The organism is Streptomyces sp. NPDC127108 (assembly GCF_042677545.1).
In the GTDB taxonomy this organism is placed as follows: Bacteria; Actinomycetota; Actinomycetes; order Streptomycetales; family Streptomycetaceae; genus Streptomyces.
In genome coordinates this window covers 54,206-110,221 of the sequence record NZ_JBHXTE010000026.1, presented here as the reverse complement: position 1 = coordinate 110,221, position 56,016 = coordinate 54,206, and the positions used below count along the sequence as shown (strand labels likewise).

Here is a 56,016-nt window from a genome sequence, read left to right as displayed (position 1 = left end):
CGTGAGAATCGCGGCGCCTCCCATGGAGTGGCCGACAAGGATGACCGGTACGTCCCCGGGCGCGGTGGCGGCGATAACGGCCTGGATGTCGTCGGCCAGCAGGGACATCGCCGGCCGTGCGGTGCCGGAGGTGGAACGGCCGTGTCCGCGCTGGTCATAGCGCACGATGAGGGTGGACGGACGGTTCAGTTGTTCCACCGTCTTGTCCCAGATGGCAGAGGTCGCCTGCCATCCGTGGGCCAGGACGATCACCAGGCCAGGGTCGCTCGGCCCATGCAGGTAGAGAGCCAGGCGCGCGCCGTCGGGCCGGGGCAGGGCGACGAGGGTGCAGGGGGTCTCGGGCACGAGCGTCTCCTTGGTACGGACGGCAGCACGGCTGCCCGGGGCGAGCGACGGCGACACGGCATGTCCTGCACGTCCTCGCACGGCAGGACCTGCCGGATCACGCCTGCCACGAGTGGGAAGGCACACGAACAACAGACGCAGAAAGACACGGCACTGGTTGTGGAGAGACTCGGCTGCCGTCCGGCAGATTAGGCAGCTCACTGCCCCGTGCGCACATCGCTTGGTAGGGATTGGTCAGGAGAGGGCTGCTTCTGAGTCGGGGCGCGGCGGGAAAAGCCACCGGTCACCGACTTCGCCACCTCCTCGGGCACGATCCGCCGGCTGCCGACCGCCCCGCCGCAGCATCTCGACGAGGCGGCGGTCTACGCGGTTGGCCAGGTGAACCACAACTCCCCCGAGAAGTGACGCGAGGACGAAATCGCCTCGCCCGGCCGGGCGCTCCGGACGCATCGTCACCGCCGTGTCTCCCGACCCTGCCGCGGCCGCCGAGGAGGAGGTCGCGTGGGGGTGGGCGTCGATGTCGCCGCAGGACCTGGATACCGTTCCGCCATGACAGACGAGGTCGCGACCACAGATCAGTACCCGATCACCGATCACATCGCCATCTGCCCCGTCACCCCCCTTCTGGTGGGGCAGATCGTCGGCCTGGCGGAACTGCAGTGGGACGACCGAACGGTCCCCGAGGCAGCGATGCGGGGACTGGGCTGGCGCGAAGGCGACGACTTGCCGTTGGAGGACATGCTCGTCACGGCCGAAGGTCATCTCGCCCACCTCGGGGGCCACCTCGCCCTGTCGTTTGCCCACTTCTACTGGGTGGGCGGCGAGGACTGGGGCGAAGACTTCTGGGGCACGTTGCCCGGCTGGTCCAGCCACGAGAACGCCGGACGGGAGGTCTTCGACGCGCAGATCAACGCCGCTGTCGCCCAATTCAGTCAGCGACTCGGTCCGCCAGAGCACGACCTCAGGTCCGAAGGCGGCACCCTGGCCATGGGACCCGGCGAATGGCGGCACGCGGCCTGGCGCCGCGGGAGCAACCTCCTCGTCATCGGCCCACGCCACGAAGGGCTCTCCTACTTCCAGTTCGAGGAGGCCGTGGTCTACATCGGACCTGCCAAGAAGACCGCTCCGCTGCCCGCCCTCCACGATTTCATCGCCTGACCACCTCTCGGTCTGCCGGGTCGCACCGCGGGGTCGTCGGCCAGGGGCCGTGTCCGTACCGGCCAGGCGGAGCCCGGGGCCCGGAAAGGGACTCCGGCGGTGGCGGAGGCGGCGGATGACCCACCGAGAGCCAGTACGGTGCCGACGACGGCGAGGCCCTACCGGAGCGGAGCCGGCGTGCGCGGAAGGAGGAGTTGCTCTTCGTCCTGGTGTTCGTGATGCTGCTCGCCGGGGCCGCGCTGGCCTACGTGACGTGGTGTCACCTCACCCAGCCCTCGGGACCCCGCTGGGGGTGGCCCTCGCCGGAGTCACCCTCGCGCTCACCCTGGCCCTCCGGTGCCCCCCCCGGAAGACCGCGACGGCGCGGCGCGAACATCCGGCGCGCGGCGGCGTCACGGATCCGCGCCCCGGTGCACTTACCCACAGAGCGGCGCGCCGGGCGCTGCGGACGGCGAGGGGCCAGCGGGTGACAGAAACAGTGATGGTTGTGGTGGGCCTGGTGGTCCTGGCCGGGGCGCAGGTCTGGTGCCGGTGCGGCGGACCGCTGCCACCTCGGCTTGCCTCGGGCTGCCGCTCCTGGGCGCGGGCCAGGCGCTCAACGCGTCGGCCGCCGCGGCGAACTCCCCCTCGCTGTGGCCGCGGCGGGGCCGACCACCGCTTTACCGCGCTGGACGCGCTGGCGGCGATCGGGGGCGGGCGGCGGCGGTCCGCTGGATACGCGGCCGCCTTGCCGCAAGCGATGTGACTGGCCAAGGCTCCCCTCGGGGTGCGTCGCGACGACGTCGCGGCTGCAGGTGTGCGGTTCAGCGGCCGCGCCGTCTCATATAGAGGTCGAAGGCCCGGTAGACCATCGGCCGCAGCGGCAGGTCCCACTCGCCGACGTACCGCGTCGCCTGACCGCCGGTGCCGACTTTGAACTGAACAAGGCCGACGTGCGGGTCGTCGGCGTCGAGGGTGGGGGTGATGCCACGCAGGTCGTAGACGTCGCAGCCGGCCGCGAGCGAGTCACGGATCATCGCCCACTGGCAGGCGTTGGAGGCACGCACCTCGCGCTTCGCGGTGGAGGAGGCGCCATAGGCGTACACAGCGTGGGCGCCGACGCGGACCAGGACCGTGGCGGCGGCCAAGTCGCCCTGGTGGCGGGCCAGGTAGAGCTTGATCCGCTCGGGGTCCTCGGTACTCAGCGTCGCGAACATGGTCTCGAAGTAGCGCAGCGGCCGGGGTGTGAAGTGGTCGCGCTCGGCGGTGTGGACGTAGAGGTCGTGGAACGCCTTGAGGTCTTTCGGGCCCCCGTCGCCGACCGTGACCTCGACTCCCTCCTTGGCCGACTTCTTGATGTTGCGGCGCCACTGCTGGTTCATGCCCCTGAGCAGTTCGTCCTCGGTCCTGCCTACCAGCGGGACCTCGTACTTGAACTGGGGGTGCCCGACGCCGAACCCGTCCTCCGGGCTCTGCGGCAGCCAGCCGGCGCCCTGGAGATCGCTGGCCACGCGGGCACCGACCGGGTCGGTCCAGCGGGCGGTGATGTCGGTGAGCCGTTTGCGGCCCGGGTCGGCGATGCCCTCCTTGACCTGGGCGGCGCTCCAGGTGTGGGTGCGCACCGGCGGGCCGAGCCGGATCGCGAACGCGCCGTGGGCCTTGAGGTGGGCCGCCAGCGGATCGAGCCAGGCACCGATGTCGCCGCTCCAGTCGATGACCGGGCCCTCGGGTAGATACGCCAGCGTGAAGCGGTCGAGCCTTGGCACTGGGCGGTGCAGTACGAGCCCGGCACCAACCAGGCGCCGCCCCTCGAACCAGCCGAGGGACTCGCTGCGCCACTCGGTCTTAACGCCGCCCCATGCCGGGGTCTGCAAAAAGCTGACCGACCGCTGGGCCCGGACGAACGCCATGTGCTCGGCGGCGGTGATCGGCATGACCACCGGTTTCACGGCTGTAGGTCGCATTGCTTCGCTGGGAGGGGTGAAGGACATGTCATCAGTCAATGCAGTGGGGTGTTGCCGGGGTGTATGCGATTCTCGATATGCCGACGATATGTCACCACCCGACGGCTCAGGATCTGGTTCCGGCCGCCACCGGCCGGTGGCTCCACGGCGGGGGCCCGCGGGCACTCACCGTTGACTCACCAGCCTGTTTCAGCCCGGCGCCGCGCGCATACGACCCGCCCAGGCGTGGGTGAGCCTTGGCCAAGCGATGGTCAAGAACGTCGTCAGGCACACGACGGAACTCCCGCCCTCAGCCCCGGGCTGAGGGCGGGCCCTGCGTCCCGCCGAGTGGCAGGTGGTGGCAACGCGCGCGGTGCCGGTTCACCTGGCCTCACGGTCCCGCGCTGACCAGGATTCCTCGTCCCGCATAGAACCGCTCGAAGACGCGCATGGGCAGCGATGCGGATTCCGCGTTGTAGGAGTAGCCCGACGGATTATGGAACCGCACGATCCCGCCGCGGACCGCATGAATCAGCACGAGGTGCCCTCCCCGTCGCGGTTCGTGGGTTCTCGGGTCGCGAATCTCAGGAGACACCGAAGCGATCAGTACCTGCCCGGGGTGCACCGCTCGGGCGGATGCTTGAAGCGGTGCGTTCTCGACCAGTTGGCATGTGAAGCCGAATTGTGAGCTGACCCAAGCCATGAATGGCCGGTATATCAGTCCTTGGACCTTGCCCTGGGGTTCCACTACGTAGCAACCCCAGTCGAGGGCCTGCGCGAGGAGTTCACGCATCGGCAGTCGGACATCCGTCCAGCCATGGAGCAGGGACTGCAGGCAGGCCAAGCCGCAGATTTTGCGGGACCAGAACAGGTACTCCTCGCGCGAGTAGTATCCGTCGGAGGCCCAGTCGTACAGTCGCGATGGATCGGTGCGCCTCAGGAAGACGTCGATACCCGATGGTGCGGCACGCCGGATGACGACCTCGTCGTTCCGGTCCAGGCTTCCCCACTGTGAGACGTAAGGGAGGCTTCTGTCATGTGATGGGAAAGTCGAAATAGACATCTGCATACGGCTCGCTTTCCAGCGTGTAGTGCCACCACTCGCTGTCGTAGCGAGCGAATCCGCAGTCCTCCATGATGGAGCAAAGGTACTCGCGGTTTTCCGCTTCGATGGGCTCTATTCCTTCTGCTCCATGATGCGAGATCGAGTCCATGAGGTCGTGGCCACCACCCATGCGCGCATTTTCTCCGGTGGCAAGGGTATAGAGCGTCAAGTCGACCGAACTGCCGCGGCTGTGGCCCGACTTGGCGGCCACATATCCCTTGCCGAAAAGCTCGGACCTCTCGATATTGGGGTAGTGGCGCTGCTTTGTCCGACCATCCTCCGGCAGTTCCGACCAGCGCAGGAAGCAGTCGACGGCGCGTTGCGGACGGTATCCGTCCCAGACAAGCAAGCCAAAGCCACGGGACGCGGCTTTCCCCTGCGCCCACCCCAGGGCTTCGCACAAGGCTCTGGTGCCGACTATCCGATTCACCAGGTATCCGTCTACCGGCTGTCCGGTGAAGTTGTCCCGGGTGGCGTACTTGGCATCCCAGCGGATGCCGGGCACCAGCTCGTCCAGGTACACGAAGTCACCGTTCATCGCTCTTTCCGGTCCAGTGTCATTGACACGAGCCGATCGATGACGTCGGAGAGCGGTATCCCTGCGGCGGCCATCATCCGGGGGTAGCGGCTGTAGGAGGTCATGCCGGGGAAGGTGTTGACTTCGTTGAGTACCACCTGGCCGTCGTTCTGGAGGAACATGTCCACGCGGGCAAGCCCCTGGCAGTCCAGTGTGCGGTAGATGGTCTTGGCACTCTCTTGGACGAGACGACGCGATTCTTCGGAGATGTCGGCGGGAACGATGAACGTCGAGTTGTCCGAACCAGTCTCAGGTGAGGCCTCCTGGTGGATCCTGAAGAATCCGTGCGAGAGGGCTACACGGTCCACCTCGCCCGCGATCGGGGCGGAAGGGGCCCCCAGGATCGCGCAGCCGACCTCGCTCCCGATCACAGCCTCTTCGATCAGGACCTTCGAGTCGTACTGCCGTGCGGCGTCCAGTGCACCCGGCAAGTCCTCCGCACCGGCAACTTTGCTGACGCCGAAGGATGAGCCCGAACGGGCCGGCTTCACGAAGGCTGGATAAGAAAGCTGGTCGGCGTCGACCTTCTCGTTCTCCGTGACTACCAAGAAATTTGGCGTGGCGATGCCCGCGCTCTTGGCGACGGTATAGGTCAGGGATTTGTCCATGCAGATGACAGAGCTCTGGATATCGCAGCCGACATAGGGAACGCCGGAGAGCTCCAACAGGCCCTGGATCGCGCCGTCTTCGCCGAGTGTGCCGTGCAGAACGGGCAACACGAGGTCCAGACGGACCACTTCGAATCGTTCCTGTTCCAGGACGAGCAGTCCGTGGACGCTTTGATCGGGCGACAGCATGACCGGATGAGCCTCTGCGTTCTCCCAGTCTGCGCCAGGGGAGTCACAAAGCTGCCAGGCACCGGACTGCGTTATGCCGATCCAGTACGGTTCATATTTGTCGGTGTCGAGGTTATTTGCGACCTCTTGGGCGGACTTGACGGAGACGGGGTGTTCTTCGGAAGAGCCCCCGAAGATGATTCCGATCTTCAACTTGTTCATGCTTTCCCGCTTTCAAAGTCGAGGCAGTTGAGGAGACTGTTCCTGATGGTGTCGCTCAGTGCGTGGTCGGTGTAGTAGGCCGTGTGCGGGCTGATGAGAACATTCGGCAGCTCCTGTAGCCGCAACAGCGAGCGGTTCTCGATGGGCTTGCTCCGGCAGTCGGTGTAGAAGATTCCTTCCTCACCGTCGAGGACGTCCAACGCCGCGCCGCCCAGCCTGCCGCTCTCCAACGCCCACAGAAGAGCTTCGGTATCGATGAGTGGCCCGCGTCCGGTGTTGACGATGAACGCGCCGTGTTTCATCTGCTCGATGCGTCGGCGATCGATGAGATTGCGGGTTTCCGCGGTGAGCGGGGTATGGAGCGTGACAATGTCGCTGTGCCGAAGCAGCTCGTCGATCGGCGTGTAATCGGCAGGGGCCTTGGGGCGATTGTCGTATGCCAGCACACGGCAGCCGAAGCCTCGTAGTCGGTCGATGACTGCTGTGCCGATACGCCCTGTGCCGACCACTCCGACGGTCAAGTCTCGCAGCTCTTTGCCGCGTGTCTCACTCAGTCGGTAGTCATGAGCGTCGGTGCGACGGATGGTGTCCTTCGCGTGACGCACGGCCATGAGCATCAGCATGAGCGTGTAGTCGGCAACACTGTCGGGAGAATAAGCTACGTTCCCGACGTAGATACCGACGCTTTCCGCATGACTCACGTCGATGTGGTTGTATCCGACGCTTCGTGTGGAGAGATACTCCACACCGGCGCGGCTCAGTGCGCTGAGCGTGGCATGCGTGACTTGCGTCTTGTGGCCGATGCTGATGCATCGGTTCCCGACTGCCAGGTTGATATTGGCCTCGGATACCGCCGCCTTCGTGATGGTCGGCACCACGTCAAAGCGAGGCGCTATTTCCCGGAGGAGAAGAGCCTCGTCCTCATCGCACCCATAGACCGTGATTCCCGTTGTCGACACAGTCCGTGAGGTCGCCATCGGCGCTCGGGTGCGGCCCGTCGCCGCTCGTGTTGGTCCGCTGGAACTCATGCCCTCCAGTCAAGAAGGCCCGGTGTTGCCAGCGCGTATGCGTTTTTTGATATGCCGACGATATGTTGCCAGCCGCTCCAAGCACAGGCCGATGCTCGACTTGCTCTGCAAGGGCGAGCCCTCAGCCCGTAGCGGACGCCGACGAGGCAAAGCCGCAGGCCAGCAGCGCTGTTGTCGGTCCTGGTGCTCGCACCGTCGGGGGGTCCGGCCGATCCCACGGGAGAGCCGGCGCGGCTGCCCAGCCGCGGCCATGCTCTCGCGGGTGTCGGTCGGCAACATATCGTCCGCGTATCGAAAACTGCATACGCGCTGACAACACCACGCCCCCTTGACTGGAAGGCATGAATTCCAGCGAACCAGCCTCTGTCGTCCGCTGCATCGCCAGCCCGCCCCCGATCGCCGTCACAGCGACCGGACGGTTGTTGACGCGCTTCACCGATCCTTGCGCGGTCCAGGCGTGATCCCGCTCAGCCTTTGCGAGATCGCCACAGTAGTCGGTGGGACGGTCGAGGGCGACGACGCCGTGACAGTGACCGCCCCGGCCGTGCTCGACAGCGGGCAGGCCGAGCCGGGCGGCCTCTTCGTCGCCTTCGCCGGCGAACACGTCGACGGCCACGACTACGCCGTCCAGGCCGACCGGTCCGGCGCGGTGGCCGTGCTCGGCTCCCGGCCCACGGCGCTGCCGACCGTCGTGGTCGAGGACGCCAAGGCCGCGTTGCAGGCGCTCGCCGCCCACGTCGTGGCACGGCTGCGCGACCGGCTGACAGTCGTCGGAGTGACCGGATCCCGCGGCAAGACCAGCACCAAGGACCTGCTGGCGGCCGTCCTGTCGAGCTCCGCGCCGACGATCGCCACGATCGGCTCGCTCAACAACGAACTCGGCATGCCCCTCACGATGCTGCGTTCCACCGAGGCCACCCGGTTCCTCGTCCTTGAGATGGGCGTTCGCCGCATCGGCGACATCTCCAAACTCACCGGCCTGGTCGCACCCGACGTCAGTGTCGTCCTCAACGTCGGCCAGGCCCACCTCCGCCATCTCGGGTCGCGCGAGGCGATTGCCCAGGCCAAGGGTGAGCTGGTGCAGGGTCTGGCGCCCGGCGGCACCGCGGTCCTGAACGCCGACGATCCCCGGGTTGCCGCGATGCGCTCGCTCACCGACCGCCCGGTGCTGACGTTCGGCCAGGCGGAACACGCCGACGTTCGCGTGCTCGACGTGGTCCTTGACCGGCTCGCCCGGCCGTCCTTCACCCTGCGGACCGCCGCCGCCCGCGCTCCGGTCACGCTGCCGCTCGTGGGCACTCACCAGGCGCTCAACGCGTCGGCTGCCGCGGCGGCGGGGCTGGCGGCCGGCGTCTCCCTCGATGTGGCAGCGGCGGCGCTGCCCACGGTCTCGCTGTCGAAGTGGCGCTTGGAGCTACGCGCCCTCGCCGGCGGCGCAACGCTGCTCGACGACTCCTTCAACGCCGACCCCGACTCGACCCGTGCCGCCTTGGACACGCTGGAGGCAATCGAGGGCAAGCGCCGCATCGCCGTCCTCGGCGAGATGCTCGAACTCGGCGACGACAGCGAGGCCCAGCACCACGCCATCGGGGAGTACGCCGCCCACCGGGCCGACGTGGTGCTCGCGGTCGGCGCCCGGCCGCTCGCCGACGGCGCCGGAGAGCGAGCGGTGGCGCTGGCCGACAACGCCGCGGCCGTCGAGTGGCTGCGCGACCGGCTCACCCCCGGCGATGTGGTGCTCCTCAAGGCCTCCCGCGGGGCGCGCCTCGACGAGGTCGCCACCGCGCTCACGTCCGGGCCCCACCTGCGGTAGTTCCCTGCGATCCCAGCCTGGGCGTCAGTGAACAGTGAGTGGGGGTCGACGGTGGTGGCCCGCATCTCTGCCGCCACCGTCTGGGCCGGGTCGGAGGACACGCCTGGTACAGCTACAGCGCCTCCGCCACGGCCGAGAGGGAGGTTCGTCAGGCCCGCTCGCCATCTGCTTGGGTGTGCGCTGGCCGCTGTGCGGAAGTTTCGCGGTGTGCGGGCTGGTCGGCCTGGCGGCAGCGGTGGCCACGCAGGACGCGTCGGTTGAGGGGCTGCGCTGGGGCGCGCTGCCGGCGCGCTCGCTGCCGCCGCTGGCGGTGGCCCTGCTCCCCGGCGCGTTCGGTGGGCTGGGGCGGTGGTGTGGCTGCTGGTCGCGGCGGCCGTGTGGCGGCTGCGCGGCTACCCGGGCCGCCTCACCCGCGACGAGACGGGCCCCCGGGCCGCCTCGTCCTGACCGCCCGGGCCTGCGAGGGCGGCCGGTGGCGGTCAGCTTCTGACTCCGGCGCCGGGGGCGGCGGTGTGCTGGTCGAGGCCGCCGAGGATGAGCGCGAGGCCCGCCTCGAACGCCGCTTCGTCATCGAGTGCGGGGACGTCGTCCGGCAGCTCCCCGGGGTCAGGTGCGTCGGCGGCGGCCTGTTCCTCCAGCACGCAACCGATGGTGAAGCGGCTGCAGGCCAGCATCGCCATCTGCGCATGCTGCTCGGGCACGCCGGAGGTGACGAGGAAGGTCATCTTGCGGCGGATGCGGTCCAGGTCGCCGGTCGGGGTGCTGCCGGCGTGCAGGCGGGCGCCGTCGCGGCGCATCAGCAAGGTGCGGCGGAAGCTGCGGGAGTTGTCCAGGAACCAGGTGCGCCAGTCGTCCCCGGCTCGGGGAAGGGGCGCGGTGGCGTGCGGGGCCATGGCCGCCTGAGCCATCGCGGCCAGCAGGTCCTTCTTGGTCTTGAAGTGGTAGTAGAGCGACGGCTGCTCCACGCCCAGGCGCTTGGCCAGCCGCCGGGTGCTGACGGATTCCAGCCCCACCTCGTCGAGCAGGTCCAGCGCCTCGGCGACGACGGTCTCACGGTTCATCTTGGTCACGTTGACAATCTATCGCTGATAGAAGACTCTCGAAAGGGAGAATCAATCACCGATAGATTTCGGGGTGGGTCATGACGGGAAGGAACCTGAAGCGCTCGCTGCGGATCCTGGTGGCGGGCGGCGGTGTCGCCGGGCAGGCGCTGGCCTTCTGGCTTTCGCGCGGCGGCCACGCGGTGACGGTCGTCGAGCGGTTCCCGGCGCTGCGGGCCTCGGGGGCGCAGGTGGACCTGCGCGGGCAGGGCATCGACGCGGTGGAGCGGATGGGGCTGCTCCAGGAGGTGCGCGGTCAGCTGGTCGACGAAACCGGGGTGGCGTTCGTGGACTCCCGGGGCAGGCCGAAGGCGACGATCATGGCGAACACCTCCGGCAAGGGCCGCCAGACGCTGACCTCGGAGTACGAGATCATGCGCGGTGACCTGGTGCGGATCCTGCACGAGGCGACGAAGGACGACGCCGAGCACCTCTTCGGCAAGAGCGTCGACGGCTTCGACCAGCACGCCGACAAGGTCACCGCGCACTTCTCGGACGGGACTTCTGGCGAGTACGACCTGCTGATCGGCGCCGACGGGCAGGGCTCGCGCATGCGGAGGGCGCTGCTGCCCGAGGGCTTCGACCCGTACTGGCGGGTGGGCATCCACATGGCGTACTGGTTCGTGCCGCGGATCGCCTCCGACACCAACCTCCGCGACACCTACATGGTCCCGGGCGGCCGGCAGATCATGCGGCGCAGCCACAACACGACCGAGACACAGGTGTACTTCGTGATGCGCGAGAACTCCCAGGAAGCCTCCGCGATCCACCGCGCCCCCGTCGAGGAGCAGCAGACGTTCTGGGCCGAGCGGTTTCGTGACGCGGGCTGGCAGACCGAGCGGTTCGTCAAAGGCATGAAAGACAGCCCGTTCTTCTACTCCCAGGAGATCGCCCAGGTGCGCATCGACAACTGGTCCAAGGGCCGGGTCGTGCTGGCCGGGGACGCCGCGCACTGCGCCTCCCCCTACAGCGGGATGGGGATCTCCGGCGGCCTGGTCGGCGCGTACGTCCTGGCCGGGGAGATCAACCGCAGCCCGGGCGACCTGACGGCGGCGCTCGCGAACTACGAGCGTGTCCTGCGCCCGTTCGTCGACGAGATCCAAGGCGAGGTCAACCCGAGGATCCTGCGGGTGGGCATGCCGCTGAACAAGCACGCCATCACCGCGTTCCAGAACATCACGGCGCTGGCCTGCTTCCTGCGCATCCCCGACCTGGTCGCCCGCATGTCCAAGGAGGACCGCGGCGGCGACTGGCAGCTTCCCGCCTACGCCGACGCCGCCTGAGCGCTCGGGTCGGCCCGCCGGAGGCCGTCGTACTGCGGCTGCAGTACGGGCGGGTGTCGGCAGGCGCGGGACGACGAGAGGGGTGCTCGCCGCGAACGATGGAGGACGAGCCCCGGAACTCCTGTGCGCGTCGGTGCGGATGGGACGGCCGAGGCACCCTCCCTCCCCCTTCTTCGACTGGAGTGCCTTCATGGCTTCCCTGCTCTATCGGCTCGGCCGGTTGTCGTTTCGGCAACGCCGCTACTTCGCTCTGCTGTGGGTGGCGATCCTGGCGGCCTGCTCGTTCGCCGCGCTCAGCGCTCCGGCCGCGGAGGAGGACGGGTTCTCCATCCCGGGCACCGAGTCGCAAAAGGCGTTCGACCTGCTCGACGAGCGCTTCCCCGGCGACAACGCCGAGGGCGCGGACGCGCGGATCGTGTTCGCCGCCCCCGACGGGCAGAAGGTGACCGCCCGCGAGAACCGGGCAGCTGTCGAGAAGGTCGTCGACACCGTCGCGCGCGGCGCGCAAGTGCAGGACACCTCGAGCCCGTTCGCACCGGAAGCCGTGGCCAAGGACGCCGGCACCGCGTTCGCGACCGTCACCTACAGCGCCTCCAGCGACGAGCTGAGCGAGGCGACGAAGGCCGCGCTGATGGACGCCGTCGAGGACGGACGGGCGGCCGGGCTGACCGTGGAGGTCGGCGGCTCCGCCGTCGACGGCGGACCCGAACTCGGCGGCATCACCGAACTGATCGGCATCGCGGTCGCCGCGCTGGTGCTGTTCATCACCTTCCGCGCGATGGTCGCCGCCGGGCTTCCCCTCGTGACGGCGCTGATCGGGCTGGGCGCCGGGGTGTGTGGCATCGTCGCCGCCGGCATGTCCACCACGACGATCACCCTGGCGCTGATGCTGGGCCTGGCCGTGGGCATCGACTACGCCCTGTTCATCGTCTCCCGCTACCGCGCGGAGCGGGCCGAGGGCCGCGGCCCGGAGGAGGCCGTGGGCCGGGCGGTCGGCACGGCCGGATCCGCCGTCGTCTTCGCCGGCGCCACCGTCGTCATCGCGCTGGCGGGCCTGTCGGTGGCCGGGGTGCCGATGCTGACCGACATGGGGCTGGCCGCCGCCGGAACCGTCGTCATCGCCGTCCTCGTCGCCCTGACGCTGCTGCCCGCCCTGCTCGGCTTCTTCCCCCAGGCCGTCCTGCCCCGAACTCAGCGCCGCTCCCCCGCCACCACGGCCGCGCCCGCGGCCGGGCAGGGGAAGGAGCCTGCGGGAAGCCGTTGGGCCCGCCTGGTCATCCGCCGCCCGCTGGCGACACTGCTGCTGAGCGTTGCCGGTCTGGGCGTCGTCGCGATCCCGGCCCTTGACCTGCAGCTCAGCCTGCCCGGCGACGAGGCGCAGCCCACCTCGACCACGCAGCGCCGCGCCTACGACGCGCTCGCCGACGGCTTCGGCCCCGGCTTCAACGGACCCCTGACCGTCGTCATCGACGCCCAGGGCGCCGCCGACGCCAAGGAAGCCGCCGCCAAGGCCCGCACCGAGCTGTCGGCGACCAAGGGGGTCGTGGACGTGTCCCCCGCCAGCTTCAACAAGGCCGGCGACACCGCGATCGTCGGCGCCGTGCCCAGCACCGGGCCGGCCGCCGGCGCGACCAAGGACCTGGTCAAGACCATCCGCGCCCAGGCCTCCGACCTGAAGACGGAGACCGGGGCGTCGATGTGGGTGACCGGGCAGACCGCGATGAACATCGACGTCTCCAACAAGGTCACCGCCGCCCTCATCCCCTACCTCGCGGTCGTGGTGGGCCTGGCCGTCCTGCTGCTGATGGTCGTCTTCCGCTCCGTCCTGGTCCCGGTCAAGGCCGCGCTCGGCTTCCTGCTCTCGGTCGCCGCGTCCTTCGGCGTGATCGTCGCGGTCTTCCAGTGGGGCTGGCTCGCCGACCTGCTCGGTGTCGCCCAGACCGGCCCGGTGACGAGCATGATGCCGATCTTCCTGATCGGTGTGGTCTTCGGCCTGGCCATGGACTACGAGGTCTTCCTCGTCACCCGCATCCGCGAGGCGTACGTCCACGGCGCATCGCCCGCCCAGGCCGTCGTCACCGGCTTCCGGCACAGCGCCCGCGTCGTCGTGGCCGCCGCCGTCATCATGATCGCCGTGTTCGCCGGGTTCATCGGCATGACCGACTCCATGATCAAGATGCTCGGTCTGGGCCTGGCCGCAGCCGTCCTGTTCGACGCGTTCGTCGTCCGCATGACCATCGTCCCCGCCGCCCTCGCCCTGCTGGGCAAGGCCGCGTGGCGACTGCCGACATGGCTGGACCGGATCCTGCCCGACCTCGACATCGAGGGCGAGAAGCTCACCCGCGCCCTGACCGCCGAACCCTCCGCCCCTGCGGGCCCCTCAGCCCGCGAGGAGTCGGTGAACGCCTGACCAGCACCGGCCCCCCGGGCACCCGCAGAGTTACGAGTGCCCGGGGGGGGCCGGCATCAACCACCTAGGACCCCTCGGGAAGGGAGGAAAAGATGATCGCCGAGATCCGGTCGTGGGCCCGGCGCCATCCGCGCGCCTTCGACACCGCCCTCGCGGCCGTGCTGTGCGTGCTGGCGGTGCTGACCACCACCATGGCGCAGCCGCCCCGCATCGTGCGCTGGCCCCCGCCGGCCCCCGCCGCCCTCGCCGTCATGGCGTGCGCCGCGCTACTGCTGCACCGCAGCCACCCGCGGCTGACCGTGATCACCACCACCGCCTGCACCGCGGCCCTCGGCGCGCTCGGCCCCACCTACGGCTACGAGTTCGGCTCCACTCTCACCGGCCCCGTCATGGCGGCACTCGCCTCGCTGGCCTGGCGCACCGACGGCCGCACCGCCGCCCGCTGCACCACCGCCGCAGCGCTGTCCCTGCTGGCCGCCTCCGCCCTGTGGCCACCGGGCGAAGCGCAGCTGCAGCCCGAGCAGGTGGGCCTGGCCGCCTTCACCCTCCTGGCGGCGGCGGTGGCCGACGCGCTGCGCAGCCGCCGCGACTACGTCACGGCCATCGAGGCCCGCGCGGAGATGGCAGAGCACACCCGCGAGGAGGAGGCCCGCCGCCGGGTCGGCGCGGAACGGATGCGCATCGCCCGCGAACTGCACGACGTCGTCGCCCACCACATCACCCTCGCCCACGCCCAGGCCGCCACCGCCGACTACCTCCTGACCACCCGCCCCGAAGCGGCGGCCAAAGTCACCGGCAACCTCACCGCCACCCTCACCGCGGCCCTGGGCGAACTCAAAGCGACGGTGGGCCTGCTGCGCGAACACGACGACGCCACCGGGTCGACCGAACCCGCGCCCGGCCTGGCGCAACTGCCCGACCTGCTCGCGTCCTTCGACAGCGTCGGCCTGACCGTCACCCTCACCCGCGACGGCGAGCCCCGGCCGCTGTCGCCCGGCGTCGGCCTGACCGCCTACCGCATCACCCAGGAGGCGCTCACCAACGTCTCCAAACACGCCCTGACCACCACCGCCGCCGTCCAACTCCACTACAGCGCCGACCGGCTGACCCTCACCGTCACCGACGACGGCCCCACGCCCACGGATACGGGCGCGGCCGGGTACGGGCTGATCGGCATGCGCGAGCGGGCCCATGCCGTCGGCGGTCACCTGCACGCCCACCCCCGCAAGGGGGCCGGATTCGAGGTGCGGGCCGACCTCCCGACCCTCGCCGCGCCCGGCCACCACCCCCGCCCCATCACGAACAGGGACGCCCCGTGACCATCCGCGTGCTCCTCGCCGACGACCAGGCGCTCCTCACCGGGACCTTCCAGGTCCTCATCGACGCCGCCGACGACCTCCAGGTCATCGCCACCGCGGGCGACGGCGACCAGGCCGTGCGCCTGGCCCGCGCCACCGCACCCGACGTCGTGGTCATGGACATCCGCATGCCGCACCAGGACGGGCTGTCGGCCGCCGCGCAGATCACCGCCGACCCGCAGCTGCACGGCACCCGGGTGCTGATCCTGACCACCTTCGAGACCGACGACTACATCACCCGCGCCCTGCGCGCGGGCGTGAGCGGATTCCTCGGCAAGGGCGTCGGCCCCGCCGAGTTCCTCGCCGCCATCCGCACCGTCGCCGCCGGGGACATGGTGCTCTCCCCGCTGGCCACCCACACGGTGGTCACCCGCTACCTCGCCGCCTCCAGCCCCGACCGCCCCCAGGCCACCCCGCGCGAGCTCGACTGCCTCACGCCCCGCGAGGAGGAGGTCCTGCTGTGCGCGGCCGAGGGCCTGACCAACGACGAGATCGCCGAACGCCTCTTCGTCAGCCCGCTCACCGTGCGCACCTTCGTCCAGCGCATCATGCACAAGCTCGGCGCCCACCACCGCGCGCAGCTCGTCGCCCTCGCCTACCGGACCGGCTTCGCCCGCGTCCCGTTGCCGCCGCCCGCTCGCCCGCGCACCGGCCCGGCGCTGTAGCACACGCGAGCCCTGGTACGGCGAACGGCCGCCCCGCACGCGCTGTTGCGGGCGTGTGCGGGGCGGCCGTTCGGTGACCAGTGCCGCCCTGGGGTAGCCGGAGGGGGCGGTCGTCTCAGGTGCCGGGGGTGTCAGGCTGGGGCGAGCTCTGGGACGGCGAGGCCCGCCATCGCGTCACCCGCATGCCCGGCAGCAAGACGCACGCCGTTCTCAGAAGCATGACCATCCGTCTCTCAGTGCTTCGAGGGCTGCTGATGCACCTCTGAGATCAACGCATCGAGCATCGCGAGGTGAGCGAGGACTGCCCTTGACGTGCGAGCCCCTGTGACTGAGCGCCCTGTAGGGCAGCGGGATGGAAGGGGCTCCTGCCCGAGGCAGTGTCGGAACCCGTCACTAGGCTCCAGGGTCATGACCAGTGATCTTGGGTTCACCTGCTCGTGCTGCGGTGCCCACCACTCTGAGCTGCCGATCAACTACTCGGCCGAGGCCCCGGCTGTGTGGGATCCGGCGTTCGACGTCGCCGACGACTGCCTGCTTTCCTCGGACCAGTGCGTGGTCCATGCGGAGCATTACTTCGTGAAGGGCATGATCGAGATCCCGATCGTTGGTAGCGGCGTGGTGTTCTCCTGGGGTGTCTGGGTGTCGCTCAGCCGCGAGAACTTTTCCCGCTCGGCGGACCTGTGGGACACGCTCGGCCGTGAGGCCGAGAAGCCGTACTTCGGCTGGCTGACCACTGATCTGCCGGTCTATTCGCCCACGACGCTCAATCTCAAGACCCACGTCCACACCCGCCCGGTTGGCGAGCGCCCCTACGTCGAACTGGAGCCCACCGACCATCCCCTCGCCGTCGAACAGCGCACGGGGATCACTCTGGACCGTGTGCGGGAGATCGCGGAGGCCGTGCTCCACTCCGGCAGCAGCGAGGAGCAGCGATGACCGGTACATCGATGTCGCCGATCCCGATCGCGCCTTCCGGCTTGAGCCGCAGAGCCCGGAGGTTCGTCGAGGTGGACGGCAGCCGTGTCCCGATGCAGGGCATCCGGCGCCACCGCGACGCCTGGGGCGGGCGCGGGATTCAGTACACGTCCTAGGGCCTGTCCGTTCTCCACCGCTCGCGCGCCACCGATCGCCGCACCGCAGTGCCCGAGGGCCGTGGCCGACCGTCCACTCAGGAGAGCCCACCGTGCAGATCGCCGTCCTCGTTCCGTACGCCCACCTGCCCCAAGCGCACCACGACCGCCACATCCTGACCAGTACCGTCGACGTTTTCGGCGCCGCCCACTGGCTGCTCGCCGAACGCGCTCCCCAGCCCGGCGGCGATGTCCCGCCCTTTGACGCGCTGGTCGTGTCCGTCGATCCGGGCGGCAACGTCGAACTCACCGAGCTGAGCGCCGTACGGGCCCACTGGCCGCACCTGGACCGCCTGCCCGACGGCGGCCTTGTCGTCGCCACGTCTCGCGTCCGCCGATACGAGGACGCCAACCAGGTCCAGGTCTTCGACACGCTCTGCCGTGAGACCTCGTCCTTCTCCGTCAGGGACGCCATCAAGCACCTGCTCGTGGACGAGGCCAGCCGTATCTGAGTAGGGCACTTCGACGAGAACCCGGCGGGAATCCGCTGCTGGAGCGCCACGGGCCGACTCGCTTGGACGTCAGACGACGCCCGCATCCCCGGCCTCTTCGACTGCTACGCCCTGAACGTGTCGGGCACCACCGCCTGGGCGTGCCCATACACGGACTTCCCACTCGTCGAGATACACCCCGACCGCACCGATCGGCCCGTGAGGGTGTGGGCGAACCACGTACGGGGCGCCAAAGCGGTAGCCGTCCACGGTAAGCGGGTCGCCTTCTACGGCGGCTACGACGAAAAGCGGGACCGACTCGCCCACGCAGAGATCATCGAAACATCCGTCGAGCCAACGGACGTCAGGCTGCTCACCCTGCCCGACGGCTCCGCCCCTGGCCGTCGGCGGGTAGTCGGCCGAGGAAGCAGGATCTACCTCCAGGCCGAGCCTGCTGGTACAGCGAGATGTTCCAACCTGAGGAATGCCCGGCTCAGCCAGCGCCAGATCGCGGAACAGCGGGGTTCAGGCGGCTCCGGTGTGATTTTCGTGATCCGCCCTCGTGCGTGTCCGTGACAGGTCATGATCGGTTCCGGCACGGCATCAACTGATCAGGAGGACTCATGGGTCAGGGGCCGGACACACCGCTCACGTCTGGAACACCGCCGCCGCCACGGCCGCCGACGCGCTGGCAAGACCCCAGCCGGTCGCCTCGTCGTGCCCGGGTCCCGCGATCGATCCGCCGTTCGTCGACGGGTTGCTCGCGCCGGTTCGCACGTCTCGGGCGCTGCTCATCAGGGCATTGCGTATGCCACGCGGCGACAGCTCCGGGTACGCCTGCCGCAACAGGGCGCAGATGCCGGCGATTTGAGGAGCAGCCGCGGAGGTCCCGCTGAAGGCGGCCCACCCGTCATTGGCACGCGTCTCGTCTTCCTCCGGGAACAACGCCGCGTTCCTGCCGGACAGCTCCTGATCAATCTCGCAGCCCGGAGGAACGGGCAGCATGATGTACATCGCATGGGGCTGCATGCCCACCAGGCCGCACACGTCCGGGACGATGCGGTCCGGATAGATCCTGCTCCTGAAGCCGCTCGCGTAGTTCGACGCCTGTGTCCCACCCGAGCTGTCGACGTAGACCCCTCCGGCCGCGATGACGTCCGGGTGCTGTGCGGGGAAGCCGTAGTGACCGTTTCCCGCGGAGAACACCACGGTGATCCCGGCCGCCACCGCAGCGGTGATCGAGTCCACCATGGCCCGGCCGATGGCGGTCAGGGGCGGTGCCGCGACATTACCGCCCCAGCTGTTGCTGATGATGTGCGGGCGCGGATTCTGGTTCACGGCTGCGTTGAACGAGCCGAGTATGTTGTCGAAGTTGGCCTTGACCATGGTGAAGTCGATGCCAGGCGCCAGCGCGAAGACGTTGGCGGACTCTCCGGTGCCGTGCCCGTTCTCGTCCACGTCCTCTCGTTCCGCCCCGGGCCCGAGCACGACGCTGCCGCTCAAGCGGCGCTCCGCGAAGTACGGATGGCCTCCCCACCAGCCGGAATCCACCATCGCCAGACGGACTCCGGCGCCCCGGATACCCTCTTGATGCAGTTTGTCGGCATCCAGCAGCTCGGCGACCTTCCTGGGGACGGTCAGATGCCAGTAACCGGGCCGCGGCGGTGAAGCGTTGACCGGTGTGCCGCGGAAGGGGAAGACCGGCTCCTCGATCGCCACACCCTCCACCACGTCGACCACGGGGCTTCGGTCCGTGGGAATCAGGCCGGACAGAGAAGTGGTGGGGCAGTCGACGAACGTCACGGTCTCTCGCTCGCCCGCCGATCCGGGCCGGATGACCTCACGCTGCTCGGTTACGAGGGGGACCTGGAAATACCGTTCGTACAGCTCGGGCGGGCCGGCGATGTTGATCGTCGTCGCCGTGCTCCCCTCTTCCAGGATCTCGAATCCGGCTGCGCGCAGCTGCTCGGTGGCCGCGGCGATGTCCGCGGGGGAGGACGTGAAGCCCGACCCCTGCGTCGAAGTGAAATCGTGCCCTTCCAGCGATTCGTCGAAGAGCGAGATCTCACCGCTCGATTTCGGTGAGGCGTGGGCATACAGAATCTGAGGCATGTTGCCTCGAGTGGTGTCGGACATCGATGAACAACTCCTTGAGATCGCCCCGAATCGCCCTTTGTGTACGGCCATTGAAATGGAATCCTGCAGGCACTGGCCATACTCAGAACGGCGTAACGCATTGATGACCGAAAACGTTCAGTGCTCCAGTACCGGCCTTCTGCGTGGCGCCGGAATGGCCAGGGCCAGCGCCGCGGGCCCGTCGAGAAAGACGAGCCCCAGCTTCGCCAGTTCGCGCAGTGTCCCTTCGATGGCCTCCACCGACTGGTCGAGGCCGAGTCGGTTGCGGGCCGTCGCCGCCGTGATGGCCCGGTTGCTGCAGGCGAGGTAGAGGTCGGCCAGCGGGCCCTCGAAGGTGTAGGTGCCCTCTTTGCCTTCATTCCGGCCGTCGTAGATCTGCACGAAGTGAGGTGCCTGCCAGTACTGCAGAACGGGTCGGTGGTGGTTGCCCCGGCTCGCCGTGATCCAGTCGTCGACTGCCTTCCGTACGTCCAGGTAGTCGCTGTCGGGGAGGGCGCCCTTGACCTCGTGCTCGAAGAAGTAGGCGGTCCTGTCGAGGTCCACGTCGGCCGGGTAGACGTAGCGATAGCTGGGTTCGGGTCGGCAGTGCCCCAGGAGCGTGTGCCGGTCGCGGTAGAGCGGACTGAAACGCTCCATCCAGATCCGGTTGGCGCTCGAGGGTGGCTGCAGATGCCACAGGTGGGGCATGACCGCTGCCTGGGCGGCGTAGTCCTCCTGGGTCTCACCGGGGAAGCCCCAGAGCAGGTTCCAGGCCACGTTGATGCCGTAGTGCTGGGCCCAGCGCAGCAGATTGATGTTCTGGGCGGCGCTGCATCCCTTGTGCATGAGGTGCAGCACACGCGAGCTGAGCGACTCCAGGCCCGGCTGGATCTGCGTCACTCCGGCGTCCGCCATGAGCTTGAGCTGCTCCCGGCCCAGATTGGCCTTGACCTCGTAGAAGATCTCGTAGCTCGCGTCGCTCTCGATGAGCGCGGGAAACAGGGACTTCAGGTACCGGGTGTCGAGGATGTTGTCCACCGTCTCGAAGCGGAACGTCCGGTATCGGCGGGCCTGTTGGGCGAATTCGGCCAGGACGCGCTCGGCTGCCTTGGACCTGAATTCCATCGTGGTCGCATTCAGTCCGCAGAACGTGCAGTGATGCTTCGCCCCCCACCAGCAGCCCCGTGCCGTCTCGACCGGAATCCACACCGATCGGTGGCTCGCGCGTCGGAGGATCCCCAGGTCCTCGGCGTGCTGGAAGTACTCGTCGTAGTCCGGAACGGGCAACTCGTCCAGCCGGCGCAGGGGCGGCAGCGGTGGCACCGCGACCACCCGTCCTTCGATGCGGCGGGCCAGTCCGGGCACGGTGTCCAGGTCACCGCCGGCGGCGAGCGTGCGGAGGAACTGGGGGAAGGCCATGTCCCCTTCGCCGATGATCGCGGCATCCACGGAGTCGACCGCACGGACGAACTCGACGCCCATCTCGCCGTCGAAGTTGGCTCCGCCGAACAAGGTGAGCAGCCCCGCATGGCGCTCCTTCAGCCGCCGGGCCAACGCGAAGGAGGCGGTGTTCTGCTGGAAGGTCGAGGTGAATCCCACGACACGGACCGTGTGCCACGGGAATGCGTCGAGGAGGGCGTCCAGGTAGGCGGGCACGTCGTCGTGCCGCATCCTGAGGAGCTGATCGCGCAACGTACCGCGCCGTTCATCGCCTGCCAGGTAGGTGAGTTCGGCGGCGAAGTCGTCGAGCAGACGACCGTCCGGGTCCGGGGCCTCGTCGCCGAACGCCTGGAGGGAGAACAGCCAGTCACCGACCATGCCTCTGCGGTGTTCGGAAAGGGCCCGGTACCGGTCCGCGCCGATGCGCGCGGCGAAGTCGAGGTTGGCGTGGAACGTGCGCACGGGGAACCCGGACGCCACGCCGATGGCTTTGAGCAGTCCCAGCTGGAGGGAGGGGCGCCGGAAGTCCATGAAAGGCATGGAGACGAGGACCACCGGCCACGCCGATCGCTCCTTTGGCAAGGCGCGGGCGTCCCGCGGCTCAGCCCTCTCCGTCATCGGGCTGCGGCGATGCGGGTTCCCAGATCCTGAAAGCGTCCATGACCTCGTCGCGAGGGCTGTCGCTCAAAGGGCCGACGGCGGGAAAGGCGAACTGCCCGAAGCGGTCTTGCGGGAGTCCGGCATAAGAACTGGCCGCTGCACGGAAGATGGCGTTCAGCACCTCCTGCTGCCCTTCGGTGAACTCGGATTTGAGCATGCTCAGTTTCTGTGTGACGTCTTCGAGATCCTCCTGGAAAATCCGGCCACCCGGGTTCGACCGCACGGGTTCGTAGATCTTGAAGATTTCCATGACGTCGTCGGGACGGAACGTGCCAGGAGTGAACCGGGCGGCGCGACTGCTCAGTAGCTCCCACCGGTCTTGGGAACGACCGACGTACGACTCACCGGCAGCGCGGAAAACGGCCTTTATCACCTCCTGCTGCTCCGCGGAGAACATGGGTTTCAGCAGGTCGAGTTTCCGGATGAGCTCTTTGAGGTCCTGCTGGCTGATATTGTCTTCCGACATCGTGGCCTCCACGATGACCTTGTTCACCTGCGCGGGAAGTGGATTCCTCGCTGGCAGAGTCGTCGATGTGCCTGAGGTCCGTCAAGGAAGAGCGGAGCCGACGGAGTCGGCGGCCGTCCCTCAAGGGACGGATCTCGTATCCCGCAGTCGGGCCAGGTCGGCGCGCACCTGTACCGCGTCCGGGTGGCCAAGCTCGTCGAGGACCGTCAGGGCGTCCTGCCAGCTGGTGCGGGCCGCCCGGACATCACCGATGTCGCGATGGAGCGTGCCGAGGGAGCACAGGGTGTTCGCTTCGTTGTACCGGTCCCCGATGTCCCTGTAGAGCTCGATCGCCTTCTCGTAGCACGCGAGCGCCTCCTCGCGCCGGTCGAGCCGGCGGTGGACGTAGCCGAGGCTGTCCCACGTGTCGGCCTGGTTGAACCGGTCGCCCAGCTCTTCCTGCAGCTCCACCGCACGCCGGCAGTAGGCTAAACCCTGCTCGAGGTCGCCCAGTTGGGAGTGGAACCACCCGACCGCGTTGAGCGCCCGCGCCTGACCCGTGCGATGTCCGGCCGTCTCGAAGAGCTTCAGGGCCTGTTGTGCGTGAGCAAGTGCCTCCTGGTAGCGGTGTTGTTGGTCAAGAGCCCATGCCGATGTGCGGTGCGCGTGTGCCTGGCCGGTGGCGTCGGCGAGTTCGTCGAACAGAGCGAGAGCCCGGTCCGCATGACGGTGCACTTTCCCGTACTGGCCAAGCCCCATATAGGCGTACGCCAGGCACCCATGGATGACGGCCTGCCCCCGTGTGTCGGACTGACGGGAGGCAGCCGCCAGGGCCGTCCGGTCGATCGTCGCCGCGTCGTGCCAGAGACCTTGACGATCGCTGAAGGGCCTGAGGGTCCATGCCAGGCGCCAGGCATGGCCATCCGTCCGGCCGTCGGCGGCCTGCCGGATGACGGCGAGGAGGACCGTGTGCTCCCGGACGAACCACTCCAGCGCCCGACGGTGATCGGCGAACCGCTCGACGGGAACGGCGGCGTCGGCACCGGCCAGTTCGATGGGATCGTCCCGGTGCGGGTTGAGCAGCGCACTGGCGTGAAAGGCGGTGTGCAGATAGTGGTCGAGCATGCGGCGGAGCGCCGCTTGCCTCTCGGCGTCCGTGTCCTGCGTGCGGGCGCGTTCCGCCGCGTAGGCGCGGAGCAGGTCATGCCGGGTGAAGCGGCCGGGCGCGCACTCCGTGATCAGCTGCGCGCGGGACAGTTCGGCAAGGAGCGAGCGGCCCTGCGCGGGCGGGAGTCCGGCCAGCGCGACTGCGGCCAGTGCACCGACTTCCGGGGCCGGGTGCAGGCCGAGCAGCCTGAACAGCCGGGCCGCGGGGGCCCTGAGACGGTGGTACGACCAGGAGAACACCGTCCGGACGTTGGAGGCCGGGTCGCCGCCGTCCAGCGAGCCCAACCCGCCGTCGGCAGTGTGCAGTTCCTTGGCCAGCAACCCGAGAGGGAAGCCGGGATGGAGTGCGGCACGCGCCGCCACGATCGCCAGAGCCAGCGGCAGCCGGGCGCACGACGCGATGATGTCGTCGACCGCGACCGATTCCGCGTCGACCTCACGCCGGCCGATGCGGCGGGCGAGCATCTCGCGTGCTTCGGCGGTGGAGAGAAGGTCGACCGTCACCGGATGGGCGCCTCCCGTGGCCACCAGACCGGCGAGGTCGTTCCGGCTGGTCACCACGACGAGACAGCCCGATGAACCCGGCAGCAGGGGACGTACCTGTTCGGCATCGCGCGCGTTGTCGAGCACGACCAGCATGCGGCGGCTCGCCAGCAGGGTCCGGTAGAGCGCCGACTGCCCCTCGGGATCGAGAGGCATCTGTTCCGGCGGCACGGCCAGAGCGTTGAGGAATCCCCGTACGGCCTCGGCCGGGTGCATCGGCGAACCGGTCGGATCGAAGCCGCGCAGGTTCACGTACAGCTGTCCGTCCGGGAACCGGCCCCGGATCCGATGGGCCCAGTAGACCGCGAGCGCGGTCTTGCCGACGCCGGCCGTCCCGCCGATCGCGGTGATCACCACGGCTCCCCCGGTGCTGTGGCCTTCACCGGGCAGGAGGGCGTCGAGCCGGGCGAGCGCGTCTGCCCGGCCGACGAAGTCCCGCATGCGGTGCGGCAGTTGGGCGGGAACCAGAGGGTGGTGCGGCCGGGTGCGGTCGGGCTGCTGCGGGCCTGTTCCTGCCGGAACGGAACCCGATCCTGCCGGAACGGAACCCGGTCCTGCTGGATCGGAAACCGGTCCTGCCGCACCTGAGCCCAATTCTGCTAGGCCTGAGCCCAGTCCGGCCGCAGACGCAGCTGCCGAGCCCGGCTGCGGTACGTCAAGTGCCGGGTCCCCTGCGAGAATCCGCTGGTGCAGCCGCTGCAGCCGTCCCGTGGGCTCGGTCCCGACCCGCTCGCGGATGCTCCGGCGCGCCTGCCGGAAGGCGGCCAGCGCCTCGGCCTGGTGGCCCGCACGGTACAGCGCCAGCATGAGCAGGCCGTGCAGACTCTCCCGTGTCGGCTGATCGGCCACGAGCCGGCGCAACTCACCCACCAGGTCGAAGGGGTCACGGAGCCCGAGATCCACCTCGATGCGCTCCTCCAGCACCTTGAGCCGCCGTTCTTCCAGCCGCTGCCGTTCGGCCTCGACCGACGGCCCGGACAACCCTTCACACACCTGCCCGCGCCACAGACCCAACGCCTCGTGCAGCGCTAAGGCCGCCGCGGGCAGGTCCCCCGCCCTGCGCGCGGCACGGGCACGTTGCACCTCACGGTCGAAGTCGTGCAGATCCAGCCGGTCGGGCGGCACGGTCAGCCGGTAGCCGGCCGCGGTCCAGGCCAGCAGACGCGAGGGCGAACGGGGTCGCCGGCCGGGTTCGAGCACACGGCGCAGCCCCGAGGCATGCCGCTGCAGGAGGTTCACCGCGTGCGCCGGCGGTGTCATCCCCCATAGGCCGCTCATCAGTTGCTGCTGACTCAGTGACCGATTGGCGTTCAGCAGCAGTATGGCGAGGACGACTCTCTGTTGCTGCTGGCCGAGATCGAGTTCGACCCCTTCCCGCCATGCGCGCAGCGGCCCGAGCAGTTCGAAACGCAGTGTCCGTGAGACGGCCTGATCGCCCATCGCCCCTCCCCCGAGTGGAGCAACTCCCGTCAAGGCTATCCCCAACCGCAGGGCAGCGGCCCGTTCCGCCCTGCCCTCCGGTCGTGGCTGATGCCGACTGCAACGGCGACTCCAACCAGTCCTCCAACCCGCGTACGCACGATGAGGGCTGCCACCCATCCCTTGGCGTGCGGGGCCCTCACCGGCCGGCCCGCCCAACGCACTCACACGACAAGAACAGCGAGGCGCGTCATGACCGGATCCATCAGCCTTCCAACAACGGCCCGGGCGAGGGCCCTCGCTCCAGTCGTCACCGAAGCCATCATCGCGGCTCTGACGACCGCACCGCTGCGCCTACGTTCCCCGCACGGCTTCCTGCTCGTGCGCTACGCGATCCAGCAACTCGGCCTGGACGACGCCGGGCTCGGCGCCATCGCCATCCCCATGGTCCACCTGGGCGTACTTCTCGCGTACGCACTGTCGGGAACCCGGAAGAGGTGAGACCCCGATGGCGAAGAAGAAGAGCAGCACGGCACAGAATCCAGCCGGGCACCATCACTGCCGCGGCGACCAGAGCCGCCCCTACCGGCTCGCACGCTGGCTCGGTCCGATCTACACGGTGTACCGGATCGTGCGGGACCACTGGGACCACTCCTGACCTGAGCTATCGACGCGTCACCGGATCGTGGACCGCCCCGGCTGGGGGCAGCCGCAGGCTCAGCGCCGCCGAGTGCTCTACGCGCGGTACGTGGATCGCCGCCACGAGCATCGGGAAATCTCCCTGGTCACTGCTGACTTGCGCGAGGCGGTCGGCGCTCGCGCCCCCCCCGCCGCCAGGGGCCGCATCAACCGGTGAGCTGGTCCTACCGTTCCCGCACTGGTCCACGCCGGTCATTCGTAGGATCGGTGAGCCCGAGGACTCCGGGTATGGCTATGAGCTTGACGCCGTCTGAAGGATGAAAAACTTGGCCGCCCGGAGCCCATGACGGTCACAACCGCTCATTGGGATACGCGACTTGATCGCTGTGTAGGACAACGTCGGCAAGGCCGTCCGCGGGATCACAGAACGAGCAACTGGCGGAGGCGGCCATGTTCACGATCTGGGCCGGAGTCGACATCGGCAAGGAGCATCACCACTGCGTGGCACTCGACGCCCGCGGCGAACGGCGGCTGTCACGCCGCGTCGGCAACGACGAGCCCGAGTGGCTGGAGCTCATCCGCGACGTGCTCGCTCTCGCCGACCCGGGCAAGACCCTGTGGGCGATGGACACCAACCATGGCAGCGCCGCTCTGCTCATCGGGCTCCTGCTCGACCAGGGACAGCCGATGGTCTACCTCACCGGCCTGACCGTCCACCGCGCCGCAGCCGGCTACCGCGGCTAGAGCAAGACCGATGCCAAGGATGCCCACGTCATCGCCGACCAGGCCCGCATGCGCCAGGACCTCGGACTGCTCCGGCCCGGCGACGAGGTGGCCGTCGACCTGCGCATCCTCACCAGCCGTCGCCTCGATCTCGTCAACGACCGCACCCGGCAGATCAACCGGCTGCGCGAACAACTCCTGGGAATCTTCCCGGCCCTGGAACGTGCCCTGACCCGCAAGGGCCGAGGGCTGGTTGTGCTGCTGACCGGCTACCAGACGCCGGGCGCGATCCGCCGCATCGATATCCGTCGCCTCGAATCCTGGCTGAAGAACCGCAGCGTGAGGAACCCTTCCTCATTCGCCCGGACCGCCCTCGATGCGGCAGAAGCCCAGCACACCGCGCTGCCCGGAGAGACACTGGCCGCCGACATGGTGGCCCGCATCGCGAAAGGCGTGCTGGCCCTGGACACGGAGATCGCCGAACTCGATGCACTCATCGAGGCTCGATTTCACGACCACCCGCACGCCATAGTGATCGAGACCCTGCCCGGCATGGGACCCCGCCTCGGGGCCGAGTTCATCGCCGCCACCGGAGGAGACCTGACAGCGTTAGGCACCCAGGGCCGGCTGGCGGGCTTCGCCGGACTGGCCCCGGACCCGCGCGATTCCGGCCGCATCCGCGGCAACCTGCACCGGCCCCGCCGCTACCACCGCGGCCTGCTGCGGGTCTGCTACCTCGCCGCGATGGCCAGCCTCCGCTGCTGCCCCGTCTCCCAGCACTACTACCAGCGCAAACGTGGCGAAGGGAAGAGTCACATCCAGGCCCTGCTGGCCCTAGCCCGCCGACGCCTCAACGTCCTCTGGGCCGTGATCCGCGACAACACGTCCTACGAACTCCGTCCCCCGATCCCCGCAACTGCTTGACGAGCGCTATTGGGAAGTTCCTTAACCTCCACCCCGACCGCATCGTCACTCTTTGGAGTGATTGCAGGGTGCGAGGCGGACTTCCTCGCGATTCTGAACTCCGCTACCGCGTATGTGAGTTCAGTATGAAGGCTGTGGGTCGGATGAGTGTGTTGCCGCAAATCGACGGGCGGGAGGCGCTCGCGGAACTGTCCCGCTTTCGGACGGCCTTCTACGGGTGTCTGTCCGCGCGGGCGGACGCGTTCTTCGAGGTGACTGACGCGTTGCTGTGTACGGACGGTCCGACGCGGACGCCGGTCGAGCTATCGCTGCTCGCCGAGCATCAGCGTGGTTACGGCTCGCTGTACGGCGCGTTGAACCACGGCCGCCTTGACACTGTAGCCCTACGTGACCTGCTGGTTTCCCTGTCGATGCCGCGCTTCGGCAATCGGATCGTGCTCGCCGTGGAGGTCTACTCGTGGCTGTGCTCGGATGCGGCCTGTTCACCGGAGTGGTTGTTCTGCCACGTCCACGGCCGTTCTCGTAAGGCTGCGCAGATCATCCCGGGCTGGCCGTACTCGTTCGTCGTCGCGCTGGCGCCGGGTCGCACCTCGTGGACCCAGGTCCTGGACGTGGGCAGGCTGGGGCCCGCCGACGACGCCGCGGACGTCACCGTCGGCCAGCTGCGGGCCGTGGTCCAGCGGCTGATCGCGGCCGGTCAGTGGCAGCGTGGCGATCGGGACGTCCTGGTCGTGATGGACGCGGGCTACGACGTGATGCGGCTGGCCTGGGTGCTGCGCGACCTGCCCGGCGAGCTGGTTGGGCGCCTGCGCTCGGACCGCGTACTGCGGCTGCCGAAGCTGCCACGCGTCTACGATCCCGAGGGCGGCCGGCTGCCCCGGCACGGCAAGGAGTTCAGCCTGGCCCGTCCCGAGTCGTGGCCCGATCCGGCCGTGGTCACAGTGAACGACACGGCCCGCTACGGCAAGGCCGAGGCCCGTGCCTGGGACCGGCTCCACCCCCGTCTGCAGCAGCGGTCCGCGTGGATCGACCACGACAACGAACTCCCCGTCATCGAGGGCACGTTGATCCGCCTCAACGTCGACCACCTGCCCCGGGGACCTCGACGCTCGGCCGGTCTGGCTGTGGTCCTCAGTGATCGGCGCCAGCCTGGACGACGTCAAGCTGTCGAGCAAGGTGCGGGTCAGGAACTGCCCCAGTCCGCAACTGACGGGCAACCCGACTGGCGGGTCAACTTGGAACCTGGGCGATGGCCATCAGGACTCTGGTAGCCGCGGCGGCCGTTGCGTCATTGGGACGGTGGTACTCGAGGAGGAAGCGGAGGCGGTTGAGCGCTGCCGCGCTGCTGCGTCCCGTGCGGACGATCTCCCCCTCCACTGCCGCCAGCTGGGTATCGAGCTCCGCCTGCTGCGCCGTGCGCACTTCTCCAATCCGAAGCTCTTCGCGCAATTGCCGGAGGGCCACAAGCACCTGCTCATGCTGCCGTTCGACAGACACCGTGTAGTTGGTCGAGGCGGCCGTGACGTGGTTGCCGATGGCCTGGGCGCCTCCGGAAATCGAGCCGATCTGCACTGCGCCGGGCGCGCCCTGGCGCCTGCGGGGTTCCCGTCGGCGTGTGCTGCCTCCCGATAAGTCTGCGGCACCCGCGGAGTCAGGGCCTGGGCTGGCCGAGCCGGAGACGTCATCCGCACGGGAGCCCGCCGCGAGGTCGCTGTCGGGGTTGCTGGTGCCGGCAGGACCACTGCAGGCAGCCGCATCTCGCGCGGAAGCGCGGGGCGGCCCCGCTGGGCGAGCCCGGACTCCCAGCACCGAGGCCAGCAGACGGCGCCCCAGCGGCAGACGGCGCTGCCAAGCAACGGATGAAGGCCGGTCATGTGACCGGTTACTGCCAAGGATCGCTGTGACGATGCGGGTCGCAGAGGAGCGCATCATGGCGTCGTGCCCTCCTCAGTGATGGCGGGTCCTTGAGGCAGACGCGACGTCCTCTGGCTACCCGCTCCGTGCACCGAACCTTCTCCACTGCCTGCGGCCCGAACGTCCGACTGTGCTTGAGCAACTGCCAGGTCCGGACGGACGGCGTTGGGTCGCGCCTCAGGGCCGGGCTCGCCAGCAGCCACGGCTCCTGCGGGCACCGTCGGGGCCTGCGGCATGGGTTGCGGGGCGGTCCCCTCTGCACCCGCTGTCTGTGGCGTGCCGGTGACCGCTTCGTCCACCGACTGGACGCGGCCCAGCTGGGTCAGGATCACCGGGGCCGAGATGCCGACGACGACGGCCGCATAGGCGCCGCTGATCTGTCCCGTCGTCCCGAACAGTACTGCGGCCCCCGCGCCCATAGCGCTGTGCACGACGGCTGCGACCGGGTCAGCGACGGGGTCGAAGTACTCCTGGAATCGGAGTGGTTGATCCCCCTGACCGGGAGATGACTGCCTGTGGATACGGCGATCCGATTGCCAGTCCAAGAACCGGTTGTAGACGTCCAGAAGTCCACGCAGGGCTCCGCCCGCCGCCCCCAGCAGGATCAGCATCGGCACGTCCACGACTTCCCCCGGCGGTACGGACATCAGGGCAGAGCGGCTGAGCTCGCCACACGAGCGTATGGCTCCATGGACGCCCGACGGAAGAGGAGCGAAATAGGCTGCCGGGAGTGCGTCGAGGGTGGCAATCAACTGGAGCAGAACCGGCACTCGGAGCCTCCGAGCGGTTGCCACTCCCTTGCCCGGTGGCGGGGCGGGTCAGGTGGCCCGCGGCCAGGCGCGCAGCAGGGTGGCGATTCTGGCTGCGGTGCAGGCGGGATCGCGCAGCAGGTCGCGCAGGGCGACAGCGTTCTCGCGTGTGGGCTTGACCGGGACCCCGGAGGCCTCCAGGTACATCACACCCGTTGCGGCGGCGACGGCCAGATTGGAGCGTTCCAGCCAGCGGCAGCGACCCAGGATGTGCACCAGGGCCGCCGCGCGGGCGTAGGGGCCGTCGTAGACCGGGGTTTCCAGCAGCTCGGCGCGGTGGCAGGCGACCGCGGCCACGGCTACTCCGTAGTCGTCGGGGGCCGGATCGCCGGCCCCGGCCAGCTGCACGACGTGCAGGATCCAAGGAACATCGATGTGCAGGTCCATTACGCGGCGTGCGTTCCGGGCAGGTGACGATCGGCGTCTTCGGCCTCGTCGAAGACGGCCTGGTGCTCGTCGAGGAAGCGGCGTGCCGCGTCCAAGCCCCGCTGCCGCAGCCCGTCGGCGTCCTCACGGACGAGCACAGCGAGGTAGTCGCCCAGGCTCAGGCCACGGTCCTTGGCGCGGGCCTTGGCGAGGTCCAGGGTTTCTTTGTCGAGGCGTGCGCCCAGCTGTGGTTTCGCCATACCTCGACGGTAACAGTTGTTACCATCGGACGGGAGCCCCGCCATCCGAACGGATTCCCCTTCTCTCTGCGGGCGCTGACCACACGGTGGCTCCGCTCGCCCCCGTCCTGGTGCGCGCTGCGATCGCCTGCGTCCCACCTCGACCAAGCCGAGCGCGCAGCCGCCGTCGCCCAAGTTCCCCTCCTCGGACGGATCGCCGCCAGCACGCCCCTGCTCGCCGAGCAGGACGACGTCCAGGCCCTCCTGCCGATGCCCCGCGCGGCAGTCGGCCACGGCGAGCTGTTCGCCCTCACCGACGACGGCGAAGCCACCATCAAGAAGCTCCACCTCGACGGCGGCGAAGCCTGGCTCTGGCCCTGCAACCTGGCGTTCCCGCCTCTGCGTCTGCCCGACATGGCCCGCTCCCCCGGGCCGCCCGCCGGCTAGTCAACCAAGTCTTCCTCCAACCAGCCGAAGCCGCCTGACCCGCCTGGCTGTGTTTGCCACCACCAATAACTCGCATCAGAGGAGCAGGTACCTGCATGTCCATGGTTCTGACGAGCCGCTTGACAGTGCCACACAGACTCAGGTCCGCCTCTGGAGCAGCGCCCCGGACAGAGTTGATGGCGGATACCGCTATGCCAGGCCAGAACATCCGTGCACCTGACCGGGGCTTGTGCGGAGTCCTCCGGTTCGCTGCCACTTGACGGCACCTCTCCACGAAAATACGTTGCTACGTAATTACGGAATGACGCCGATTGGGGAGGGAGCGCTGGCTGCAGTACTGGACCAACGAATGGACCGGCAGCAGCAGGCCCGAGCGTCCGACCATCCCGCCGTCGAGCCATTCACCCGGGACGGAGGCCGTATGACAATGCCGCGCCATCGCGAGACCCGTGCGGTTCGGCGGGCCTGGGCCGCAGGGGACGTCGAGGAGGCGGCGCGCCGGGCGGCCGAGGCGGGAGACGACCCTCTGCTCATCCTGACCGACCTCGTACGCGGCCGGTTCGTGCAGGACCTGGCCCGCTACGAGTCTCTCGCCGACAGGGGCCGGTTCCGGTTTCGCACGCTCGACGAGCCGGTGGGGCATGCCTGGCTGCATCTGGATCAGGCGGACAGGGCCTGTGAGCACCTGCGCCGTCGTCGACGCGTCCCGCCCGGCCTCACCCTGCGACGCGATCACCCGATGACGGTCAAGGCCGACGAGCCCGTAACGCTCCCGTTCCAAGACCATCCGCTGGCTCCCCATCTGCCCGCCGTCGAAGGCACCTTGAACGGCCGTCGGACCCTGCTCCACCTGGACACTGGAGGCGCATTCCTGGTGATGAGCGCGCGGCGGGCGGCGGCAGCAGCAGCAGGCATCATGTCCCTGCCCAATGGCCTCCGCTTCCACGGCCTCACGCGTACGCAGGCCCGCACCGGCATCGTGCGCGAACTGGGCCTCGGCCGCGCGGAACTGACGAACATCCCCGTGGACATCCTCCCCACTCTGACCGGTCCACAGGACATCGTCATCATGGGCACGAACCTGTTGCAGCGCTTCCTGCCCACCATCGACACCCCTGCAGGCCACCTGCTCCTCACCCCGCGCGGACACCACGCTCCCCCGGGCGGCACCCGCGTCCCGTTCAACCTCCGGGCCGACCACTACATGTTCGCCAGAGGCGGCTTCGGCCCACGCCGAGATCTCACCTTCTTCATCGACTCCGGACTGGTCCACCTCTTAGAGGACGAGCACGGCACGCCAAGGCAAGCGGCCGTGCTGGCCACCAGGTCCCAGTACCGCTCATGGGGCATCCCCCGCGCCGACCTCCACACCACCCATCTGAAGACCGCCACCCCTTTGCGCCTGGGACCGCTGGAGCAGCCCAACCACCTCCTGGCGATCGCCCCGACCAGAACCGCACCCTGGTCCCGCATAGGCGGCATCACGATCGACGGACTGCTCTCCCACGCCTTCCTCGCCCAGTACGCCTGGACCCTCGACTTCGACCGCTTCACCTACACCTTCCATCCAGCAAAGTGATGCGATGCGCACCACCGGGAACGGGTTGCCCAGAGGTCCCATGAACGCCTCGACGGGAAAGGCACAGAAGCTCCGCAGCACCGTCTCGCTGTGCGCACGCGTCCGCGGCGCATACTGGCGGCCCGGCGTGACGTACGGGCAGGGGACGTTCCGCTCCTTGTACGGACGGCGGTGGTGGTGGTCAGCGTGCTGACCACCACCACCGTCCAGGTCTCTCTTGCGTAGCGGCAAGCCGACCGGAAACAAAATCGACCCATGCTTCGAAACTGACGCGGAAAGCCAGATGCGTTGAAATCGCCGAGTCACGGACCAAAACGGAACTTCCCTCCCGCAACACCTCTACACATTCCCCTGCGGTTGTGCTGTAACTCGACCTCACCCAAGAATCCCACCTCTGCATGAACTTGACTCCTTAGTTGAACACACCGTAATTACTTGGGCGGTTCACGTCCGAAGACGTCAAGCCAAGATCTTTCCGCATGGTCTGCCGAACTTCGTACAGCACTTCTGAGGCTCTCGACAGTCGCCCTGCGATCACTTCGAGCGATTCCTCTGCATCCTGCCCGGCACAGTGCAGTACAAGGTTGTTGTACAGGTGATGCAGGAGGGCTACCAAGTTGCCGACTACATCGAGGACATCATCAGGCATGAACATTTGCCCCTTGGCGTAGACGCCTCGGATGTCATCCCTTAAGCCTCCTACGGCCACTCTCAGCTCCTCAGTTGCGTCCCCCTTCTGTAGTGCCAGAAGAGTCAGCCGCAGGCCTGCGTAATAGTCTCGCAGCGCCGCATTCAGCTCTCCGTAAATTGACCTCCGCGTCTCAAGCTCAGACTGTCGGCGATTTTCTTCCCGTTCCGCATGGGCCATTTCAGCAACGTGCCGCAGCTCCATTTTCTTACTGTTCACGGAAGAGCGATGAGCCAGCAGCCCGGAGAAGAGCGTTCCAAGAACGCCCACGACGGCAATGATCAATGAGCTGACGGACGTACTCATAAATCGAATGTAGCGGCGCCTCGTTCCCCCTGCGAGGCACTCGCGCGAGGCCGGGAAGTCGAACTGTGGTGTCTCGATGACATCCTGGTCGCTGGCATCGACGCTGCTCGTCTGCCGCCCGGCTGCGGTGACGACTCCTGCTGTGATCGCGGCCCAATGACGGCCATCCGGGGCGCTGGTGCAGCCCTCATGGTGGTCAGGGCCAACCCCGTCGCCACTCCACGAAGGCTTGAGTTGGCTGAGGGTGTAGCTGTTGGCAGTGGAGTCCAAGGGCCTGGTGGTCTGGCGGCCGCGACGCCCCGCCAGTCTGGCTGTGGTCCTCGGCGATCGGCTCTAGCCCGAAAGACGTCGACTTCGTCTGGTCCTGCTACCTGCGCAGATTCGACCTGGAGCACACCTTCCGCCAGTACAAGCCGTTGCTCGGCTGGACAAGGCCGCAGTTACGTGACTCACGGGCAGCAGATCGCTGGACATGTCTGGTGATCTCCGCACACACCCAACTCCGCCTCGCCGCACCGATAGCAGCCGACCGGCGCAAGCCCTGGGATACGTGCACCAAGCCCGGCCCAACCCTCACACCGACGCGCGTCCGCCGAGGGTTCCGGCACATTCGCCCCCATCTCGCTCACCCGACCCATGGGGTGAAACCCAGCCGTCCCGGCCCCGGACGCCCACCCGGCTCCAGAAACCGGCGGCTCACCACCTGCTGCGAAGTGGGGAAAAGCGTCAAGCGCCCCGCGAATCTCACCGAACGTGACGGAAGAGGTTAAGGAACAAGCTGAGCCCGACCCGCAGCCGATCTGCACCGCCTGGTCGCGTCGGCTCGCCGAGGCGGTCAACGCGGAAAAGGCCCACCGCACCGCAGAAGCAGAAGGGCAGCAGGAGCCGGTCAGCCTCGGACAGGAACCCGTCGCGCCGGACCCGCCCGCCTGAGTGCCGTCTAGCAGGGCCACCTGGTCCACCAGATGTTCGGCCTCATCGGGTACGCCATCGACAGCGACAACGTCGCCCTCGGCGACCACGACGAACCGGTCGGCGCGATCCTGGACCTGGACGCACGGGGAGGGCCCCACCCTCCGCGCGCCTCGGAAGACTATGCCCTGCCCCCGGCTCCGCCCGAGGCTTCAGCCTCGGAGGGTTCTGATTTTCGAGATCTGTGCAGTCAGGAGTTTGTCGCTTCGGACGGGGCTGCCCAAAGCAGCGAGGCGGACGAACGCTGATTTTGTAGTCCAGCCGAGGTAAGCCGATCAGGGCAGCGGGATGATCCTGTCCCCCCATCCGTGCTCGTCGTCACCTCGCGGCCCAGTCGTCGTCGGCGCATCCGTGGTTTACGCGGCGCCCGTCTTGCCGTTGATCTGGAAGGTGATGACGTCGACTTCGTCGGTTCCCGCCAGATCTGGGTAGTGGCCCTTGAGGACTTCCCGGAGTTCGGCTGCGGTTGTCAGCCCCTCGGCTTGGGCGTCCTGGTTGGTGAGGTCGCTGACGAGGCAGTGCCTGATGCCGGTCACCTCTGCCGACAAGACGACTTCGGGGTCGCTCTCGAACACCAGCCGTGCCGGCCCGAGCTGGGCCGGGTCACGGAAGCGGGTGGTCTTGGTCTTGGCGCCGGAGCGGATGACATCGAGGTAGCGGGGGTTGAACCGAATGATCGGGGGACCAGCCGTCTCGGGGTCTTGGTAGAGCGAGGGGTCGAGACCGTTCATGCCCGCCTCCGGGGTCCATCGCTGAACCAACGGCATCAGGTCGGCGGCGAGAACGGACCTGAGCCCCGCGGGCGTGGGCACGATGACGCGCATGCTGGGGTAGTAGTCCACGAAGACCTGCCGATCGCGCCCGCATGGGCCGATGACCCCGCGCCCGTGGTTTCCCACAGCGACGATGCAGCGCATCTGGCGGGCGCCCTGGGCCCGCGCGGCTCCCAGGGCCACGAGTTCGGCGCAGGGTCCGCCGGTGAAGTGGTAGAGGTTCACGCCGGCGAACATCCGGTAGTCGGCGGCCATGACCGCGGCGCCCACCGTGTGGATCCCGTCTTCGTCGGGCCCGGCGTCGGTATGCGCGTCGATGGTGCGGCGTGCCAGCTCCACGAGCTCACGCTCGTCATCATCAAGGGCTCGTGCAGATGACGGGACGTACACGTTTCCAGCCTTCCCTTCCGTCAGCAGTCACCCAAGATCATTCCACGCCATGCAGGTGGGCTCCACAGGGTTTCGGCTCACCTTCACTACGCCGGTACGGCCCGCGCCGTAGCGCGATCGCTGGTACGGCCCTCGTCGTCACCGGCATCGCCGAGCTGTCCCGGCTCGGTCCGTCCAGCACGTGGATGGTCATGGGTGCGGCCTTCGCGGTACTCGGCGCGGGGTTCGCCACCGTCATGGTCACCGCCCCCACCGGAACCGTCGTCGGTGCCGCGCCGCCCGGGTATGCGGGGGGGGGGCATCGGCGGACTCAGGTGGCCTTGGCCGTGATTCGGGTGAGCAGCGATTCGCGCACCGATGGCCATTCGTCGGCAAGGAGGCTGTAGTAGAGCGAGTCACGGCGCGTTCCGTCCTGGCGCACCATGTGGCTCCGTAGCGTTCCTTCATAGGTGAGTCCCAGGCGCGTCAATGCCTGTTGGGACCGCACATTGAGGTTGTCTGTGCGCAACGCGATCCGAGCAAGTCCTAAATCGTCGAAGCCGTGCCCGAACAGCAGGAGCTTCGACTCGGCGTTGAAGGGGCCGCCCCAACAGGATCGGTCGAACCAGGTAGCCCCGATTTCGGCACGGCCCTCGGGAAGGTCCAGCTCATACAGGCTGGTTGAACCGATCACCGCCCCGTCTGCCAATCGCTGGACCGCGAAACACCGTCGGGTCCGATCGGTCAGCATCTGACTGATCATCGCCCGCATCTCATTGAAGGAGCCAGGCCGAGGCCGAGGCATCCAACGCCAGACCTCGGGATCCGATGCAGAGGCGAACAACGCCTCCGCATGATCCGTGGACAACGAGATGAGGCGAACAACACGGCCCAAGAGAGAGTCATCACTCATCACCGCACCGTAGCCGCATGATCGCTGCCTCAGAAGCCTTGATGGAGACATGCCGCCGCCATCACACACTGCGACTGCACCACAGTAAGTGGATCAGAGCTCGCTCCCGCGAACACAGCCACCGGAGGCTCCGCCATGTGCCCCCATGGTGAACGTGATCGCGGCAGGAGGGCCAGGCCTGCAGGGAGAGTTACCGGAGTTCGACGGAGCAGGTGCTTCCGGGGAAGTCCCACCCGTCGGCGCCTTCCCCGATGTCAGCCACGATGACATCGTCCTCGAACGCCTCATCCGTCAACTCGCCCGCGGCCCACAGGTTCTCGATCGCGTCCCAGCCGCCCCGGCGCCCGTCCATCCGCAGCGGCGCGGCCCGTCGTGTGCCGCGTACGCGTTCGTTCTGGCACGGCCCATTAGGTGTTTCCTCAGGCGTCAACTGCGCCATCGTCACCGCGCTCATCTGCCTCCTGCACCTGCCGCTGTCCTGACCGCCGCCCCGGCTGGACGCGCGCGGCGCCTGTCGTCATTCGATCGTTCATCGGCACTGGGCGCTCAGGGCACTGTCAGTCGCGAGCGGTGTTGCGGAGGTCTCGCAAAGTGGAGCCGAGTGCACGCAGTGCGGGCGTTGCGGCGGCGAGTGCGGCACGGTCTTCGGCGGGCAGTGCGGCCAGGGCGTCGGCGAACAGGACGGCCCAGGCGTTCTCGATCCGCGCCATTCCGTGCTGGGCGTCCAGCGTCGGGTACAGCTGAACGGCCCGACGGTCCTGAGGGTCGGTCTCGCGGCGGAGCAGGCCCTGGGCGACCAGGCCTCGCACGGTCGTGCTGGCGTTGCTCCCGTGCAGCCCGAGGTCGCGCGCGATTGCGCTCGTTCCTGTGCCCGGGGATTCCAGTACGTAGCGCAGGACCTCCAGGTCTGAGGGCGGCAGGGGAAGCAGGCCCGCCTCGTCGACCCCTCGCAACCGCAGAACGCGAGCGAGGGCATAGATCGCGGGAGTCAGCTGCCTGGCTTCGCGCAGCAGTGCGTGGTCGTGGAGTTCGGCATCACCTTTGGGCACCCACCCATCCTAGCTTTTGCTATAGATATATATCTACAGTCATCGCGTCTGCTGACCCTTCCTTCTCCGGAGCGACCATGACTTCCCATGCCCCCGCCCGCGCCAGCAAGTCGGCGCCGCCGTCCCCGCTGTCCCCGCCGGGCCGCCTGACCGCGACCCTCGCCTTGCTCTCGTTCGTGGTTCCGCTGTCCACGGACATGTACCTTCCGGGCTTTCCTGCCATGGCCCGGGATCTGGCCACGGACGCCGCGGGCATCCAACTCACCCTCACTGCCTTCCTCTTCGGGCTCGCGGCGGGGCAGCTCGTACTCGGGCCGCTCTCCGACCGGTACGGACGCCGGAAGCCAATCCTCGTGGGGACCGGCGTCTGCACACTGGCGACGGCGCTGTGCGCGGTCGCTCCTTCACTGGGACCTCTGACCGGCCTGCGCTTCCTCATGGGGTTCAGCGGGGCCGCAGGTGTGGTCGTCGGACGGGCCGTGGTCTCGGACATCGCGTACGGCACGGCCGCCGCGAGGATCTTCGGCATGCTGATGGCCCTGGGGGGCATCGCCCCCATCGTGGCGCCACTGGCCGGCGGGGCGATAGTGAACAGCTCCGGCGGTTGGCGCGCGGTCTTCTGGGTGCTGGCCGGAGCGTCCGCGCTCATGTTCATGGCCGCACTGTTCCTCATACCGGAGACCCTGCCCGCCGAACGCCGGCAGGCCGACGGCATCGGCGGCACACTCAAGGCCGCCGTTTCAGTCCTGACCGACCGCTCCTACCTCGGCTACACCCTTGCCTTCTGCTTCGCCAGCACCACCCTGTTCTGCTACATCGCCGCATCCCCCTTCCTGCTGCAGAACGTTCTGGGCTTCAGCGTCGGCGAGGCATCCCTGGCGTTTTCCATCGGCGCACTCACCGCCACCGCCTCCAGCCTCGCCGCGACCCGCCTCGTGAGCCGCTACGGTTCCCAGCCGCTGCTCAACGCCGGGCTCGCCGCGCTGCTGGTCTCCAGCGCTGCCGCCTTGCTCCTGACCACCACCGGAAACCTCAACCGGGTGTGGGCCCTGGGCCTGGTGGGCATTGGCTTCCTCGGCCTCGGGCAGGTCTTCGCCACCGCCACCGCACTCGCCCTCGAACGCGTGCCGCACGCGACCGGTACCGGTTCGGCAGTGCTCGGCACACTGCAGAGCGTCCTCGGCGCGGCCGTCGCTCCCCTGATGGGCATCGCGGGCGACCACACCGCCACGCCGCTCTTCCTCGGCATGACCGGTTGCGCACTGATTGCCGCGCTTGCACTGCGGTTGACCAGGCAAGACCGGCAAGACCCGCACCTGGCACGACCGGAGCGAGCGGAGGCGACGGCCACGCCCGCGCCGCCCCGGCCCACACAGCCCACCGAGTAACCGGCCCATCGCCCCAGCTCGACAACATCCGTTGCTCTTGCGGGGATTGGCATGTGAACCTCAACTACCTGGGCCGCTAGAGTGTCCGCGTCACCATCCCGGCTCGCGGGGGCCTGCACCAACCGCGTGACCCGGCTGCCGCTGCTTTGGACGAGGCCGACCAGCGGCTCAGCGCATCGCCAGTCCAGCGTTCATGCTTTCTTGATCGTACGATCCAGATAAGTTACGGTGGAGTCATGGCAAGGACCCGGGAGTTCGACACCGAGGTGGCGGTGAGCCGCGCGATGGAGCTGTTCTGGACACGCGGCTATGAGGCGACCTCGGTGCGCGATCTGACCCAGCACCTGGGGATCGGACAGGGGTCCTTGTATGCGGCGTTCGGCGACAAGGACGGCCTGTACAGGGCCGCGTTGGAGCACTACCGCACCACCCTCGCCGCGGCCGCCCTGCGCAGTCTGGAGGAGGGGGCGGACGCCCGCGCGGCGATCCGTACGCTGCTGACGGAGCGGATCCGCATCGCCGTCGGGCACGGCGGCCAAGGCTGCCTGGCCGTCAACGCCGTCTGCGAGCGGCTGCCCCAGGACGCGGCGACCCGCCGCACCGTGCGCGACATGCAGGACGCGAGCCGGGAGGCGTTGACCGAAGTACTGCTGGCCGCCATGGAGCGGGGCGAGATCGCGGCGCGGCACGCCCCACACACGGTCGCCGCGTTCCTGGTCACCTTCCTCAACGGGCTGCTGGTCTCCTCGAAGATCACGCCAGACGCCTCCGCACTCGAACCCCTCGTGGACGTCGCGCTGACCGCTCTCGACTGAGGGGGCCGCGGCCTTGGCCGGGCGTTTCGCGTACCCCGAATCCGTAACGATCGATCAAGAAAATGGGGCGCCCGCCCCCGCCACGACGACAGCGTCCCCCAGCACCGACCCACCCAGGACAGGAAGCGCCCACGTCATGATGTACGACCACACCACAACACCCCTGCGCACCGGCCGTGCCGCCGTCAACGGAACGAGTCTGCACTACCGGACGGCCGGGTCCGGCCCCGCCGTGGTGCTGCTGCACGGCGTGCCCAAGACCAGCTACCACTGGCGCCACCTTGTCCCGAAGCTGACGCCCCATTACACCGTCGTCGTCCCCGACCTCCGCGGCCTCGGCGACTCCGCCCGCCCCGCGGACGGCTACGACTCCGCCACGATGAGCGACGACATCGCCGAGCTGATGACCCACCTCGGACACGAGACGTACGCCGTGATCGGCGAGGACTGGGGAGCGGTGATCGGTTACCAGCTCGCCGCCCGCCACCGCGACCACGTCAACGCTCTCGTGTTCGCCGAGGCCCTGTTCCCCGGCTTCGGCTTCGAGGACCACACCGCCCTCACCCCCGAGAACGTCGCCAGCGGCCTGCACCTGTGGCATCTGGGCTTCTACTTCCAGCCGGACGTACCCGAGATGCTGATCGCCGGACACGAGCGCGAGCTGATCACCTACATGATCAAGTTCGAGCGCAACCACCCCGACACCGCCACCCCCGACGCGGTCGACGAATACGTGCGCTGCTACTCCATGCCCGGCGGCATCCGCGCGATGCTCTCGATATACCGGGCGATGCTCGTCGACGCCGAACAGAACCGGCAGGCCGCACAGCAGAAGCTGGACATCCCGGTGCTGGCGCTCGGTGGTTCGGCCTTCATCGGCGACCGCAACGAATCCCAGATGCGGCTCATGGCCCACGACGTCACCGGGCACGTCTTCGACGCCGGACACGACCTCGCCGAGGAAGTACCCGACGAGATGGCCGACGTGGTCCTGCCGTTCCTGGCCGGGAACCCGTAGACGGGCCAGGCCGCGATGTCGGCCGTCCGACACGGACGGGCCGAGTCGGCCCGGTCCTTGGAAGGTCGACGGCTGCGGCACCTTGGTTTAACGCCGAACGAAGTGGGGACCGAGAGCAGCCCCGGGGATTTCGGGGGCTCTGGCGCTCGTTCCGTGGACACTCCGCCTTGAGTGGCCGCATGCTGGTGGGATCGGTCATCCTGGCCTCGTGGATTGGCTCGTACGGCTCTGCCGTGCATCTGTGCCGGGTATAGATGCACGGCACGAGGAGGATAGAGAACACCCGCGGCACAGAACCTCGCTGGAGCTGAGCTCGGGAACACGCCCCCGATCCGGGCCCCGAGCATTTGCCACGTCCCCCGACCCGCACGATGGTGGCCATACGATGACGCGGGCCTCGAGTCTCAAGCTGAAGGCTGACGCCGACCGGCGGAGGGCGGCGCGCGTCGCCATTCCCGCCACCGCCGACAGCGGACGACGAGTGACAGCCGCCCGATGACAGGACCCCGCCCTGTGGGCCTGCGCCGTCTTCGACACCACAAGCCGCTTCCACGCCCCCTGCCCCCCCCCGGGTCCCACCCCGGCATCGAGGACGCCTTCACGGCGGTGGTCGATCTGGCAGTGCGGGGCTGCGGGCACGGTGATCCCATCCTCCCTCAGTGCAGGATCTCGGCGCGCAGCCTCTCCTTCGGCGTGTTGATGTCCCAGTACCGAACGCTGCCCCGGGCGTCCTTGAAAGCGCCCGTGCCGCCGGTGATGGCCATGTCGAGCGAACTCGCCTCCTCCGACCGCAGCGATTGCATGGTCAGAGAGCCACGCTTGAGCTCTATCGTGATCACGGCCTGCGACGTGACTTTCCCACCGCCGACGTACACGACCTGGGCCGTCCCCGCCCCCCGTCCGACGTCGCGGCCGTTCTCCACCGCGGTCGCGCAGTAGACGCTCATGTCGCCCAGGCTCGGCCCCGCCTTGCCGAGATCGACGGACTCGTACTCGAGGTCCTTGAGCTGGAGTTCGATGACCTCGACCCGGCTCTTCTTCGACGCATCAGCATTGGCGCCCCCCGCGGCGAAGACGCCGACCGCCAAGGTGGCCAGTGACAGGGCAGCGAATCTCCTGAACAGGGTCCGGTTACTGTTGTTCCCCATGGTGGAAGCTCCTCATGGCGATCTACGTGTGCGAACAACTTGACGCTATGGCGGGCGAGTTGAGGCGTCCAAGACCAACATCATCATGACGTCATAGCGCTGGCGGCATAATGAGTCTGTCGGGAACCTTGGAGTTTCCCGGTGCGGCTGCATGGTGGCCGTGGGGTCTCCGCCGTAATCCGGAGTGGTCAGTCACGATGACGCCCTTCCACTCGTCGGGCTATGGCTCACCCACCGAGTGGTTCAGCTTGAGCACAACTCCGCGGAGCATCCTGGGGTGCTGGTCGCGGACTCGGACCCGCTCGCGTTGGTTCGCAAGACGCCTTTGGAGGGTCTTTCTCTGACGTACGGTCATACTGCCGCCCCTTCTGGTCAGTGTGCGTTTTGATCGTGCGGTCTGTGGCTTTGCGTCCTCGCCGTCGCCCGTCTCGTCATCCGCGCGTGGATCGCGCAGGAGCGAACCTTGGCTGATGCGGCACCAGGGCGCTTCTGAGGGAGGTCGTGGTCCCAAGCCAGGACATTCAGGATCAGGCAACGGTGAGCGGCCCGACGCCGGGCCGCCGGGGTGTACGGGAACGAACCCCCTCCGGTCAGACGAGCTTGAGCCAACGATTCACCTCGCCGGATGAAGTCGTGAGGCATTCAGCCGGTCGTCTCGTGACATGGTTCGCCGCAACCTACTGTGTGGCGTCACGCGCCAGTGATTCGGAGGTCACAGAATGAGCGATCGATTCGAGCCCGAGCCCGACACGGAAGAGGATGCCGAAGCAGAAGACTCCGTAGATTCCGGGCCGCCGGAGTTGGTACGGAATCCGAAGCGGGAGGCGGAATTCGATGAAGAGGAAGACGAGTTCAAGGACCTCAGGTCCGGGATCAACCTGCCAGGTATCTGAGAGAGCGAACGCCGGTCGGCCGCAGTCCTGGTAGGGCGTGCCGGCCTGCCTCGGCCGGGCACCACGGCTCCGATCTCGGTCAGGATGCGGCCACCCTCGGCCCGCACAGCGGGTGTGAACAGGCACGCCCATGACAGCCAGTCGGCCTCGCGTTCGGTACCTGACAGCACTAGCCACCACGTCCTGGCCTGACCCGCACCGTCACCCGCACCGGGCCGGGACGAAGGCAGGTCCGTGCCCAGGGAACTTTGACGGTGGTGACGAGGTGGGCGGCCTCCAGCAGCCCCAGGTGCTGCGTTGCGGCCTGGCGGGACATCTCCAGGCCAGCGCAGAGCTGGCCCAGGATCGGGCCGTTGTCCTCGCGCAGGCGGTCCAGGAGGAGTCGAGGGCTCACGCAACCAGGGCGAGGGGGGCCTGCCCCTGGTCTCCGGGTCGGGGCCCGCGGTCAACGCCGTGGAGGACAACGGCTGTCGGGGCTGACACGAAGAGGTGGGGAGCATCGTGCTGTGGGCGGGAGCCGCGGCCTGGGTGGGCCTCGGTCGTGTGGGCCCCTCGCCTGTCACGGCATCACGGTGGGGCGTCATGGTGATCCAGGCCAGGGCCGCCGCGGCAAGGAGGATGCCGGTGGACACGAGGAAGGCGAGGCGGGCACCGGCGGCCTGGGCGGCGTCGGTGGTGATGCCGTGTGCCAGCTGTGCGTGGGTGCGGCCGGTGGCGATCGGCACCAGGGCGGCGAGTCCCAGCGCGCCGCCGATCTGCAGGGTGCTGGTGAGGAGGCCGGAGACCGCACCGGCCTGGTGCGGCAGAACGCCGCTGGAGCTGGCCAGTTGTGCGGCCACGAGCGTCATCGTGGCGCCGAAGCCGGTCAGCGCCTGACCGGGCAGGATGCCGGAGAAGTAGTGCCCGCCCGCGTCCAGGTGGCTGAGGCAGACGAAGCCGGCAGCGGCCAGCAGGGCACCGCCCGTCAGCACCGAACGGGCTCCGACGCGAGGGCGAGCTTGCTCGCGGTGACCGCCCCGGCCAGGGAGAGCAGGGTCATCGGGGCCATGCCCAGGCCGGCGCGCAGGGGTCCGTATCCCAGTGTCGACTGCAGATGGAGGGTGAGCAGGAACATCGCGGCGAACATGGCCGCGGCGACCAGGCCGAGGGCCGTGGACGCTGCGGCCCGCGTCTTGTGGCGCAGGAGTCCGGGCGGCACCAGGGGGGTCCGGGCGCGTCGCTCGAGGGTGAGGAATGCCGTGAACAGCGCCAGTGATCCGGCGAGTGCGGCGGGGACGAAGGGCGCGGTCCAGCCGTGCTCCGGGGTGCTCAGCAGGGCGTACACCAGGACCGAGAGCGTCGCGGTGAGGGCGAGGGCGCCCGCCGCGTCAGGCCGGTCGCGTCGTCCTGGCCGGTCGGTGGCCACGCGGTGCGCGAGGAACGTCAGGACGGCCGCGGCGATGGGCACGTTGATCAGGAAGCCCCAGCGCCAGGACAACGCCTGCGTGATGACGCCGCCGAGCGGGATGCCCGAGACGCCGCCCAGGGTGGTCACCGCGGTCCAGATGCCCAGCGCCTTCGCGCCTTCGCGCGTTCGGCGGGGTCGGTGAAGGTCGTGATGATCAGTGCCAGTGCTGTGGGTGAGGCGAGGGCCGCGCCCAGGCCCTGGGCGACGCGGGCGCCGATGACGATGCCCGCGCTCGGGGCGAGCCCGCTGGCGAGGGAGGCGGTGGCGAACAGCGCGAGGCCCGTGGCCAGGACGCGCCGGTGCCCGAGCCAGTCGCCGAGGCGTCCGCCGAGCAGGAGGAACCCGCCATAGGTCACCAGGTAGCCGTTGACCACCCAGGCCAGAGGGGGGGTGTCGGTGCCGAGGTCGGTGCGGATCGTGGGCAGCGCGACGTTCACGACCATGTCGTCGATCATGAGCATGAACTGGGCCACGGTCAGCACCACGAGTGCCTGCCAGCGGTAGCGGATGCCGTCGTGCCGCCGGCCTGTCAGGGATCCTTTCCGCGTCGTGGTCATGATGGCCTCCGTATGTCTGTGCCGGCTTTCCTTGCCGGCGCCGGTGGGCGGGACGGCCCTCAGGCGTCCGGTGAGTCCTCCTTCGGCTGGGCTTCGGCCGCCTCGGCGACCTGCTTGATGGCTGCCAGGCGGCGGTCCCAGACCGCCGCGAGTTCGGTCATCCAGCACGCGGACGCCTCCAGCGGGGCCGCGCGGACGCGGTACACCACGGCGCGCCCCTCGCGTTCGGGGGTGATGAGACCTGCTGCCTGGAGGACGTGGAGATGTTTGACGATGGCCTGCCGTGAGACCGGCAGCCGGTGGGCCAGGGCGGACGCGCTGGCTCCGTCCGTTTCGGCCAGGGTGTCCAGGAGCTTGCGGCGGGTGGGGTCGACCAGGGCGGCGAACACCTCCGTCGCCTGGGCGCCGTGCGCGTCCCGACTGCCTGGGCGGCCGCGTTCGGTCCCGTCGGCGGTGTTCGCGCTCACGCCGCCGCGCGTTCCGCGCGGGCCTTCAGCAGGCCGAACTCATGCGCCCAGCCCTCGGTGTTGCCTTCGAGGTGCTGGCTCTGGAGGTCGGCGGACACGTCCAAGGAGGCGAAGCCGCTTTCCGCGACGCGCAGGAGCGTGGCACCGTCCCGCTCGCCAAGGAAGAACTCCACCAAGGACGAGTTGGTCTCGACCGGCTCCTGTCCGGCGAAGGCGCTGGCCCACCGGTAGGCGCATGGCGGTCTCCGGTTCGAGGGGGCTCAGTGATGTGCTACCTCCAGGTTGCACATCACGGCAGAGATGTGCAACTCCGGGGTTGCAGTCAGCTGCGCCTGGCGCCCCCCGGGGCGCGACACGAGCCACCCCGCAGGCGAGACCTGGCAGGAGGCGACTCCGGCGCCACCCCTGACGCCAGACGCCCGCAGGCCCGCGGACACACCGCGGAAGGAAGCCGTCCGACGACGATCCGGGCCGGCCAGTGGGGAACCGCCGCCAAGGACGTCCTCAACGGCACGAAGTTCTATCGCAAGTTCAGCGGCAACGTCAGTGGGAGGATCGCCTACTGACCGAACCGGCCCGGAAACGCAGAGATCTCGTCCGATCGAAGTGATCGGACGAGATCTCTTCGCTGTTCAGGCACGCCGAACGAGCTTTCCGGAACATACACCGTGCTCACGGTGATGCCTCCTGGTGCCTGGTCACCAACGGCCTCGTGTACGAATGCCGACGGGTCGGAGCAGTCGGCTGCTCCGACCCGGCCCGTGTGGTTACGCGGACGCCGTCCGCAGGTCGACGACCGTGCGCAGCTTGCCGCTGCCCGCGGTGCGTTCGAGTGCGGTGCCGTCGACGATCTCGACCGTGCAGGTCAGCAGCTTCTCCTCGGTGACTGCCATGCCCAGTTCCGGAATGGCCGTCAGGAACGCGGTGCGTGCTCGCTGCGGGTCTGTGGCGTACTCGCCTTCGAGTCGTACCGTCAGGTGCTCACCGGTGGTCTCGGTGCTCAGTACGAGTTGCAGTTCGCCGCGGTGGCCCAGCTGTTCCTGTGCGGTCTCCACGAAGCGGCGGTAGTTGTAGAAGTACGTGCCGATGCGCAGCACGTCGCCGTGGCGGCCGAGGAGTTCGATGCGGGGCACGTGGCTGCCGCAGGGGCAGATGCCTTGCACAGCGCGGCCGAGATCGCCGATCTGGTAGCGCTCCAGGCGCTGGCCGGAGCGGGTGCGGCTGGTGAAGACCAGTCGGCCGGCCTGACCGGCCCGCACCGGTCGGTCCTCCTGTGGGTCCAGGATCTCCAGGGTGTGCAGTTCGGTCAGGACGTGGTGGACGGCTCCGCGGGCGTGGGTGCACTGGTAGCCGAGCGGTCCGAGGTCCGTACTGCCGTAGGAGGCGGAGCGGATCACTTCGACGCCGAAGGTGTCGTTGAGGGTGCGGCGCTGCTCGGCGGTGAAGTGTTCGCCGCCGTAGAAGACCTTGCGGATCCCGCCGTATGCGCGCAGCTTCTCCCCCTGGGAGTTGAAGAGCTGCCACAGGTAGGAGGGCATGCCGAGGATCGTGTCGGCGTGGTGCGTGATCAGGGCCTCGGCGACCGCGGCGTGGTCGGTGCCCGCGGCCAGGGGGATCTGGGTGGCGTTCAGCCGCTCCAGGATGGAGAAGAAGCTGATGAACCCGCCGTACATGCCGCCGCAGTAGAAGAGGTTGGCGGCCCGGTCGCGGGCCGGGTCGAAACCGGCAGCGAGCAGGCCGTGCGCGGCGGCCCGCATCTGGGTGTCGTAATCGTGGTTGGTGAACACGGACAGGGCCGGGGTGCCGGTGGTGCCGCCGCTGCGGAAGTGCAGGTGGGCGTGTTCGGGGGCCAGCGTGGCCAGCTGCGCCTGGACTCCTGCCTTGTCCAGCAGGTCGCCGGTCGGTGGGGCGGGAGTGGGGGTCGCGGCGACGAGGTCGTCCAGGCAAGCGGTGGCATGGAAGGTGTCGTCGGTCTGGACGCTGACTCGGCGGCTGTAGCGCTGGAGCGCGTAGACCCCGTCGTGCGGCTCGCCGTCGTAGCTGTCCAGCATCCCGCCGACCGGGGTGACGCGCAGCACGCCTGCCGTGAGCAGGGTGCGGGAGTGGCGGGCGATGTCGCCGCGGCTGCCGCCGACGGCGGCAGTCTGGAGGTAGCGGCGCATGGGCCGCAGGGTGGCGGTGATGTCGTGGGCGGGCAGCGGCTTGACCCAGATGCTGCGGTGCAGCGGTGATGCGGTGAGTGCGGGGCGGGTGTCGGCCAGGACCCGCCAGGTGCCGTCGTCGGCGGCGATGACCTTGGTCAGACCGAGGTGCTGTTCGAGGCGGGTGAGGAGTTCGGTGGTGGTGATCTCGGCATGCTCGGCGGCGTCCAGGGACGGGGGTATGGTGGCGCCCGCGACCGGCGGTACGGCGGCGTCCGCAGGTGGCGGTGCGGCGGTGTCCAGGAACTGCGGTGCGGCGGCGGCATCCGTCGACGGCGATGCGGCAGCGGTGTCCAGCGCGGCAGCCGTCGCCTTCGCCAGGACGGGGGCGAAGGACTCGGCGAAGGCGAAGACCTCCTCGCTGTCCTCGGTGTCGAGGTACACGACCTGCGGGCTGGAGCACGCCTGCTGGTCCAGGCGGCAGACGTCCGCGGCGAGCGCCTCCAGGGTGGCCGGGTCCTGCCAGGCCACACGGGTCAGGTAGGCAAAAGAGATCTTGTGGCCCCACTCGACCAACCGGCAGCCGGGAGGCGCGAGTTCGGCGGCACCCGCCACCGCGTCCTCGCCTCCCCACACGGCGATCACGTCGGCGGGCGCGCACATCAGGCGCAGCCACTCCCGGCGGCCGGAGGGGAAGCGAAGGGCGACGACGCGGCGGGCGATCGCGCCGGTGGGGTCGGCGGCGGCCAGCTCGGCGAGCAGGTGCTGGGCGAGCAGCGTGTCGCCGCTGCTGGTCTTCAGGACGTTGACGTTCCCGGTGAGCAGGCCCTCCACGACGCTCAGCGGGGCGACGGCCGCGGCGTTGCCGGGGGCGATGTGCACGAGCAGGCCTGCCGGGGCCCAGGCCTCGAAGACGGTCTCCCGGGCGTCGGGGCGGGTCAGTCGCGCGGGTCCGGTGCCGCCGAGCTCGCGGCGCAGCTTGCGTTCCAGGGCGGGGCGGGCGAGCGCGGCGGCCAGCTCGGTGAGGGTCTCCCCCACCTCCGTCGTGTCACCTGTGGCGTCGGCCAGTTGGGGGTGGAGGCGTTCCCGTACGGCGCTCGCGGGATCGCGCAGTGCGGCGCTGAGCGTGTCACAGGCGTTCAGCACGGTCTCCGTGGGCAGCGGCTCGGCCAGGGCCCGCTCGACCAGGGCCGGGAGGTCCGCCAGGCGGACGGTGGCCTCGGTGTCGTCGATGAACTCGCCCTGCCAGTAATGGAATGCGCGGTTCGTGGTGGCCGGGGGCGCTGCGAGGGTCACTGCGTGGGTCGCTTCCGTGGTCGTTGTCTCAGTACGTGTCATGCGTGTCGTCGCGGTGTTCACGCCTGTCCCTTCAGCAGCTCGGCTGCGGCCACCGCGCAGCTGCGGTTGCGGCTGACTCCGGCGCGCCCGTGGATGGTGAACCACGGCGTGGGCAGCGGGCAGCCGCACTCCTCGGCGGGGTGCAGCGAGGCGAGGTCACCCATGACGACGCTCTGTGCCGGCACGGAGGTGATGTACGGCGAGACCAGGTGCAGGAAGCCGCGCTCGCCGTACCCGAGCGGCCGCAGCGTGCGGGGATCGCGCACGGCGGCGCGGGACCACACGGGCACGTGCAGTCGGTGTCGGGCGCACTCGATGTAGGGCACGCAGTGCTCCACTGACCCGAAGGTGTCCCGGATCCGCTCCGGCTCGACACCGAGCAGTTCGGTCACGCGCGCGTAGAACTCGTCCTTCCCGATCTGCTGGTCGGCATGCCCCTTCCAGCCGCCGCCGAGCACGACCAGGGAGCCTGGGGGCAGTTGGATCGGGGGCAGGCCCTGGGCGTGCATCCGTTCCAGGGTGAAGTGCAGGAACGCGGGGAAGCCGAGGATGCGCACGGGCAGGCCCTCCTCCGCGTATCGCCGCAGCGCCCTGATGCAGCCGTGCACGTCGAACTCGTGGCCCTGACCGGTGTGGCGCAGGGCGTGGGTGACGTCCTTGGCCGGGGCGAAGTCGCACAGGTAGTTGTCGGTGAAGGAGGTGCCAAGCTTCATGCTCGGGGCGGGTTCGTAGCTGTAGAGCAAGTAGTTGACGGGCTGGTCGGGGGTGATCCAGCCGTAGTGGTCGAAGATCCGGGCCACCATGCGCTGGGCGGAGCGGATGGTCCACTCGTCGAAGAACATCTGGGACTTCTGGCCGGTGGTGCCCGACGACGTCAGGTGCAGGAAGACGTCCTCGCGCGGGATCGAGAGCACTTCGTGCCGCTTGAAGAACGTGGCGTGGACCAGCGGTGTGCGGATGTCCGCGCCGACCGTCGGTGCCGCGGCCTCCGGCGCGTCGGCGAGCAGCGAGCGGAAGAACGGCGAGCGCGCCGCGTGCCACTGGTTCGTCTCGGCCATGGCGGCCGCGAACAGCGCGTCGGTGTCGGGCCCTTGGGCGTACGGCTCGGCCAGGTCACAGAGCCGCTGGACGTGTGCGAGGGCCTCCGCGTCCGGGACGTGCACCGGGGCGAGGTGGGGGTTCACCGGGGCGCCCGGGGACGGCGGGGAGGCCGCGGTGTCCGGCGCGGCCGGAGAAGGGGTGTGGGTGTGGGTGTTCACAGGGCAACCTCGTGGCGGGGCAGGTAGGTGGCGGCCCAGGCCGTCAGATAGGCGTTCGCATAAGGCCGGAGCGGCCCGCTGACGGCTATGGTCCGGAAGTCGATCTGGCGGCTGGTGCGGGAGAGCACGACGTAGTCGTGGAGCGTCTCGCCGATGCGGCGCATGGCCGGGTAGACGGCGCTGGGAACGAATCCCTGGTCCAGGAAGGCGGTCAGGCTCGCGGTGTCGGACAGCGGAAGGAGGGTCTCGACGTAGTCGGCGCCGGACCGGGAGACCGTTGCCATCAGGGGCTCCAGGGCATGCGTGACCGCCGCCGGGTAGGGGTGCACGGCGATCAGGGCGCAGCTCCCGGCGACCGGGTCGAGGTCCACGTACGCCTCGAACGCGCCGTCCGGCGGCACCAGTACGGCGTTCGGGGCGTGCAGCGGGTAGTAGCGGCCGGCCGGATCCGGGAAGAGCTCGAGGAAGCGGCGGCGTACGAAGCCGGGAGCGCTGACCACTTCCAGCTCGGCTGTCGGCGGCTGGGCCGGTCCGTCGGGGCCGGCCGGGCCCGGGGTGTCCGAGGGCAGCACCGATCCGTGGGGGACGCCGGTGCTGGTCTCGGCGGCGGCGAGCAGCGGGCCGAGCGCCGCGGGTGCCCGGGAGACCCGCTCACGGTGAGCGAGCACGCCGTCGGCGAAGCGGGCGAACAGGCCGAGGCTCTCGCAGCCCGCCACCTCGGCGGCGTTGGGCAGCAGGCCGAGCGGTCTGAACCCGTTGCGGACCACGACCTGTTGGGGCCCTTCGGTGACCATCCGTACGGTGGCGTACACCGAGTCCAGACGGCCCGCGGCGAAGGCCGTGTCGCACACCGCTCCGGTCAGCTGCCCGGCGAGGCCGCCCCGGCGGCGGTCCGGGTGGACCGCCAGGCCGACGAGTTTGCCGATGCGGCTGCCCGGGTCGGTCTGTACGACGGCCGAGCCCGTGAGTTCGCCGGTGCCAAGCAGCCGTGCGGTGAGCCAGTGGGTGTGCGGGTCGGTGATCAGGCGGCGCATCACCGCCGGGTCGCTGCCCAGCGGCACGGGATAGCCGTGGCCGTACACGTCGAAGTACAACTGCCGCAGTTCCGCGATGTCCTGGAGCGCCGCGGGGGCGATGGCGGCGGTCATCGGGAGGCTCCCGGGGCGGCGGTGAGGGTGTCCGCGGGGGCGGTCCGGGCGCTGGTTGCGCCGGGTTCGGGTGCTGTCGCGGGGGCGGCCTGAGGGCCGGGGGCGCCGGTGTCCGGTGCCGTCGTGTCTCCGCGTCGGCCGAGCAGGAACAGGGCTGCCGCGACCGGCAGCAGGCCCGCGCCCTGGACCAGACACAGCCAGCGCGCCTCCAGGTGGTCGCCGAGTACCCCGAAGAGCAGCGACGACAGGGGGAAGGTGGCGCCGAGCAGCGCCTGCATCACCGCGAAGAATGCAGGTTTGTCGGCGGCCGGGACAGACCGCTGGAAAAGAGCGACGAAGCGTACGCCGATCGCGCCGACGCACCAGCCCGCCACGATCAGCGACACCAGCGCCACCGCGACGGTCGGCGCGAATCCCGGCGTCGCGAGGGCGAGCGCCATCAGGGCCAGGCACATCCCGCCGACCGTGGTCGGCGAGCCCGGCACGCGCCCTCCGGTGAAGGATCCCAGCAGGGTCCCCACGCCCAGGGCCGCCTCCAGGGCGGCGACGGTCGAGCCCCGTCCGTCCAGCGCGGACCGGGTGTAGAGCGGCATCACGACGTACACAGCCGTGGTGAAGAGATTAGCGGCGGCGAAGCAGAGCAGCGCGTGCCGGATGTGCGGCAGACCGGCGAGGACCTGTCGCAGTGTGCGGCGCTGCGGTGCCGGGCCCGGCGACATCTCCCCCGGGCTCTGGGAGGCGTCGGCGGTGACGGCCCGCGGGAAGCGGGTCAGCGTGACGAGCAGGGCCGCCGTGAGGTATGCGCCCGCGCATCCGGCGACGATGCCCGCCAGGTCCCAGGCGTCGACGAGCAGCGGGCCGAGGAGGCCGCCCGCGAGTCCGGCCAGGGACTGGGTGGACAGCTCGAAGCCGGTCGCGGCCTCGATGTCGGCGTCGTCGACCAGTTCGGGGACCGAGGTGGTCAGGCACGGGTCGAAGAGTGCCTGGCAGCCCGCGAGCAGCAGGGCCGCAGCGTAGACGACGGCGGTGGGCAGGTGGGCCGTGTAGCTCCAGACGGCGGTCGCGGTGGCGATCAGCCCGGCTGCTGCGGCGGCGCCCGCGAGGACCCCGCGGTGCGGGCAGCGGGCGACGATCCGGGCGACCACCGGGACGAGGACGACCGCGGGGAGTGTACTGACGGCGAGGAACGCCCCTGAGGCGAAGCCGCGGTCGGCGCCGGTCGTTTGGCTGATCAGCCACCACACCACGCCGACCTGGAACATCCGGGCCGCCGCCTGGGTGAGGACCTGCGCGCTCCACACCGCCCCGAAGGCGGGGTTGCGCAACACCACGGGCAGCCGCCCACGGGCGCCTGCGGCGGTCTGTTCACCGGAGGCGGTGCCGGTGTCCGGCATGTCACCGGACGCGGTACCGGTGTCCGGCGCGGTCATGAGCCCATCCGTTCGTCCAGGACACGGATCAGCTTGCCCGAGCGGGCGTTGACGGCCAGTTCGCCGTGGCGCACCCACGCCACCGACAGCGGGTGGATGTGCCCGGCCTCCACCGCCTCACCGAACAGCGGACGCTCCGTCAGCAGCTCCTTGCGCATGGCGTCGGCGAGGTCGGAGCGTCCGGCATGTCCGGCAGGGTCGCCGTCGGACGCGAGGCGCAGCAGCAGGCCGTCGCGCCCGTCCCAGTGGCGCAGCACCATCTGTACGCCAGTGACGCGGCCGACCACGTCGGCTCTGCGGACGAGGTCCTGCACGTCCTGGGTGTAGAGCGAGACGGGTCCGACGCGCACGCCATCCTGGGAGCGGCCGAGGATGCGGAAGTGCCCGGTGCCGGTGCCGGTCCACTCGGCGCGGTCGCCCGCGGGGTAGCGCAGGACGGGCATCAGGCGTCGGCGCAGGTCGCTCACCACGACCTTGCCCGGCACTCCGGCCTCGGTGATCGGCTCGTCGGTCTCCTCGTCGAGGATCTCCACGGCGGTGTACGGGGCGAAGGCCTGGTGGACGCGCGCGTCGGGGCCGGGCACGGCGCGGCCGAGCAGCCCCGCGTCGACGCTGGCGTACCCCACGGAGCCTGGTCGGGCGTGCGGGAACGCGCGCGCGAGCGGCGGTTCCTGGTCGCGGTAGAGGCTCTCGCCGCCGAAGAGCAGCAGCTCCACCTGCGGGAGTTGGCGGCCGGCGGTGACGAGGTGGTCGGCGAGGGCGCACAGCGTGGTGGGGGTACCCGCGATCACCTCCACGTCGAACTGCTCCAGGGTGTGCACGGTCGACTCCAGGGGTGCGGCGCCGCCGATGGGCAGCCGCACGTTGGAAACGGGGCTGCGGTGCAGTGAGTCGAGGATGAAGGTGAAGCTGGCGTACAGCTCACCGGTGTAGAAAAGGTCGGCTACCCGGTGCCCGGGGCGCAGCCCGGAGTCCAGGAGTCCGGCGCCGAAGGCGGTGGTGAACTCCCGCCATTCCTCACGGGTGTAGAAGGAGAACTTCGGGGAGCCGGTCGTGCCGCCGCTCTTGAAGACCACCGCTTCGTCGAGGGGGCCGGTCAGAAGTTGGTTGTCCCGGGGCGTATTGGCCTGCCAGAACCGGGTTTGCGGCACGACCGGAAGCTGCGTCAGATCCGTGACACAGTCCGGAAGTTGCGCGTAGAGCTCCGCGTAGAACGGGGATCGGCGGCGCACGAAACGTATGAGTTCCGTCAATGGTTGAACGGGCATCAATTCCTGCTTTACGGCATACGAAGGCGGCGAATCCCCTTGTGGGAGAGATCGCCTGGCGTGGTTGGGTGGCGTCCGTCTGCCGGGGCCGGCCCGGAGCTTGTGTCACGGGCGGCCCGCCGGTGTCACGGACTGCGCACAGAAGATTACCGCATGGCGAATGTGCCGAATTCCCATGTGTGTTCCCACCGCGCGCCGTCGACGCCTTCCGGCCATCGTGCGCGAGCAACTACACGCCCGGACCCGGCTGGTTATCCCGCTCCCGGCTTTTGAGTGCCCGTCAGCCGGGTGCCGTGATTCGGCTGGAAACCGGCTGGCGGGCGACATGCTGCCGCCAGACCACGTCGCACTGTCACCGGCGTCGTGAAGCAATCGACGAGAGCATCGACCGGAGCGGCCGGGACCCACTGCCGGTGATCGCAGCGCCGCCGGTCCCACGTCTCGGCCTACGTCTGCCCGGTGGGCTGCTCGACGCCCTCGCCCTCACCGGCACTGACCAGCCCTGTCTCGTACGCGACGATGACGGCAGGCCGAGGACCTCCAGCTCGCGCGGGGTGAGCGCGGCGAGGTCACGGTGGAGGGCAGCGGTGTCGCTGCCGCGCCGGGTGAACCGCTGGACGAGGCGGCGGGTGATGGCGGGGGCGAGGAGAGCGTCGCCGCCACGGACCGTGCGGACGGCCGCGGTCAGTTGCTCGGGGGTGACGTCCTTGAGGAGGAAGCCGCTGGCGGAACCGTCGCTGTCACGTTCACCGTGGGGATGGGCGCCTCGCTCGGCCAGATGATGAAGGCAAAGGCCCACGATGCCGCTGACGTGGTCGTGCCCGCGCCCATGCCGGACTTCGGGCCCCAAGGGGCTGAAACCGGCACAGGCCCTGGAACCACCACAGACACCGGCGCCGATCCCGGCACTGGACCCGAAAGGCAGCCAAGGACCGATCCCGCAGCGGTCGCCGCAGCCATCAAGGACACCGCCGGAACCGGAAAGCACTACCGCGCCGCCACAGTACGAGCGACCGTGTCCGGCCTCAACCGCACCACCGACGTGATCGCCTTCACCGGCGACGCTTCCTGGGGCGGCTACACGATGGTCTCGGGCCGCTGGCTCGACGGCCCCGGCGAGGCCGTGGTCCCGACCCCCTTCCTCGCCGCGATCGGCACCCGCATCGGCGACACCGTCACCCTCGACGGCCTGGCCGAGCCGGTCACGGTCCGCATCGTCGGCGAGGTCTCGACCCCCGCAACGACGGTATGCAGGTCTTCACCGCGGCCTCGACCCTCAGGGCCGCCCATCCCGACCTCACGGAGACCAGCCATCACGTCGCGGTCACGCCGGGCACCGATGTGACCGGCTACGTCGACGCGCTGAACGGACCTGGCGGACCTCGGGGTCACCACCCGGGCGGGCGGGCTCGACTCCGTCATCGCCGTCTACGACATGCCCGAACTCCTCTCGCCCGCCCTCGGCGGCCTGCTCATCGCCACCCTGGGCGCTCTCCTGCCCGCGGGCTGGGACGCCAAGGCACGCACCGCCACCGCACTGCGCACCGAATAGGGCGGCGTTCGGCACACCCAGAAGGCCTGGCCGAACGCCGCGACGCCGCGGAGATCCGTCAGAAGGTCTCAGCGGGCCGTCTTGGACCACTTCTCGTCCGCCGCGCCGTTGCAGGTCCACTGGATCAACTGGGAACCCTTGGTCGCCGCGGAGCCGAGGCCGAGGCACTTACCCGAGTAGACGTTGCGCAGTTCATGCGTGTCCGGGTCGTGCCACCACTTCTGGTCGACGGCGCCGTTGCAGGTGTACTGCACCATGCCCGCCCCGTTGGCGAGGCTGGACGCGGGGCCCATGCACTTGCCCGAGTAGGCGTTCTGCAGGGCCG

General features: G+C 69.1%; 52 protein-coding genes and 3 pseudogenes (1 of these 55 running past the window's edge). 22 read left to right on the top strand and 33 right to left on the bottom strand.

The features are described 5' to 3' along the window. Positions 1–345, bottom strand: the 5' end (the start) of a protein-coding gene (locus ACFVHO_RS22995; protein WP_385717564.1) for an alpha/beta fold hydrolase. Its footprint begins 567 nt before the window's first position; 345 of the gene's 912 nt are visible here — the first part of the coding sequence; its start codon is at positions 343–345; the stop codon falls past the left edge of the window. Positions 346–894: 549 nt separating this feature from the next. On the opposite strand from ACFVHO_RS22995, the gene ACFVHO_RS22990 reads away from it, so the two are divergent. Continuing rightward, complete coding sequence (locus tag ACFVHO_RS22990; protein WP_385717561.1) at positions 895–1,503, top strand: hypothetical protein; 609 nt, start codon at positions 895–897, stop codon at positions 1,501–1,503. Between the two features lie 803 nt (positions 1,504–2,306). Here ACFVHO_RS22990 and ACFVHO_RS22985 read toward each other — a convergent pair. The 5 genes from ACFVHO_RS22985 to ACFVHO_RS22965 all read right to left on the bottom strand — a co-directional run bounded on the left by ACFVHO_RS22985 (position 2,307) and on the right by ACFVHO_RS22965 (position 7,082). Continuing rightward, complete coding sequence (locus tag ACFVHO_RS22985) at positions 2,307–3,473, bottom strand: lipid II:glycine glycyltransferase FemX (RefSeq protein ID WP_385717558.1); 1,167 nt, start codon at positions 3,471–3,473, stop codon at positions 2,307–2,309. A 343-nt stretch (positions 3,474–3,816) separates the two neighbouring features. Then, positions 3,817–4,488 carry a hypothetical protein gene (locus ACFVHO_RS22980; RefSeq protein WP_385717555.1) on the bottom strand — a complete coding sequence of 224 codons (672 nt, stop codon included), beginning with the start codon at positions 4,486–4,488 and terminating at the stop codon, positions 3,817–3,819. Continuing rightward, positions 4,460–5,068, bottom strand: coding sequence for a D-Ala-D-Ala dipeptidase VanX (gene vanX, locus ACFVHO_RS22975; protein ID WP_385717552.1), 609 nt, complete (start codon positions 5,066–5,068; stop codon positions 4,460–4,462). The genes ACFVHO_RS22980 and vanX overlap by 29 nt, the downstream gene beginning before the upstream one ends. Beyond that, complete coding sequence (gene vanA, locus ACFVHO_RS22970; protein WP_385717549.1) at positions 5,065–6,105, bottom strand: D-alanine--(R)-lactate ligase; 1,041 nt, start codon at positions 6,103–6,105, stop codon at positions 5,065–5,067. The genes vanX and vanA overlap by 4 nt, the downstream gene beginning before the upstream one ends. Further along, the gene (locus ACFVHO_RS22965; protein WP_385717660.1) at positions 6,102–7,082 is read right to left on the bottom strand and encodes a D-isomer specific 2-hydroxyacid dehydrogenase family protein; all 981 of its coding nucleotides are present in this window, start codon (positions 7,080–7,082) and stop codon (positions 6,102–6,104) included. Before ACFVHO_RS22965 ends, vanA begins: the two co-directional genes overlap by 4 nt. 508 nt (positions 7,083–7,590) lie before the next feature. On the opposite strand from ACFVHO_RS22965, the gene murF reads away from it, so the two are divergent. Next, positions 7,591–8,946 carry a UDP-N-acetylmuramoyl-tripeptide--D-alanyl-D-alanine ligase gene (murF, locus tag ACFVHO_RS22960; protein ID WP_385717545.1) on the top strand — a complete coding sequence of 452 codons (1,356 nt, stop codon included), beginning with the start codon at positions 7,591–7,593 and terminating at the stop codon, positions 8,944–8,946. Positions 8,947–9,425: 479 nt separating this feature from the next. Here the strand turns inward: murF and ACFVHO_RS22955 are convergent, their stop codons facing one another. After that, complete coding sequence (locus ACFVHO_RS22955; protein WP_385717657.1) at positions 9,426–10,007, bottom strand: TetR/AcrR family transcriptional regulator C-terminal domain-containing protein; 582 nt, start codon at positions 10,005–10,007, stop codon at positions 9,426–9,428. Positions 10,008–10,087: 80 nt separating this feature from the next. Here ACFVHO_RS22955 and ACFVHO_RS22950 point away from each other — a divergent pair, with 80 nt between their 5' ends. From ACFVHO_RS22950 to ACFVHO_RS22920, 7 genes are all read left to right on the top strand, one after another. Beyond that, the gene (locus ACFVHO_RS22950; RefSeq protein WP_385717542.1) at positions 10,088–11,329 is read left to right on the top strand and encodes an FAD-dependent monooxygenase; all 1,242 of its coding nucleotides are present in this window, start codon (positions 10,088–10,090) and stop codon (positions 11,327–11,329) included. A gap of 190 nt (positions 11,330–11,519) precedes the next feature. Further along, positions 11,520–13,739 (top strand): MMPL family transporter, encoded by a 2,220-nt coding sequence (locus ACFVHO_RS22945; RefSeq protein WP_385717538.1) that lies wholly within the window; start codon positions 11,520–11,522, stop codon positions 13,737–13,739. A 92-nt stretch (positions 13,740–13,831) separates the two neighbouring features. After that, positions 13,832–15,058: a sensor histidine kinase gene (locus ACFVHO_RS22940; protein ID WP_385717535.1), complete on the top strand. Its 1,227-nt coding sequence runs from the start codon at positions 13,832–13,834 to the stop codon at positions 15,056–15,058. Then, positions 15,055–15,762 carry a response regulator gene (locus tag ACFVHO_RS22935; RefSeq protein WP_385717532.1) on the top strand — a complete coding sequence of 236 codons (708 nt, stop codon included), beginning with the start codon at positions 15,055–15,057 and terminating at the stop codon, positions 15,760–15,762. The genes ACFVHO_RS22940 and ACFVHO_RS22935 overlap by 4 nt, the downstream gene beginning before the upstream one ends. A 408-nt stretch (positions 15,763–16,170) precedes the next feature. Then, positions 16,171–16,698 (top strand): DUF2199 domain-containing protein, encoded by a 528-nt coding sequence (locus ACFVHO_RS22930; protein ID WP_385717530.1) that lies wholly within the window; start codon positions 16,171–16,173, stop codon positions 16,696–16,698. Beyond that, complete coding sequence (locus ACFVHO_RS22925) at positions 16,695–16,853, top strand: hypothetical protein (protein ID WP_385717527.1); 159 nt, start codon at positions 16,695–16,697, stop codon at positions 16,851–16,853. The genes ACFVHO_RS22930 and ACFVHO_RS22925 overlap by 4 nt, the downstream gene beginning before the upstream one ends. A 92-nt stretch (positions 16,854–16,945) precedes the next feature. Next, positions 16,946–17,344, top strand: coding sequence for a hypothetical protein (locus ACFVHO_RS22920; RefSeq protein WP_385717524.1), 399 nt, complete (start codon positions 16,946–16,948; stop codon positions 17,342–17,344). A gap of 627 nt (positions 17,345–17,971) precedes the next feature. On the opposite strand, the gene ACFVHO_RS22915 is transcribed toward ACFVHO_RS22920, so the two are convergent. The 4 genes from ACFVHO_RS22915 to ACFVHO_RS22900 form a co-directional block, all read right to left on the bottom strand. Beyond that, a complete protein-coding gene (locus tag ACFVHO_RS22915; protein WP_385717522.1) occupies positions 17,972–19,459 on the bottom strand; it encodes a S8 family serine peptidase in 1,488 nt (495 codons plus the stop codon). Between the two features lie 117 nt (positions 19,460–19,576). Next, the gene (locus tag ACFVHO_RS22910; RefSeq protein WP_385717519.1) at positions 19,577–21,496 is read right to left on the bottom strand and encodes a RiPP maturation radical SAM C-methyltransferase; all 1,920 of its coding nucleotides are present in this window, start codon (positions 21,494–21,496) and stop codon (positions 19,577–19,579) included. Next, complete coding sequence (locus ACFVHO_RS22905) at positions 21,480–22,031, bottom strand: hypothetical protein (RefSeq protein WP_385717516.1); 552 nt, start codon at positions 22,029–22,031, stop codon at positions 21,480–21,482. Before ACFVHO_RS22905 ends, ACFVHO_RS22910 begins: the two co-directional genes overlap by 17 nt. Positions 22,032–22,124: 93 nt before the next feature. Further along, complete coding sequence (locus tag ACFVHO_RS22900) at positions 22,125–25,133, bottom strand: BTAD domain-containing putative transcriptional regulator (RefSeq protein WP_385717513.1); 3,009 nt, start codon at positions 25,131–25,133, stop codon at positions 22,125–22,127. A 231-nt stretch (positions 25,134–25,364) separates the two neighbouring features. Between ACFVHO_RS22900 and ACFVHO_RS22895 the strand changes: the two genes are divergently transcribed. The 4 genes and pseudogenes from ACFVHO_RS22895 (at position 25,365) to ACFVHO_RS22880 (ending at position 28,669) form a co-directional block, all read left to right on the top strand. Then, complete coding sequence (locus tag ACFVHO_RS22895) at positions 25,365–25,613, top strand: hypothetical protein (protein ID WP_385717510.1); 249 nt, start codon at positions 25,365–25,367, stop codon at positions 25,611–25,613. 7 nt (positions 25,614–25,620) lie between these two features. After that, positions 25,621–25,770: a hypothetical protein gene (locus ACFVHO_RS22890; protein ID WP_385717507.1), complete on the top strand. Its 150-nt coding sequence runs from the start codon at positions 25,621–25,623 to the stop codon at positions 25,768–25,770. Between the two features lie 431 nt (positions 25,771–26,201). Then, positions 26,202–27,398, top strand: a pseudogene (locus ACFVHO_RS22885) (IS110 family transposase). Between the two features lie 143 nt (positions 27,399–27,541). Further along, positions 27,542–28,669 carry a transposase gene (locus ACFVHO_RS22880; protein WP_385717505.1) on the top strand — a complete coding sequence of 376 codons (1,128 nt, stop codon included), beginning with the start codon at positions 27,542–27,544 and terminating at the stop codon, positions 28,667–28,669. On the opposite strand, the gene ACFVHO_RS22875 is transcribed toward ACFVHO_RS22880, so the two are convergent. The 3 genes from ACFVHO_RS22875 to ACFVHO_RS22865 all read right to left on the bottom strand — a co-directional run bounded on the left by ACFVHO_RS22875 (position 28,629) and on the right by ACFVHO_RS22865 (position 30,747). Continuing rightward, positions 28,629–28,970, bottom strand: a complete 342-nt coding sequence (locus ACFVHO_RS22875; protein WP_385717502.1) for a hypothetical protein — start codon at positions 28,968–28,970, stop codon at positions 28,629–28,631. The genes ACFVHO_RS22880 and ACFVHO_RS22875 overlap by 41 nt on opposite strands. Before the next feature lie 1,160 nt (positions 28,971–30,130). After that, the gene (locus ACFVHO_RS22870; protein ID WP_385717500.1) at positions 30,131–30,508 is read right to left on the bottom strand and encodes a fic family toxin-antitoxin system, toxin component; all 378 of its coding nucleotides are present in this window, start codon (positions 30,506–30,508) and stop codon (positions 30,131–30,133) included. Next, positions 30,508–30,747: a hypothetical protein gene (locus tag ACFVHO_RS22865; protein WP_385717498.1), complete on the bottom strand. Its 240-nt coding sequence runs from the start codon at positions 30,745–30,747 to the stop codon at positions 30,508–30,510. Before ACFVHO_RS22865 ends, ACFVHO_RS22870 begins: the two co-directional genes overlap by 1 nt. 249 nt (positions 30,748–30,996) lie before the next feature. Between ACFVHO_RS22865 and ACFVHO_RS22860 the strand changes: the two genes are divergently transcribed. Then, on the top strand, positions 30,997–31,173 hold the full coding sequence (locus ACFVHO_RS22860) for a LexA family protein (RefSeq protein WP_385717495.1): 177 nt from the start codon (positions 30,997–30,999) through the stop codon (positions 31,171–31,173). A gap of 421 nt (positions 31,174–31,594) precedes the next feature. Further along, positions 31,595–32,752 (top strand): aspartyl protease family protein, encoded by a 1,158-nt coding sequence (locus ACFVHO_RS22855; RefSeq protein ID WP_385717493.1) that lies wholly within the window; start codon positions 31,595–31,597, stop codon positions 32,750–32,752. A gap of 181 nt (positions 32,753–32,933) precedes the next feature. Here the strand turns inward: ACFVHO_RS22855 and ACFVHO_RS22850 are convergent, their stop codons facing one another. Further along, on the bottom strand, positions 32,934–33,152 hold the full coding sequence (locus ACFVHO_RS22850; protein WP_385717490.1) for a DUF397 domain-containing protein: 219 nt from the start codon (positions 33,150–33,152) through the stop codon (positions 32,934–32,936). 12 nt (positions 33,153–33,164) lie between these two features. Continuing rightward, entirely contained in the window at positions 33,165–34,016 is an 852-nt protein-coding gene (locus ACFVHO_RS22845) for a hypothetical protein (protein WP_385717487.1), read from the bottom strand. A gap of 483 nt (positions 34,017–34,499) precedes the next feature. Between ACFVHO_RS22845 and ACFVHO_RS22840 the strand changes: the two genes are divergently transcribed. Further along, a complete protein-coding gene (locus tag ACFVHO_RS22840) occupies positions 34,500–34,679 on the top strand; it encodes a hypothetical protein (RefSeq protein WP_385717484.1) in 180 nt (59 codons plus the stop codon). 32 nt (positions 34,680–34,711) lie between these two features. After that, positions 34,712–34,966, top strand: a complete 255-nt coding sequence (locus ACFVHO_RS22835; protein WP_385717482.1) for a hypothetical protein — start codon at positions 34,712–34,714, stop codon at positions 34,964–34,966. 108 nt (positions 34,967–35,074) lie between these two features. On the opposite strand, the gene ACFVHO_RS22830 is transcribed toward ACFVHO_RS22835, so the two are convergent. From ACFVHO_RS22830 to ACFVHO_RS22815, 4 genes are all read right to left on the bottom strand, one after another. Then, on the bottom strand, positions 35,075–35,881 hold the full coding sequence (locus ACFVHO_RS22830) for an ASCH domain-containing protein (protein ID WP_385717480.1): 807 nt from the start codon (positions 35,879–35,881) through the stop codon (positions 35,075–35,077). A 310-nt stretch (positions 35,882–36,191) separates the two neighbouring features. Next, positions 36,192–36,773: a GNAT family N-acetyltransferase gene (locus ACFVHO_RS22825; RefSeq protein ID WP_385717477.1), complete on the bottom strand. Its 582-nt coding sequence runs from the start codon at positions 36,771–36,773 to the stop codon at positions 36,192–36,194. A 190-nt stretch (positions 36,774–36,963) separates the two neighbouring features. Continuing rightward, complete coding sequence (locus tag ACFVHO_RS22820; protein ID WP_385717474.1) at positions 36,964–37,227, bottom strand: hypothetical protein; 264 nt, start codon at positions 37,225–37,227, stop codon at positions 36,964–36,966. Between the two features lie 103 nt (positions 37,228–37,330). Continuing rightward, positions 37,331–37,822, bottom strand: a complete 492-nt coding sequence (locus tag ACFVHO_RS22815) for a MarR family winged helix-turn-helix transcriptional regulator (protein WP_385717472.1) — start codon at positions 37,820–37,822, stop codon at positions 37,331–37,333. A gap of 77 nt (positions 37,823–37,899) precedes the next feature. Between ACFVHO_RS22815 and ACFVHO_RS22810 the strand changes: the two genes are divergently transcribed. From ACFVHO_RS22810 to ACFVHO_RS22800, 3 genes are all read left to right on the top strand, one after another. Continuing rightward, on the top strand, positions 37,900–39,210 hold the full coding sequence (locus ACFVHO_RS22810; RefSeq protein ID WP_385717469.1) for a multidrug effflux MFS transporter: 1,311 nt from the start codon (positions 37,900–37,902) through the stop codon (positions 39,208–39,210). Positions 39,211–39,446: 236 nt separating this feature from the next. Beyond that, positions 39,447–40,025, top strand: coding sequence for a TetR/AcrR family transcriptional regulator (locus tag ACFVHO_RS22805; protein ID WP_385717466.1), 579 nt, complete (start codon positions 39,447–39,449; stop codon positions 40,023–40,025). Between the two features lie 136 nt (positions 40,026–40,161). Further along, positions 40,162–41,043 carry an alpha/beta fold hydrolase gene (locus ACFVHO_RS22800; RefSeq protein WP_385717463.1) on the top strand — a complete coding sequence of 294 codons (882 nt, stop codon included), beginning with the start codon at positions 40,162–40,164 and terminating at the stop codon, positions 41,041–41,043. A 656-nt stretch (positions 41,044–41,699) separates the two neighbouring features. On the opposite strand, the gene ACFVHO_RS22795 is transcribed toward ACFVHO_RS22800, so the two are convergent. Continuing rightward, positions 41,700–42,191 carry a hypothetical protein gene (locus tag ACFVHO_RS22795; protein WP_385717460.1) on the bottom strand — a complete coding sequence of 164 codons (492 nt, stop codon included), beginning with the start codon at positions 42,189–42,191 and terminating at the stop codon, positions 41,700–41,702. Positions 42,192–42,910: 719 nt separating this feature from the next. Here ACFVHO_RS22795 and ACFVHO_RS22790 point away from each other — a divergent pair. Next, on the top strand, positions 42,911–43,084 hold the full coding sequence (locus ACFVHO_RS22790) for a hypothetical protein (RefSeq protein ID WP_385717457.1): 174 nt from the start codon (positions 42,911–42,913) through the stop codon (positions 43,082–43,084). A 247-nt stretch (positions 43,085–43,331) separates the two neighbouring features. On the opposite strand, the pseudogene ACFVHO_RS22785 reads toward ACFVHO_RS22790, so the two are convergent. The 11 genes and pseudogenes from ACFVHO_RS22785 to ACFVHO_RS22735 form a co-directional block, all read right to left on the bottom strand. Beyond that, positions 43,332–43,478: pseudogene (locus ACFVHO_RS22785) on the bottom strand (ArsR family transcriptional regulator); the annotation flags it as partial. A gap of 570 nt (positions 43,479–44,048) precedes the next feature. Then, positions 44,049–44,618 carry an MFS transporter gene (locus ACFVHO_RS22780; RefSeq protein WP_385717454.1) on the bottom strand — a complete coding sequence of 190 codons (570 nt, stop codon included), beginning with the start codon at positions 44,616–44,618 and terminating at the stop codon, positions 44,049–44,051. Beyond that, complete coding sequence (locus ACFVHO_RS22775; protein ID WP_385717451.1) at positions 44,615–45,088, bottom strand: MFS transporter; 474 nt, start codon at positions 45,086–45,088, stop codon at positions 44,615–44,617. Before ACFVHO_RS22775 ends, ACFVHO_RS22780 begins: the two co-directional genes overlap by 4 nt. A 59-nt stretch (positions 45,089–45,147) precedes the next feature. Then, positions 45,148–45,555 carry an ArsR/SmtB family transcription factor gene (locus ACFVHO_RS22770; RefSeq protein WP_385717448.1) on the bottom strand — a complete coding sequence of 136 codons (408 nt, stop codon included), beginning with the start codon at positions 45,553–45,555 and terminating at the stop codon, positions 45,148–45,150. After that, on the bottom strand, positions 45,552–45,728 hold the full coding sequence (locus ACFVHO_RS22765) for a hypothetical protein (RefSeq protein WP_385717446.1): 177 nt from the start codon (positions 45,726–45,728) through the stop codon (positions 45,552–45,554). Before ACFVHO_RS22765 ends, ACFVHO_RS22770 begins: the two co-directional genes overlap by 4 nt. Positions 45,729–46,322: 594 nt before the next feature. Next, positions 46,323–48,992, bottom strand: coding sequence for an acyl-CoA reductase (locus ACFVHO_RS22760; RefSeq protein WP_385717443.1), 2,670 nt, complete (start codon positions 48,990–48,992; stop codon positions 46,323–46,325). A gap of 59 nt (positions 48,993–49,051) precedes the next feature. Further along, entirely contained in the window at positions 49,052–50,218 is a 1,167-nt protein-coding gene (locus tag ACFVHO_RS22755; RefSeq protein ID WP_385717654.1) for an acyl-protein synthase, read from the bottom strand. A 71-nt stretch (positions 50,219–50,289) separates the two neighbouring features. Beyond that, positions 50,290–51,441 carry a GNAT family N-acetyltransferase gene (locus ACFVHO_RS22750; RefSeq protein WP_385717440.1) on the bottom strand — a complete coding sequence of 384 codons (1,152 nt, stop codon included), beginning with the start codon at positions 51,439–51,441 and terminating at the stop codon, positions 50,290–50,292. Beyond that, positions 51,438–52,871 carry an MFS transporter gene (locus ACFVHO_RS22745; RefSeq protein ID WP_385717437.1) on the bottom strand — a complete coding sequence of 478 codons (1,434 nt, stop codon included), beginning with the start codon at positions 52,869–52,871 and terminating at the stop codon, positions 51,438–51,440. Before ACFVHO_RS22745 ends, ACFVHO_RS22750 begins: the two co-directional genes overlap by 4 nt. Continuing rightward, positions 52,868–54,022 (bottom strand): phenylacetate--CoA ligase family protein, encoded by a 1,155-nt coding sequence (locus ACFVHO_RS22740; RefSeq protein ID WP_385717434.1) that lies wholly within the window; start codon positions 54,020–54,022, stop codon positions 52,868–52,870. Before ACFVHO_RS22740 ends, ACFVHO_RS22745 begins: the two co-directional genes overlap by 4 nt. A gap of 643 nt (positions 54,023–54,665) precedes the next feature. Beyond that, positions 54,666–54,866: pseudogene (locus tag ACFVHO_RS22735) on the bottom strand (DNA-binding response regulator); the annotation flags it as partial. Between the two features lie 288 nt (positions 54,867–55,154). Between ACFVHO_RS22735 and ACFVHO_RS22730 the strand changes: the two are divergent. Then, positions 55,155–55,484 carry a hypothetical protein gene (locus ACFVHO_RS22730; protein ID WP_385717431.1) on the top strand — a complete coding sequence of 110 codons (330 nt, stop codon included), beginning with the start codon at positions 55,155–55,157 and terminating at the stop codon, positions 55,482–55,484. 275 nt (positions 55,485–55,759) lie between these two features. Here the strand turns inward: ACFVHO_RS22730 and ACFVHO_RS22725 are convergent, their stop codons facing one another. After that, the gene (locus ACFVHO_RS22725) at positions 55,760–56,011 is read right to left on the bottom strand and encodes an RICIN domain-containing protein (RefSeq protein WP_385717651.1); all 252 of its coding nucleotides are present in this window, start codon (positions 56,009–56,011) and stop codon (positions 55,760–55,762) included. Positions 56,012–56,016: the final 5 nt, after the last annotated feature.

Bases quoted from the DNA above. Each gene is read 5' to 3' on its own strand.
- ACFVHO_RS22990 (WP_385717561.1), top strand. From the start codon at position 895: ATGACAGACGAGGTCGCGACCACAGATCAGTACCCGATCACCGATCAC.
- ACFVHO_RS22985 (WP_385717558.1), bottom strand. From the start codon at position 3,473: ATGTCCTTCACCCCTCCCAGCGAAGCAATGCGACCTACAGCCGTGAAA.
- ACFVHO_RS22980 (WP_385717555.1), bottom strand. From the start codon at position 4,488: ATGTCTATTTCGACTTTCCCATCACATGACAGAAGCCTCCCTTACGTC.
- vanX (WP_385717552.1), bottom strand. From the start codon at position 5,068: ATGAACGGTGACTTCGTGTACCTGGACGAGCTGGTGCCCGGCATCCGC.
- vanA (WP_385717549.1), bottom strand. From the start codon at position 6,105: ATGAACAAGTTGAAGATCGGAATCATCTTCGGGGGCTCTTCCGAAGAA.
- ACFVHO_RS22965 (WP_385717660.1), bottom strand. From the start codon at position 7,082: ATGGCGACCTCACGGACTGTGTCGACAACGGGAATCACGGTCTATGGG.
- ACFVHO_RS22955 (WP_385717657.1), bottom strand. From the start codon at position 10,007: ATGAACCGTGAGACCGTCGTCGCCGAGGCGCTGGACCTGCTCGACGAG.
- ACFVHO_RS22950 (WP_385717542.1), top strand. From the start codon at position 10,088: ATGACGGGAAGGAACCTGAAGCGCTCGCTGCGGATCCTGGTGGCGGGC.
- ACFVHO_RS22945 (WP_385717538.1), top strand. From the start codon at position 11,520: ATGGCTTCCCTGCTCTATCGGCTCGGCCGGTTGTCGTTTCGGCAACGC.
- ACFVHO_RS22940 (WP_385717535.1), top strand. From the start codon at position 13,832: ATGATCGCCGAGATCCGGTCGTGGGCCCGGCGCCATCCGCGCGCCTTC.
- ACFVHO_RS22930 (WP_385717530.1), top strand. From the start codon at position 16,171: ATGACCAGTGATCTTGGGTTCACCTGCTCGTGCTGCGGTGCCCACCAC.
- ACFVHO_RS22925 (WP_385717527.1), top strand. From the start codon at position 16,695: ATGACCGGTACATCGATGTCGCCGATCCCGATCGCGCCTTCCGGCTTG.
- ACFVHO_RS22915 (WP_385717522.1), bottom strand. From the start codon at position 19,459: ATGTCCGACACCACTCGAGGCAACATGCCTCAGATTCTGTATGCCCAC.
- ACFVHO_RS22910 (WP_385717519.1), bottom strand. From the start codon at position 21,496: ATGACGGAGAGGGCTGAGCCGCGGGACGCCCGCGCCTTGCCAAAGGAG.
- ACFVHO_RS22900 (WP_385717513.1), bottom strand. From the start codon at position 25,133: ATGGGCGATCAGGCCGTCTCACGGACACTGCGTTTCGAACTGCTCGGG.
- ACFVHO_RS22895 (WP_385717510.1), top strand. From the start codon at position 25,365: ATGACCGGATCCATCAGCCTTCCAACAACGGCCCGGGCGAGGGCCCTC.
- ACFVHO_RS22890 (WP_385717507.1), top strand. From the start codon at position 25,621: ATGGCGAAGAAGAAGAGCAGCACGGCACAGAATCCAGCCGGGCACCAT.
- ACFVHO_RS22880 (WP_385717505.1), top strand. From the start codon at position 27,542: ATGAGTGTGTTGCCGCAAATCGACGGGCGGGAGGCGCTCGCGGAACTG.
- ACFVHO_RS22870 (WP_385717500.1), bottom strand. From the start codon at position 30,508: ATGGACCTGCACATCGATGTTCCTTGGATCCTGCACGTCGTGCAGCTG.
- ACFVHO_RS22865 (WP_385717498.1), bottom strand. From the start codon at position 30,747: ATGGCGAAACCACAGCTGGGCGCACGCCTCGACAAAGAAACCCTGGAC.
- ACFVHO_RS22860 (WP_385717495.1), top strand. From the start codon at position 30,997: ATGCCCCGCGCGGCAGTCGGCCACGGCGAGCTGTTCGCCCTCACCGAC.
- ACFVHO_RS22855 (WP_385717493.1), top strand. From the start codon at position 31,595: ATGACAATGCCGCGCCATCGCGAGACCCGTGCGGTTCGGCGGGCCTGG.
- ACFVHO_RS22850 (WP_385717490.1), bottom strand. From the start codon at position 33,152: ATGCAGAGGTGGGATTCTTGGGTGAGGTCGAGTTACAGCACAACCGCA.
- ACFVHO_RS22835 (WP_385717482.1), top strand. From the start codon at position 34,712: ATGTTCGGCCTCATCGGGTACGCCATCGACAGCGACAACGTCGCCCTC.
- ACFVHO_RS22825 (WP_385717477.1), bottom strand. From the start codon at position 36,773: ATGAGTGATGACTCTCTCTTGGGCCGTGTTGTTCGCCTCATCTCGTTG.
- ACFVHO_RS22820 (WP_385717474.1), bottom strand. From the start codon at position 37,227: ATGAGCGCGGTGACGATGGCGCAGTTGACGCCTGAGGAAACACCTAAT.
- ACFVHO_RS22810 (WP_385717469.1), top strand. From the start codon at position 37,900: ATGACTTCCCATGCCCCCGCCCGCGCCAGCAAGTCGGCGCCGCCGTCC.
- ACFVHO_RS22805 (WP_385717466.1), top strand. From the start codon at position 39,447: ATGGCAAGGACCCGGGAGTTCGACACCGAGGTGGCGGTGAGCCGCGCG.
- ACFVHO_RS22800 (WP_385717463.1), top strand. From the start codon at position 40,162: ATGATGTACGACCACACCACAACACCCCTGCGCACCGGCCGTGCCGCC.
- ACFVHO_RS22795 (WP_385717460.1), bottom strand. From the start codon at position 42,191: ATGGGGAACAACAGTAACCGGACCCTGTTCAGGAGATTCGCTGCCCTG.
- ACFVHO_RS22790 (WP_385717457.1), top strand. From the start codon at position 42,911: ATGAGCGATCGATTCGAGCCCGAGCCCGACACGGAAGAGGATGCCGAA.
- ACFVHO_RS22775 (WP_385717451.1), bottom strand. From the start codon at position 45,088: ATGACCACGACGCGGAAAGGATCCCTGACAGGCCGGCGGCACGACGGC.
- ACFVHO_RS22750 (WP_385717440.1), bottom strand. From the start codon at position 51,441: ATGACCGCCGCCATCGCCCCCGCGGCGCTCCAGGACATCGCGGAACTG.
- ACFVHO_RS22745 (WP_385717437.1), bottom strand. From the start codon at position 52,871: ATGACCGCGCCGGACACCGGTACCGCGTCCGGTGACATGCCGGACACC.